The 56,838-nt window shown below is 71.0% G+C and carries 50 protein-coding genes and 7 tRNA genes (2 of these 57 cut by a window edge); 25 read left to right on the top strand and 32 right to left on the bottom strand.

Annotated elements, in window-relative coordinates; translation table 11 throughout:
• On the top strand, positions 1-1,848 hold the 3' portion of the coding sequence (locus ACYUD3_RS26905) for a tetratricopeptide repeat protein (protein ID WP_470974818.1). The gene continues 1,110 nt to the left of window position 1, outside the view; the window shows 1,848 of its 2,958 coding nt (coding positions 1,111-2,958); its start codon lies off the left edge, out of view; it ends in the stop codon at positions 1,846-1,848.
• 74 nt (positions 1,849-1,922) lie between these two features.
• Here ACYUD3_RS26905 and ACYUD3_RS26900 read toward each other — a convergent pair whose 3' ends face one another.
• Positions 1,923-3,617 carry a DAK2 domain-containing protein gene (locus ACYUD3_RS26900; RefSeq protein ID WP_470974815.1) on the bottom strand — a complete coding sequence of 565 codons (1,695 nt, stop codon included), beginning with the start codon at positions 3,615-3,617 and terminating at the stop codon, positions 1,923-1,925.
• Between the two features lie 196 nt (positions 3,618-3,813).
• Between ACYUD3_RS26900 and rpmB the strand changes: the two genes are divergently transcribed.
• Positions 3,814-3,999 (top strand): 50S ribosomal protein L28, encoded by a 186-nt coding sequence (gene rpmB / locus ACYUD3_RS26895; protein WP_003973430.1) that lies wholly within the window; start codon positions 3,814-3,816, stop codon positions 3,997-3,999.
• A gap of 203 nt (positions 4,000-4,202) precedes the next feature.
• On the opposite strand, the gene thiD is transcribed toward rpmB, so the two are convergent.
• Complete coding sequence (thiD, locus tag ACYUD3_RS26890; RefSeq protein ID WP_470974812.1) at positions 4,203-4,994, bottom strand: bifunctional hydroxymethylpyrimidine kinase/phosphomethylpyrimidine kinase; 792 nt, start codon at positions 4,992-4,994, stop codon at positions 4,203-4,205.
• The gene (locus ACYUD3_RS26885; protein ID WP_470974809.1) at positions 4,991-5,953 is read right to left on the bottom strand and encodes a thiamine-phosphate kinase; all 963 of its coding nucleotides are present in this window, start codon (positions 5,951-5,953) and stop codon (positions 4,991-4,993) included. The genes thiD and ACYUD3_RS26885 overlap by 4 nt, the downstream gene beginning before the upstream one ends.
• Positions 5,954-6,159: 206 nt before the next feature.
• On the opposite strand from ACYUD3_RS26885, the gene ACYUD3_RS26880 reads away from it, so the two are divergent.
• On the top strand, positions 6,160-6,393 hold the full coding sequence (locus ACYUD3_RS26880; protein WP_470974806.1) for an Lrp/AsnC family transcriptional regulator: 234 nt from the start codon (positions 6,160-6,162) through the stop codon (positions 6,391-6,393).
• 20 nt (positions 6,394-6,413) lie between these two features.
• Positions 6,414-6,896: a DUF3515 domain-containing protein gene (locus ACYUD3_RS26875; RefSeq protein WP_470974803.1), complete on the top strand. Its 483-nt coding sequence runs from the start codon at positions 6,414-6,416 to the stop codon at positions 6,894-6,896.
• 25 nt (positions 6,897-6,921) lie between these two features.
• Here ACYUD3_RS26875 and ACYUD3_RS26870 read toward each other — a convergent pair whose 3' ends face one another.
• The 3 genes from ACYUD3_RS26870 to ACYUD3_RS26860 form a co-directional block, all read right to left on the bottom strand.
• The gene (locus ACYUD3_RS26870) at positions 6,922-8,079 is read right to left on the bottom strand and encodes a D-alanine--D-alanine ligase family protein (protein WP_470974800.1); all 1,158 of its coding nucleotides are present in this window, start codon (positions 8,077-8,079) and stop codon (positions 6,922-6,924) included.
• A 184-nt stretch (positions 8,080-8,263) separates the two neighbouring features.
• Positions 8,264-9,274, bottom strand: a complete 1,011-nt coding sequence (locus ACYUD3_RS26865; RefSeq protein WP_470974797.1) for an NAD(P)H-dependent glycerol-3-phosphate dehydrogenase — start codon at positions 9,272-9,274, stop codon at positions 8,264-8,266.
• On the bottom strand, positions 9,271-10,035 hold the full coding sequence (locus tag ACYUD3_RS26860; RefSeq protein ID WP_470974795.1) for a lysophospholipid acyltransferase family protein: 765 nt from the start codon (positions 10,033-10,035) through the stop codon (positions 9,271-9,273). Before ACYUD3_RS26860 ends, ACYUD3_RS26865 begins: the two co-directional genes overlap by 4 nt.
• A gap of 202 nt (positions 10,036-10,237) precedes the next feature.
• Here ACYUD3_RS26860 and cofC point away from each other — a divergent pair, with 202 nt between their 5' ends.
• Entirely contained in the window at positions 10,238-10,876 is a 639-nt protein-coding gene (gene cofC, locus ACYUD3_RS26855) for a 2-phospho-L-lactate guanylyltransferase (RefSeq protein WP_470974792.1), read from the top strand.
• Positions 10,877-10,885: 9 nt separating this feature from the next.
• Positions 10,886-11,089, top strand: a complete 204-nt coding sequence (locus ACYUD3_RS26850; protein ID WP_470974789.1) for a hypothetical protein — start codon at positions 10,886-10,888, stop codon at positions 11,087-11,089.
• A 148-nt stretch (positions 11,090-11,237) separates the two neighbouring features.
• Here ACYUD3_RS26850 and ACYUD3_RS26845 read toward each other — a convergent pair whose 3' ends face one another.
• From ACYUD3_RS26845 to leuC, 4 genes are all read right to left on the bottom strand, one after another.
• Positions 11,238-11,822 carry an HU family DNA-binding protein gene (locus tag ACYUD3_RS26845; protein WP_470974786.1) on the bottom strand — a complete coding sequence of 195 codons (585 nt, stop codon included), beginning with the start codon at positions 11,820-11,822 and terminating at the stop codon, positions 11,238-11,240.
• A 136-nt stretch (positions 11,823-11,958) separates the two neighbouring features.
• Positions 11,959-12,189, bottom strand: a complete 231-nt coding sequence (locus ACYUD3_RS26840; RefSeq protein ID WP_470974783.1) for an SCO5555 family protein — start codon at positions 12,187-12,189, stop codon at positions 11,959-11,961.
• A 264-nt stretch (positions 12,190-12,453) separates the two neighbouring features.
• Positions 12,454-13,047: a 3-isopropylmalate dehydratase small subunit gene (gene leuD, locus ACYUD3_RS26835; protein ID WP_470974780.1), complete on the bottom strand. Its 594-nt coding sequence runs from the start codon at positions 13,045-13,047 to the stop codon at positions 12,454-12,456.
• A gap of 6 nt (positions 13,048-13,053) precedes the next feature.
• Entirely contained in the window at positions 13,054-14,487 is a 1,434-nt protein-coding gene (leuC, locus tag ACYUD3_RS26830; RefSeq protein ID WP_470974777.1) for a 3-isopropylmalate dehydratase large subunit, read from the bottom strand.
• A 187-nt stretch (positions 14,488-14,674) separates the two neighbouring features.
• On the opposite strand from leuC, the gene ndgR reads away from it, so the two are divergent.
• On the top strand, positions 14,675-15,391 hold the full coding sequence (ndgR, locus tag ACYUD3_RS26825; RefSeq protein WP_010984119.1) for an IclR family transcriptional regulator NdgR: 717 nt from the start codon (positions 14,675-14,677) through the stop codon (positions 15,389-15,391).
• 156 nt (positions 15,392-15,547) lie between these two features.
• On the opposite strand, the gene ACYUD3_RS26820 is transcribed toward ndgR, so the two are convergent.
• From ACYUD3_RS26820 to ACYUD3_RS26785, 8 genes are all read right to left on the bottom strand, one after another.
• Positions 15,548-15,620: transfer RNA gene (locus ACYUD3_RS26820), tRNA-Glu, on the bottom strand.
• 28 nt (positions 15,621-15,648) lie between these two features.
• Positions 15,649-15,720 (bottom strand) — tRNA-Gln (locus ACYUD3_RS26815).
• A 21-nt stretch (positions 15,721-15,741) separates the two neighbouring features.
• A tRNA-Glu gene (locus tag ACYUD3_RS26810) sits at positions 15,742-15,814 on the bottom strand.
• A 62-nt stretch (positions 15,815-15,876) separates the two neighbouring features.
• A tRNA-Glu gene (locus ACYUD3_RS26805) sits at positions 15,877-15,949 on the bottom strand.
• Between the two features lie 28 nt (positions 15,950-15,977).
• A tRNA-Gln gene (locus tag ACYUD3_RS26800) sits at positions 15,978-16,049 on the bottom strand.
• A gap of 21 nt (positions 16,050-16,070) precedes the next feature.
• Positions 16,071-16,143: transfer RNA gene (locus tag ACYUD3_RS26795), tRNA-Glu, on the bottom strand.
• A 42-nt stretch (positions 16,144-16,185) separates the two neighbouring features.
• Positions 16,186-16,257: transfer RNA gene (locus ACYUD3_RS26790), tRNA-Gln, on the bottom strand.
• A 94-nt stretch (positions 16,258-16,351) separates the two neighbouring features.
• Positions 16,352-17,083: an HAD family hydrolase gene (locus ACYUD3_RS26785; protein WP_470974774.1), complete on the bottom strand. Its 732-nt coding sequence runs from the start codon at positions 17,081-17,083 to the stop codon at positions 16,352-16,354.
• Positions 17,084-17,124: 41 nt separating this feature from the next.
• Here ACYUD3_RS26785 and ACYUD3_RS26780 point away from each other — a divergent pair, with 41 nt between their 5' ends.
• Positions 17,125-17,409 (top strand): hypothetical protein, encoded by a 285-nt coding sequence (locus ACYUD3_RS26780; protein ID WP_470974771.1) that lies wholly within the window; start codon positions 17,125-17,127, stop codon positions 17,407-17,409.
• 60 nt (positions 17,410-17,469) lie between these two features.
• Here the strand turns inward: ACYUD3_RS26780 and gltX are convergent, their stop codons facing one another.
• The 3 genes from gltX to ACYUD3_RS26765 form a co-directional block, all read right to left on the bottom strand.
• Positions 17,470-18,984: a glutamate--tRNA ligase gene (gltX, locus tag ACYUD3_RS26775; protein WP_470974768.1), complete on the bottom strand. Its 1,515-nt coding sequence runs from the start codon at positions 18,982-18,984 to the stop codon at positions 17,470-17,472.
• Entirely contained in the window at positions 18,977-19,753 is a 777-nt protein-coding gene (locus ACYUD3_RS26770; protein WP_470974766.1) for a fumarylacetoacetate hydrolase family protein, read from the bottom strand. The genes gltX and ACYUD3_RS26770 overlap by 8 nt, the downstream gene beginning before the upstream one ends.
• 63 nt (positions 19,754-19,816) lie before the next feature.
• On the bottom strand, positions 19,817-20,005 hold the full coding sequence (locus tag ACYUD3_RS26765; RefSeq protein WP_470974763.1) for a hypothetical protein: 189 nt from the start codon (positions 20,003-20,005) through the stop codon (positions 19,817-19,819).
• A 553-nt stretch (positions 20,006-20,558) separates the two neighbouring features.
• Here ACYUD3_RS26765 and ACYUD3_RS26760 point away from each other — a divergent pair.
• The 9 genes from ACYUD3_RS26760 to ACYUD3_RS26720 all read left to right on the top strand — a co-directional run bounded on the left by ACYUD3_RS26760 (position 20,559) and on the right by ACYUD3_RS26720 (position 34,016).
• The gene (locus tag ACYUD3_RS26760) at positions 20,559-24,407 is read left to right on the top strand and encodes a sensor histidine kinase (RefSeq protein WP_470974760.1); all 3,849 of its coding nucleotides are present in this window, start codon (positions 20,559-20,561) and stop codon (positions 24,405-24,407) included.
• A 9-nt stretch (positions 24,408-24,416) separates the two neighbouring features.
• Entirely contained in the window at positions 24,417-24,830 is a 414-nt protein-coding gene (locus ACYUD3_RS26755; RefSeq protein WP_003993189.1) for a roadblock/LC7 domain-containing protein, read from the top strand.
• 114 nt (positions 24,831-24,944) lie between these two features.
• Positions 24,945-25,343, top strand: a complete 399-nt coding sequence (locus ACYUD3_RS26750) for a DUF742 domain-containing protein (protein ID WP_009190816.1) — start codon at positions 24,945-24,947, stop codon at positions 25,341-25,343.
• Positions 25,324-25,899, top strand: coding sequence for a GTP-binding protein (locus ACYUD3_RS26745; protein ID WP_470974757.1), 576 nt, complete (start codon positions 25,324-25,326; stop codon positions 25,897-25,899). Before ACYUD3_RS26750 ends, ACYUD3_RS26745 begins: the two co-directional genes overlap by 20 nt.
• 395 nt (positions 25,900-26,294) lie before the next feature.
• A complete protein-coding gene (locus ACYUD3_RS26740) occupies positions 26,295-29,525 on the top strand; it encodes a nitrate- and nitrite sensing domain-containing protein (RefSeq protein ID WP_470974754.1) in 3,231 nt (1,076 codons plus the stop codon).
• Positions 29,526-29,535: 10 nt separating this feature from the next.
• Positions 29,536-29,949, top strand: a complete 414-nt coding sequence (locus ACYUD3_RS26735) for a roadblock/LC7 domain-containing protein (RefSeq protein WP_003993185.1) — start codon at positions 29,536-29,538, stop codon at positions 29,947-29,949.
• Between the two features lie 99 nt (positions 29,950-30,048).
• Positions 30,049-30,639: a DUF742 domain-containing protein gene (locus ACYUD3_RS26730; RefSeq protein ID WP_470974751.1), complete on the top strand. Its 591-nt coding sequence runs from the start codon at positions 30,049-30,051 to the stop codon at positions 30,637-30,639.
• A complete protein-coding gene (locus ACYUD3_RS26725) occupies positions 30,620-31,201 on the top strand; it encodes a GTP-binding protein (RefSeq protein WP_029183992.1) in 582 nt (193 codons plus the stop codon). The genes ACYUD3_RS26730 and ACYUD3_RS26725 overlap by 20 nt, the downstream gene beginning before the upstream one ends.
• 82 nt (positions 31,202-31,283) lie before the next feature.
• A complete protein-coding gene (locus ACYUD3_RS26720) occupies positions 31,284-34,016 on the top strand; it encodes an NACHT domain-containing protein (protein ID WP_470974748.1) in 2,733 nt (910 codons plus the stop codon).
• A 63-nt stretch (positions 34,017-34,079) separates the two neighbouring features.
• On the opposite strand, the gene ACYUD3_RS26715 is transcribed toward ACYUD3_RS26720, so the two are convergent.
• Together ACYUD3_RS26715 and ACYUD3_RS26710 are read right to left on the bottom strand one after the other, a co-directional pair.
• Positions 34,080-34,271, bottom strand: coding sequence for an acyl-CoA carboxylase subunit epsilon (locus ACYUD3_RS26715; protein ID WP_470974746.1), 192 nt, complete (start codon positions 34,269-34,271; stop codon positions 34,080-34,082).
• A 35-nt stretch (positions 34,272-34,306) separates the two neighbouring features.
• The gene (locus tag ACYUD3_RS26710) at positions 34,307-35,902 is read right to left on the bottom strand and encodes an acyl-CoA carboxylase subunit beta (RefSeq protein ID WP_470974743.1); all 1,596 of its coding nucleotides are present in this window, start codon (positions 35,900-35,902) and stop codon (positions 34,307-34,309) included.
• 320 nt (positions 35,903-36,222) lie between these two features.
• On the opposite strand from ACYUD3_RS26710, the gene ACYUD3_RS26705 reads away from it, so the two are divergent.
• From ACYUD3_RS26705 to ACYUD3_RS26695, 3 genes are all read left to right on the top strand, one after another.
• A complete protein-coding gene (locus tag ACYUD3_RS26705; protein ID WP_470974740.1) occupies positions 36,223-36,834 on the top strand; it encodes a YceI family protein in 612 nt (203 codons plus the stop codon).
• 534 nt (positions 36,835-37,368) lie between these two features.
• Positions 37,369-37,989: a hypothetical protein gene (locus ACYUD3_RS26700; RefSeq protein ID WP_470974737.1), complete on the top strand. Its 621-nt coding sequence runs from the start codon at positions 37,369-37,371 to the stop codon at positions 37,987-37,989.
• Positions 37,990-38,340: 351 nt separating this feature from the next.
• On the top strand, positions 38,341-39,126 hold the full coding sequence (locus ACYUD3_RS26695) for a S1 family peptidase (protein ID WP_470974734.1): 786 nt from the start codon (positions 38,341-38,343) through the stop codon (positions 39,124-39,126).
• A gap of 123 nt (positions 39,127-39,249) precedes the next feature.
• Here the strand turns inward: ACYUD3_RS26695 and ACYUD3_RS26690 are convergent, their stop codons facing one another.
• The 7 genes from ACYUD3_RS26690 to ACYUD3_RS26660 form a co-directional block, all read right to left on the bottom strand.
• Positions 39,250-40,569 carry a hypothetical protein gene (locus tag ACYUD3_RS26690; RefSeq protein WP_470974731.1) on the bottom strand — a complete coding sequence of 440 codons (1,320 nt, stop codon included), beginning with the start codon at positions 40,567-40,569 and terminating at the stop codon, positions 39,250-39,252.
• Positions 40,570-40,661: 92 nt separating this feature from the next.
• On the bottom strand, positions 40,662-42,272 hold the full coding sequence (gene cimA / locus ACYUD3_RS26685) for a citramalate synthase (protein WP_470974728.1): 1,611 nt from the start codon (positions 42,270-42,272) through the stop codon (positions 40,662-40,664).
• 244 nt (positions 42,273-42,516) lie between these two features.
• Positions 42,517-43,605 (bottom strand): branched-chain amino acid aminotransferase, encoded by a 1,089-nt coding sequence (locus ACYUD3_RS26680; protein WP_470974725.1) that lies wholly within the window; start codon positions 43,603-43,605, stop codon positions 42,517-42,519.
• A 224-nt stretch (positions 43,606-43,829) separates the two neighbouring features.
• Complete coding sequence (locus ACYUD3_RS26675; protein WP_470974722.1) at positions 43,830-44,873, bottom strand: 3-isopropylmalate dehydrogenase; 1,044 nt, start codon at positions 44,871-44,873, stop codon at positions 43,830-43,832.
• A gap of 92 nt (positions 44,874-44,965) precedes the next feature.
• The gene (locus tag ACYUD3_RS26670) at positions 44,966-45,106 is read right to left on the bottom strand and encodes a hypothetical protein (protein WP_470974719.1); all 141 of its coding nucleotides are present in this window, start codon (positions 45,104-45,106) and stop codon (positions 44,966-44,968) included.
• Between the two features lie 248 nt (positions 45,107-45,354).
• Positions 45,355-46,986 carry an L-glutamate gamma-semialdehyde dehydrogenase gene (pruA, locus tag ACYUD3_RS26665; protein ID WP_470974717.1) on the bottom strand — a complete coding sequence of 544 codons (1,632 nt, stop codon included), beginning with the start codon at positions 46,984-46,986 and terminating at the stop codon, positions 45,355-45,357.
• Between the two features lie 20 nt (positions 46,987-47,006).
• Positions 47,007-47,933, bottom strand: a complete 927-nt coding sequence (locus ACYUD3_RS26660) for a proline dehydrogenase family protein (RefSeq protein ID WP_470974714.1) — start codon at positions 47,931-47,933, stop codon at positions 47,007-47,009.
• Positions 47,934-48,059: 126 nt separating this feature from the next.
• Between ACYUD3_RS26660 and ACYUD3_RS26655 the strand changes: the two genes are divergently transcribed.
• The 5 genes from ACYUD3_RS26655 (at position 48,060) to ACYUD3_RS26635 (ending at position 54,552) form a co-directional block, all read left to right on the top strand.
• A complete protein-coding gene (locus ACYUD3_RS26655; RefSeq protein WP_470974712.1) occupies positions 48,060-49,430 on the top strand; it encodes a PucR family transcriptional regulator in 1,371 nt (456 codons plus the stop codon).
• A 217-nt stretch (positions 49,431-49,647) separates the two neighbouring features.
• Complete coding sequence (locus ACYUD3_RS26650) at positions 49,648-51,138, top strand: ABC transporter substrate-binding protein (protein WP_470974710.1); 1,491 nt, start codon at positions 49,648-49,650, stop codon at positions 51,136-51,138.
• A gap of 5 nt (positions 51,139-51,143) precedes the next feature.
• On the top strand, positions 51,144-52,934 hold the full coding sequence (locus ACYUD3_RS26645) for an ABC transporter permease subunit (RefSeq protein WP_470974708.1): 1,791 nt from the start codon (positions 51,144-51,146) through the stop codon (positions 52,932-52,934).
• Entirely contained in the window at positions 52,931-53,869 is a 939-nt protein-coding gene (locus ACYUD3_RS26640) for an ABC transporter ATP-binding protein (RefSeq protein WP_470974705.1), read from the top strand. The genes ACYUD3_RS26645 and ACYUD3_RS26640 overlap by 4 nt, the downstream gene beginning before the upstream one ends.
• The gene (locus tag ACYUD3_RS26635) at positions 53,866-54,552 is read left to right on the top strand and encodes an ATP-binding cassette domain-containing protein (RefSeq protein ID WP_470974702.1); all 687 of its coding nucleotides are present in this window, start codon (positions 53,866-53,868) and stop codon (positions 54,550-54,552) included. The genes ACYUD3_RS26640 and ACYUD3_RS26635 overlap by 4 nt, the downstream gene beginning before the upstream one ends.
• 74 nt (positions 54,553-54,626) lie before the next feature.
• Here ACYUD3_RS26635 and serA read toward each other — a convergent pair whose 3' ends face one another.
• The gene (serA, locus tag ACYUD3_RS26630; RefSeq protein WP_470974700.1) at positions 54,627-56,216 is read right to left on the bottom strand and encodes a phosphoglycerate dehydrogenase; all 1,590 of its coding nucleotides are present in this window, start codon (positions 56,214-56,216) and stop codon (positions 54,627-54,629) included.
• 204 nt (positions 56,217-56,420) lie between these two features.
• A protein-coding gene (gene ilvC / locus ACYUD3_RS26625; protein WP_470974697.1) for a ketol-acid reductoisomerase crosses the window boundary here: on the bottom strand, positions 56,421-56,838 show its 3' portion. It continues 581 nt past the right edge of the window; 418 of the gene's 999 nt are visible here — the last part of the coding sequence; its start codon lies off the right edge, out of view — the gene reads right to left on this strand; its stop codon occupies positions 56,421-56,423.

The following is a 56,838-nucleotide window of genomic DNA, read 5'->3' as shown; positions in this document are numbered from 1 at the left end:
CCGCGTCCGGCTCCCGTGCCGCACGTCCTGGCGGAGCCGGCCACGGAGTCGGCGCCGGATCTGGCGGCGCTGCTGAAGGAGGCCCGCCGGCAGTCGGAGGGCCTGCTGCCGGACGCGGTGGAGGCGTGGGCGGCGGTCGCGGAGGCGGCCGGGGACACCCCGTTGCCGGCGCGCGACCGCGCGGAGATCGCCGAGCACGAGGCGCTGTCCCTGGGCCCCGGAGGCCTGGAAGCGTTCACCCGCGCGGCGGCCCTGTACGAGGAGGCGGGCGACCCGGGCGAGGCCCTGGCGACCCGCGCGCGTGCGGCGTTCGTCCAGTCCCTGTCCGACGACGACGTGTCCACCGCCCTGACGGCTGTGGAGGGCCCCTACGACGACGTCCTCGCCCTCTACGCGAACGAGGGCACCGGGGTCCGACAGACCGCCGGGGTCCTGATGGCCCGGGCCCGCATCCTGATGCGGAACGTGCACCTGGCGGACGCCGGGGCGGAGGCTTCCGGCGAGGAGGCTTCTGGGGAGAGGGCTTCTGGGGAGGAGCCGTACGTCGCCGCCGAGACGGCCGTGCGGGAGCTGCTGGCGCTGGTCGACGGGCGGGCCGAGGGGGACGTACGGCTCGTCGCGCGCGTCGCCGAGGGGCACGCGATGCTCGCGGAGCTGGCCTTGCTGGGCGGCGAGCCGCAGGAGGGCGCGCGGCTGCTGGCGCGGGCGGCGGAGGAGTTCGTGGCCGGCGGACTGCCCTGGCACGCCGTCGAGTACGAGGCCCGGCTGGCCTCACTCGCGCACCAGCTGGACGACTTGGCGGAGGCCGAGCGGGCGCTGCGGGCGGCCCTGGAGCACGGCGGACCGTACCTGGAGGCCGCAGGACGCGCGCAGCTGCACTTGCAGCTCGCCGAGGTGGTCGGGGGCCGGGGTGAGGCCCAGGAGGCGGCTGAGCACGCCCTGGAGGCCACGCACTGGGCCGACGAGTCGGGGCAGGGGCCCGCGTTCGGCGCCTGGGCCCGCCATCAGCTGGGCGGCCACCTGGTCCGGCTCGGCCGCTGGTCGGAGGCGGCGGAGGTGCTGGAGTCGGCGCTGGCCGACCTGAGCGAGGAGACCCACGGCGACGGGACGGTCGTCCAGACCAAGTGGTGGCTCGGGGACTGTCTCAGCGAGCTGGGCGAGCACCGGGCGGCGGCCGAACGGCGGCTCCAGGCGGCCGAGATCGCCCGGCACTGGCCCGAGCAGCACGACCACGCCACCCTCGCCCACCTCGCCGCCGAGTCCCTCAGCCACGCAGGGCTCCTCGGGGAGGCCGACCAGGCCTACGCGCGCGCGGGTGAGCTGTGGCGGGACCTGGGCAACGTGCACGGCCTGGTGCGCTCCCTGCGCGCGCGTGCGTGGCTGTCGCTGCGCACCGAGGACGGCACCGGCGGCGCCCGCGCGCTGATGACGGACGCGGTCACCGAGTGCGCCGACGCCCTGGACACCGTGGACGGCGAGGAGGCGCGCGTGCGCCTGGTGACCGAACTGGGCCACACCCACCGCCAGTTCGGCGACCTCCTCGCCCGCTCGGCCGCCGAGGACGCCGACGACGACTCCATCAGCGCAGCCCTGGAGGACGCTCTGGAGCAGGTCTGCGAGGCCGTCGCCGTGTTCGCCGCCCTGGGCGGGGGCGCCCTGGAGCCGCGCACCGGCGCCGAACTCGCCGCCGGCTGGCTCGCCACCGACCTGGGCCGCTACCCGGAGGCGGGCTCCCGCGCGCGGGGCGTCCTGAACGCCTACGCGCACGCGCCGGAGGACGACGAGATCGCCCAGGGGCGGGTGCTGGAGGCGGAGCAGCTGTTGCAGGTGGTGCGGGAGAACGGGTGAGGGGCCGCGCGCGTGGCTGATCGGCGCTCCCCAAGGAGCCTCGGCGGGTACGCGCGCGTCAGTCGCCCGGCGCTCTACTCGACGCCGATCAGCAGCAGCGAGCCCTGCCGCCCGCCCCGGTACACCACCGTGTCGACGGCCAGGTACGCCTCGCGGACGCGGGCCTGGAGCTGCTGGACGACGTCCTCGGGGGCGTCGTCGCCCAGGACGAGGGTGACGAGTTCGCCGCCCGCCGAGAGCATCCGGTCCAGGACGGCCTGGGCGGTGGCGGCGACGTCGGCGCCGATGACGGCGACGTCGCCCTCGACCAGGCCCAGGACGTCGCCGGCCTGGCAGATGCCGGCCATGGTCCAGGACTGCCGCTCGGCGACGGTGACTTCGGCGTAGCGGGTCGCGCCGGCCGCGGAGGTCATGGAGACGACGTCCTCGTCGAAGCGCCGGTCCGGCTCGTGGACGGCGAGCGCGGCGATGCCCTGGACCGCGGACCGGGTCGGGATCAGCGCGACCCGGATGCCCTCCGCGCGGGCCTGCTCGGCGGCTGCGGCGGCGGTGTGCCGCAGATCGGCGTCGTTGGGCAGCAGCACCACCTCGCGCGCGTGCGCCCGCCGCACCGCCTCGACCAGCTCGCCGCTCGCGGGCGCCTCCCCGGGCCGGGCGAGGACGGTGGTGGCGCCGGCGTCCGCGTACAGCCCGGCGAGCCCTTCGCCGGGGACGACGGCGACGACCGCGCGCTGGACGCGTTCCTGCGGCGCCCGTTCCCCGCGCGTGTGCGCGTCCCCGGCGCCGAAGTGGGTGATCCGGATGCGGTGCGGCCGGCCCGCCTCGACGCCGGCCTCCACGGCGGCCCCGGCGTCGTCGACGTGCACATGCACGTTCCACAGCCCGTCCCCGCCGACGACCACCAGGGAGTCCCCCAGGGCGTCGAGGCGGGCGCGCAGCCGGTCCACGGCGCTGTCGTCGGCGTCCAGCAGATAGATCACCTCGAAGGCCGGCCCGCCCCCGTCGGCCGCGCAGCTCTCCGGTTCACGCACGCGCGCGGGGACCCCGATCCCTGCGCTCGTCGGCACCCCGCGTCCCGCGCGCGCGTGGGGTCCGCTGCCGCCCGGCGCCTGCCCGGTGAACGTCTCGACGAGCGCGCCCAGGACGACGACGAGTCCCCGTCCGCCGGCGTCGACGACCCCGGCCTGCCCGAGCACGGCGAGCTGGCCCGGAGTGGCCGCCAGCGCCGTGCAGGCCGCCTGGTGGGCCGCGCGGGCGACGGTCGCGCAGTCGCCGTCGGTGCGTCCGGCGGCGTCGGCCGCGGCGGAGGCGACGGACAGGACGGTTCCTTCGACGGGGTGGGCGACGGCCTGGCGGGCGGAGTCGGCGGCGTACCGGAGGGCCCGGGCGAGGGCTCCGGCGTGATCCCGCTCACTCCCGGGCGCGCTCTCGTCGGTCAGGACGTGGGCCACGCCGCGCAGCAGCTGGGCGAGGATCGTGCCGGAGTTGCCGCGCGCGCCTATGAGAGCGCCGTGCGCCATCGCGCGGGCGGTGTCGGCGAGGGAGGGCGCCTGGTCGGCGTCCAGTTCGTACCCGGCGAACACCGCCTCCACGGCCGTGACGGCGGATTCGACGGTCAGGTAGAGGTTCGTGCCGGTGTCCCCGTCCGCGACCGGATACACATTGATCGCGTCGATCTCCTCGCGCGCCCCGCCCAGGGCGCGCAGGGCGAGACCGCACCAGGTGCGCACCGCGAGAGCATCGAGGAATGTCTGCGGCACCTGCGCCACCTGCGCCTCCTTGAGCTGCTGGATTGGACGCAGCGTAGACCGATCGTGGTAGTTTCGTTGAACTGCGGCAGTCGTTGTATGCTGCTGCGGTTGCCCGATTCGTTCGGGCCATTCCCCCTGGCAAAGCCACTTCGGATCCTAGATCTCGGCCTGCCGGGATCAACCGTAAGTGCATCTGAAGTCTTTGGAGTGACCCGTGGCTGCCAACTGCGACGTCTGCGGCAAGGGGCCGGGCTTCGGCAACAACATCTCGCACTCGCACCGCCGTACGTCCCGTCGCTGGAACCCGAACATCCAGCGTGTGCGTACCGTGGTGAGCGGGACGCCGAAGCGCGTGAACGCTTGCACCTCGTGCATCAAGGCCGGCAAGGTCTCGCGCTGACGCAGAGTCGCTAAAGCGCGCGGCCATAGCTGGTTCGCTGCTCAGAGCCGATCCACCGAGAGGTGGGTCGGCTTTTTGCACAGGCGCGGACTTGTCCACAAGCCCGGAGTTATCCACAGGCCGGGACGCGGAATCGGCGGCTGCGGCATGCTGAATCCAGGCAAGCGCCCCAGCGACCCGGACCCGACCCCCGTCCGTGTCCCTCAGCCCCGCATCCGCCACCCATGATCCACCGGCCCGATGCCCGCCCCCAGCGCAAAGCCACCCCTGATCGCCCCGGTCACGTACTCCTTGGCCGCGAAGACCGCCGCCGGCACGGAAGCCCCCTTCGCCAGCCCTGACGCGATCGCGGACGCCAGCGTGCACCCCGTCCCATGGGTGTGCCGATTGTCCAGCCGCTCCGCGCGCAGCCAGTGCTCCTCGTGGCCGTCCGTCAGCAGGTCGACGGCGTCCCCGTCCAGATGGCCCCCCTTGATCAGCGCCCAGCGCGGCCCGTAGGACAGGACCGCCGCCGCGGCCTCCTTCATCCCGGCCTCGGACTCGACGCGGACGCCGGTCAGCCGCAGGACCTCGTCGAGGTTGGGGGTCGCGACGGTGGCCGCCGGCAGCAGCAGCCGGCGTACGGAGTCGAGGGCGGAGGAGGCCAGGAGTTCGTCGCCGTGCTTCGAGATGCCGACGGGGTCGACGACGGCCGGGGCGGCCGTGGCCGACAGCAGTTCGGCGACCGTCTCGACCAGGGCGGCGGAGGCCAGCATGCCGGTCTTCACGGCCTGGACGCCGATGTCGTCGACCACGCTGCGGTACTGGGCGCGGACGGCGTCGGCGGGGAGTTCCCAAGCGCCTTGGACGCCGAGGGAGTTCTGGGCGGTGACGGCGGTCACGACGCTCATGCCGTGGACGCCGAGCGCGAGCATCGTCTTGAGGTCGGCCTGGATCCCGGCGCCGCCGCCGGAGTCGGAGCCGGCGACGGTGAGGACCCGGGGCGGCGGGGTCACTCGGTGTCCCCGAAGTGGTCCCAGCCGGTCTGCTTGGTCCAGGGGGCGCCGTCGACGGTCACCTGGGGCAGCACGGAGGGGTTGAGAACCTCGCCGATGACCTTCCAGCGGGCGGGGAGCTTCACGTCGGGCGGGAAGGTCGCGACGATCGCGTGGTCCTCTCCCCCGGTCAGCACCCACTGCATGGGGTCGACGCCGACGGCCTGCCCGATGTCGTTCATCTGGGTGGGGACGTCGATCGCGGCGGAGCGGATGTCGATGCGGACCTTGCTGGCCTCGGCGATGTGCCCGAGGTCGGCGATCAGCCCGTCGCTGACGTCGCACATGGCGGTGGCGCCGAGCGCGGCGGCGGCGGGACCGGCGTGGTAGGGCGGTTCGGGGCGGCGGTGGGCCTCGACGAAGGCGCGCGGCGAGCGGAAGCCGCGCACCAGGACGGCGTACCCGGCGGCGGACCAGCCGAGCCAGCCGGTGACCGCGACGAGGTCGCCGGGCTGGGCGCCGGAGCGGGTGACCGGCTCCTGGCCGCGCAGATCGCCGAGCGCGGTGATCGACACCATGATGGTGTCGCCGCGCACGACGTCACCGCCGACGACGGAGGCGCCGGCGACCTGGCACTCGTCGCGCAGCCCGTCCATCAGCTCGGTCGGCCAGGTCACGGGGAGTTCGGCGGGGACGACGAGGCCGAGCAGCAGGGCGGTGGGGACGGCGCCCATGGCGGCGATGTCGGCGAGGTTCTGGGCGGCGGCCTTGCGGCCGACGTCGTAGGCGGTGGACCAGTCGCGGCGGAAGTGCCGGCCCTCCAGGAGGATGTCGGTGCTCGCCACGACCCGCCGGTCGGGGGCGGCGACGACCGCGGCGTCGTCGCCGGGGCCGATGCGGACCGCCGGGGTCGTGGTGAGACGGGAGGTCAGCTCCCGGATGAGCCCGAACTCCCCCAGCTCACCAACAGTGCCCTTCATCGCCTTGGCGCCCCTTCTGTGCCTGTGCGTGCCCGGTCGCGCATGACCAGTGTCCTCGATACGGTCGAGGTGACCGTCAACTTCTGTCGCGCCGCCACCCCGGCGCGCGGGCCCCGGTCGGCGCAGGTCTCCCCGCGGTGCGCGGCGACGCGATACCGTGGCGTTCCTTTTCCCCACATGATCCTCGTGGCCGCCCTGGAGGTTCCGTGGTACAGGCGTACATCCTGATCCAGACGGAGGTCGGCAAGGCGTCGGCCGTCGCCGAGACGATCGGCAGGATTCCCGGAGTCGTGCGGGCCGAGGACGTGACCGGTCCGTACGACGTGATCGTGCGGGCCCAGGCCGACACGGTCGACGAGCTCGGCCGGCTGGTGGTCGCCCGGGTCCAGCAGGTGGAGGGCATCACGAGAACCCTGACCTGCCCCGTCGTCCATCTCTAGCCCCCGTCTAACCTTGGCCGGTGACTCTTTTCCCGCACCGGCGCCTCGGCGTGCCCGTCCTCGCGTCCTTGATCGCCGTCGCAGGCTGCTCCTCAGGGGACGACGACGCGTCGGTGACGGTTCCCCGTCCGTCCGCCCCGGTCGTGAAGATCTGTGAGGCGTTGGACAAGGCACTGCCGGCGAAGGTCGACGACCTGAGCCGACACGATCCCGAGCCCGCGTCAGCGCTGACGGCCGGGTGGGGGGACCCGGCGATCATACTGCGCTGCGGTGTCGGGAAGCCCGCGAAGATGGACGATCCCCAGGCCGACGGGGGCGAGGCGGACGGTGTCGGCTGGCTGGTGGAGAAGCAGTCGGACGGGGGGTACGTCTTCACGACGACCCTGCGCCGCGTCTATGTGGAGGTGCGGCTGCCGTCCTCCCGTGCGAAGGACGGCATGGGGCCGCTGATCGATCTGGCGCCGGCCATCAAGAAGACGGTGCCGGAGGGCATCGCCGACTGAGCGCCCCTCAAGGCTTCGCGTCGCTCTAGCGCAGCCCCGTCGACCGGTCCAGCGCCGCCTGGATCAACCGCTCCACCAGCTCCCCGTACCCCACCCCGCTCGCCTCCCACATCTTCGGGTACATGGAGATCGGGGTGAACCCGGGCAGGGTGTTGATCTCGTTGATGACGAAGCCGGTGTCGGTGAGGAAGAAGTCGGCGCGCACGAGCCCCTCGCAGGAGGCCGCCTCGAAGGCGTCGATCGCGAGCTTCTGGACCTCGGCGGTCTCCTCGGCGCTCAGCGGCGCGGGGACCAACCCCGGTGTGGAGTCGATGTACTTGGCGTCGAAGTCGTAGTACGCGTGCGCGGAGGGCGGCGGGATCTCGGCGGGCACGGAGGCGCGGGGGCCCTCGGGGAACTCCAGGACGCCGCACTCGATCTCACGGCCGGTCAGCGCGGCCTCGACGAGGATCTTGGGGTCGTGGCGCTGGGCCTCGGCGATGGCGTCGTCCAGGCCGGCGAGGTCGTCGACCTTGGTGATGCCGATCGAGGAGCCCGCGCGCGCGGGCTTCACGAAGAGCGGCCAGCCGTGTTCGGCGGCGAAGTCGACGATCTTCTTGCGGGCGGCGGGGTTGTCGCGCTCCCACTCGCGGGGCCGGATCACCACGTAGGGGCCGACGGCGAGGCCGAAGGAGGTGAACACCCGCTTCATGTACTCCTTGTCCTGCCCGACGGCCGAGGCGAGGACGCCCGAGCCGACGTAGGGGACGCCGGAGAGTTCGAGGAGGCCCTGGAGGGTGCCGTCCTCGCCGTAGGGGCCGTGCAGGACGGGGAAGACGACGTCGACGTCGCCGAGCGCCTTGGGCACCGATCCCGGCGCGCTGAGGACGACTTCGCGGCTCGCGGGGTCCAGCGGGAGCACCACGCCGCCCTCGCCGCCGTCGGTGAGGTCGTCGACCTCGGGGGTGCGCCGGTCGGTGATCGCCATCCGCTCCGGCTCGTCGGCCGTGAGCGCCCAGCGGCCGTCCCGGGTGATGCCGATCGGCAGGACGTCGTACTTCGTCCGGTCGATCGCCTTCAGCACGGCGCCGGCGGTGACCACGGAAATCCCGTGCTCGGAACTGCGCCCACCGAACACGACGGCCACCCGCGGCTTACGGACAGACTGCGCCTCGGGGCTCTGGGGGAGGTTCTCGGTGCTCATATCGGCATGAGGGTACCCGTTGGTAGGGCCTGAGTCAGCGCTCGGCCGCCCGCGAGTGAGCCGAAGGGGCGCGCCGGTGTCGAGGGAGCGGGCGCGCGGAGGCCCGAAGGGGTGAGCACGGCCGCTCCCTCGACACCGGCTCAAAGCGCCCCGGAGGCGAACCGAGCGCTCAAAAAGGAGGTGCTCAGCGTCGCTCGGGCTTCGCGCTGCGCGACATCAGTTCCTTCAGGGCGACCACCGGCGGCTTGCCCTCGTGGACGATCTCGACGACCGTCTCCGTGATGGGCATGTCGACCTCGTGCCGGCGGGCCAGGTCCAGGACGGACTGGCAGGACTTGACGCCCTCGGCGGTCTGCCGGGTGACGGCGATGGTCTCCTGGAGGGTCATGCCCTTGCCGAGGTTGGTGCCGAAGGTGTGGTTGCGCGACAGCGGGGAGGAGCAGGTCGCCACCAGGTCGCCGAGTCCCGCGAGGCCGGAGAACGTCAGCGGGTCGGCGCCCATCGCGAGGCCGAGGCGGGTCGTCTCCGCCAACCCCCTTGTGATCAAAGACCCCTTGGCGTTGTCGCCGAGCCCCATCCCGTCGGCGATGCCAACTGCCAGGCCGATCACGTTCTTTACCGCCCCGCCGAGTTCGCAGCCCACCACGTCGGTGTTGGTGTAGGGCCTGAAGTACGGGGTGTGGCAAGCGGTTTGGAGCCGCCGCGCGACGGCTTCGTCGGTACAGGCGACGACGGCCGCGGCGGGCCTGCGGGTGGCGATCTCGCGCGCGAGGTTGGGCCCGGTGACGACGGCGATCCGCTCGGCGGCGACCTTGGTGACGTCCTGGATCACCTCCGTCATCCGCATCGTCGTACCGAGTTCGACGCCCTTCATCAGCGAGACGAGGACGGTGTCCGGGGCGAGCAGCGGGGTCCAGTCGGCGAGGTTGGCGCGCAGGGTCTGCGAGGGGATCGACAGGACCGTGAAGTCGGCGCCGGCCATCGCCTCGGCCGGATCGGTGGTCGCCCGCACACCGGCGGGGAGTTCGACGCCGGGGAAGTAATCGGGGTTCTGCCGCTGGGAGTTGATCGCTTCGGCGACTTCGGGGCGGCGGGCCCACAGGGTCACCTCGCAGCCCGCGTCGGCGAGCACGACGGCGAACGCCGTGCCCCATGAACCTGCGCTGAGGACTGCCGCCTTGACGGGCTCGCTCACTGGCCGTTCTCTCCTTCGTGCCCTGCCTGCGCCTCGGTGCGGCGCCGCTGCTCGATCCGTTCCCGGCGCGGATCGTACGGCGTCTTCGGCGCCTTCTCGCCCCGGATCTCCTCCAGCAGGGCGGTGACGGCGGCCATGATGACCTCGGTGGCCTCCTTGAGGAGGTCGGGTGTCATCTCCTTGCCGTAGAACCGGGAGAGGTCCACGGGCGGGCCGGCCAGCACGTGGTGCGTCTTGCGCGGCAGGAGGTCCGGCTTCTTCGCGTACGGCGGCAGCAGTTCATTGACGCCCCACTGGGCGACGGGCACGACGGGGCAGCGGGTCGCCAGGGCCACGCGCGCGGCGCCGGTCTTGCCGGTCATGGGCCACTGGTCGGGGTCGCGGGTCAGGGTGCCCTCGGGGTAGAAGGCCACGCACTCGCCGCGCTCGACGGCGTCGACGGCGGCCCGGAAGGCGCTGAGCGCGTCGGTCGACTCGCGGTAGACGGGGATCTGTCCGGTGCCGCGCATCGCGGCGCCGATGAATCCCTTCTTGAAAAGTCCGCTCTTCGCCAGGAATCGGGGGACGCGTCCCGTGTTGTACTGATAGTGCGCGTATGCGAACGGGTCGACGTGGGAATTGTGGTTGACCGCGGTGATAAATCCACCCTCGGCCGGAATGTGCTCCATTCCGCGCCAGTCACGCTTGATCAAAGCCACCAGCGGCGGTTTGCACAGCACCGCGGCGAAGCGGTACCAGAAGCCGATTCTCCGGCGGGGCACGCGGACACCTACCTCTTCCTGATCGGAAACCAGGCGTCCCGTGGCCTGTTCCGGGGCTCGCTCCGGGGCCCCGGAGCCGCACACGCGCGCCCCCGGTCCGCCGGACTGTCGAGAACACGGTACGCCCAGACGGAAGAACCGCCAGATGGGCAGGGTTGCAGCCGGGTGACAATGTGCGCGTCGAGCAAGGGACGGTACGCCGGTGCAGTGGATGTTGGTCATTCCCCTGAAGCCCCTGGCCCGGGCGAAGAGCAGGCTGTCGGACACGGCAGGCGAGGGCCTGCGGCCGGGCCTGGCCCTGGCGTTCGCCCAGGACACGGTGGCCGCGGCGCTCGCGGCGACGGCCGTGCGGGGTGTGGCGGTCGTCACGGACGACCCCCTGGCGGGCCGCGAACTGGCCGCCCTGGGCGCGCGGATCGTGCCCGACGAGCCGCGTACGGGGCTCAACGCGGCGCTGGCGCACGGCGAGCGCGCCGTGCGCTCGGCGGTCCCGGAAACCGCCCTCGCGGCGCTGAACGCGGATCTCCCGGCACTGCGCCCGGCGGAATTGGCCCGGGCTCTCGACGCGGCGGCGCAATTCCCGCGCGCATTTCTCCCCGATGCCGCGGGCATAGGCACGACTTTGCTGACGGCAACTCCCGGACATCCCCTGCGCCCGTGCTTCGGCCGGGATTCCCGCCGCCGCCACACGGTCTCCGGCGCGGCCGAACTCCCTTTGTCCGCACTGGAATCGGTACGGCAGGACGTGGACACCGGGGACGATCTGCGGGCGGCGCTGGCGCTCGGGGTGGGTCCGCGCACGGCCGCAGCGGCGGCCCGGCTGCTGATACCCGGGCAGTAGGCTGCGCGCATGCAGGCCACGGCTTACACATACGACCCCGGGACCCGTACGGGACAGGTGCTCCTGGACGACGGCACCCCGCTCGCGTTCGGCGCGGAGGCGTTCGACGCGGGGGGTCTGCGGCTGCTGCGGGTGGGGCAGCGGGTGCGGATCGAGGTGACGGGAGCGGGGGACGCTCGTGAGATCACGCTGGTGACGTTGCAGACGTTCTGAGCGCGGCCCGCGGCAACTCACCCGGCTCTCCTGGACCTTGGGCGCCCGGGACCCGAACTCCGGCCGTCTGAGCCCCTCTTGGACACGCCGCGGGCCGGACTCCGCTGATCGCGGAAGTCCGGCCCGGCGCGTGAGTGCCCGAAAACCCTTACGCCTGGCGGGCGGTGGCCTTCTTGGCGGTGGTCTTGCGCGCGGTCGACTTCTTGGCCGGGGCCTTCTTGGCGACCGCCTTCTTCGTCGCCGTCTTCTTGGCGGTGGTGGCCGCCTTCTTCGCGGTCGTCTTCTTGGCCGCGGCCTTGGTCGCCGTCTTCTTGGCCGGGGCGGCCTTCTTGGCGGCGGCGGCCTTCTTCGCCGGGGCGGCCTTCTTCGCGGCGGCCTTCTTGACCGTCGCCGAAGCGGTGCCGCTCAGGCTGCCCTTGGGGGCCTTCTTGACGGCCACCTCGTTCTTCGGGAGCTTCTTCGAACCGCTGACCAGGTCCTTGAAGCCCTGGCCGGCGCGGAAGCGCGGAACGGAGGTCTTCTTGACCCGAACCCGCTCGCCCGTCTGGGGGTTGCGAGCGTAGCGGGCGGGACGGTCGACCTTCTCGAACGACCCGAAACCGGTCACGGAGACCCGGTCACCGGCGACGACGGCACGGACGATGGCGTCCAGGACCGCGTCCACCGCCTCGGCGGCGTTCTGACGGCCGCCGACCTTGTCGGCAATCGCTTCTACGAGCTGCGCCTTGTTCACGTCTTCCCCTTCGGAGACATTGCCAGAACGAAAGTGTTCAAGCTTTTTCGCACGTTAGGCAGATATATACCGCAAATCAAACACGAAACGGGGTTATCACCCTTGTGCCGCAACGGACTCGACCGCATTGGGCTGTTCAGCGTTCCTCGCCGGGGATTCGCCCCTCGTCGAGGTCAGCCAGGAACCGCTCAAGACGACTTGCCGCGTCGGCGAGATCGTGCTTGGCCGCGGCCGTAATGACCAGCAGCTTCCGGGTCAGCGCCATCCGTACGCCCTCCGGGACTTGCAGTGCGCGCACTCTTGTGTGCGCTTCTTTGAGTTGGTCCGCGACCGCGCCGTACAGCGTGAGTTGGCCGTCGTGTTCCATGCACAGATTGTGCCATCTGGGGCGAGTTGTCGCCCGCCAGGGGTGCAACTGCCGCCTCAGGGAGCCGTCGGGGCACTGTTGTACGCGGTGTTCACAGCGGTCGCCTACCCCGACAACACCCGCTCTAACGTGGGAAGTTGGAAAGTTTCCGGTATCGGCGGGGGGCCGAACGGGTGCGGAAACAGCCGTACCCCCGATCGGTCCGATCGGGGGTACGGAAGAGGCTGAGGTGGCCGAAAGTCGACCTGTACGGACGGCTCCTGGTCAGACCTGGAGCGTGCGCGGCTTGTACGAGGGGCGCTTGGCCTCGTAGGCGGCGATGTCCGCCTCGTTCTGGAGCGTGATGGAGATGTCGTCCAGGCCGTTCAGCAGCCGCCAGCGGGCGTTGTCGTCCAGCTCGAAGGAGGCGGTGACGCCCTCGGCGCGGACTTCCAGCGCCTCCAGATCGACCGTGATCTCGGCCTGCGGGTCGCGCTCGACGAGCGCCCACAGCGAATCCACGACTTTCTGCTCCAGGATGACCGTGAGCAGGCCGTTCTTCAGCGAGTTACCGCGGAAGATATCGGCGAAACGGGGGGAGATGACCGTCTTGAAACCGTAGTTCTGAAGCGCCCACACGGCGTGCTCGCGGGAGGAGCCGGTGCCGAAGTCGGGGCCCGCGACCAGGACGGTCGCGCCCGCGTGCTCGGGGCGGTTGAGGACGAACTCCGGGTCCTTGCGCCAGGCCTCGAACAGTCCGTCCTCGAACCCGTCCCTGGTGACCTTCTTGAGCCAGTGAGCAGGGATGATCTGGTCGGTGTCGACGTTGGAGCGGCGCAGCGGGACGGCCCGTCCGGTGTGCGTGGTGAAGGCTTCCATGGCTGATCAGACTCCAGCGGGCGTACGGTCGGCGGGGGCGTCGGAGAGGTCGGCGGGGGAGGCCAGATGGCCCAGGACGGCCGTGGCGGCGGCGACCTGCGGGGACACCAGGTGGGTCCGGCCGCCCTTGCCCTGCCGGCCCTCGAAGTTGCGGTTGGAGGTGGACGCGGAGCGCTCACCGGGGGCCAGCTGGTCGGGGTTCATGCCCAGACACATCGAGCAGCCCGCGTGCCGCCACTCGGCGCCGGCGTCCTTGAAGACGACGTCCAGACCCTCGGCGACGGCCTGGAGACCCACGCGCGCGGAGCCGGGGACGACCAGCATCCGTACGCCGTCGGCGACTTTGCGGTCTTTCAGGATGTCGGCGGCGGCGCGCAGGTCCTCGATCCGCCCGTTGGTGCAGGAACCTACGAAGACGGTGTCCACGTTGATGGTCCGCAGCGGCTGCCCGGCCTCCAACCCCATGTATTCCAGGGCCTTTTCGGCGGCGAGCCGCTCCGATGCGTCTTCGTACGAGGCCGGGTCGGGGACGTTCGCCGAAAGGGGCGCGCCCTGGCCGGGGTTGGTGCCCCAGGTGACGAACGGGGAGAGTTCCTCCGCCTTGATGACGACCTCGGCGTCGAAGACCGCGTCGTCGTCCGTCTTCAGCGTCTTCCAGTACGCGACGGCGGCGTCCCAGTCCTCGCCCTCGGGGGCGTGGGCGCGGCCCTTGAGGTAGGCGAAGGTGGTCTCGTCGGGGGCGATCATGCCCGCGCGGGCGCCGGCCTCGATGGACATGTTGCAGATGGTCATCCGGGCCTCCATCGAGAGCTTCTCGATGGCGGAGCCGCGGTACTCCAGGACGTAGCCCTGGCCGCCGCCGGTGCCGATCCGCGCGATGATCGCCAGGATCAGGTCCTTGGCGGTGACGCCGTCGGGCAGTTCGCCGTCGACCGTGATGGCCATGGTCTTCGGGCGCACCAGCGGCAGCGTCTGGGTGGCCAGCACGTGCTCCACCTGGGAGGTGCCGATCCCGAACGCCAGACCGCCGAACGCGCCGTGCGTGGAGGTGTGCGAGTCGCCGCAGACGACGGTCATGCCGGGCTGGGTCAGGCCCAGCTGGGGGCCGACGACATGGACGACGCCCTGCTCGACGTCGCCCAGCGGGTGCAGCCGGACGCCGAACTCGGCCGCGTTCTTGCGCAGCGTCTCCAGCTGGACCCGGGAGACGGGGTCCGCGATCGGCTTGTCGATGTCGAGGGTCGGGGTGTTGTGGTCCTCGGTCGCGATGGTGAGGTCGAGGCGGCGGACCGTACGGCCGCTCTTGCGCAGCCCGTCGAAGGCCTGCGGGCTGGTCACCTCGTGCAGCAGGTGCAGATCGATGAAGAGAAGGTCGGGCTCGCCCTCCGCGCGCCGGACGACATGGTCGTCCCAGACTTTCTCCGCGAGTGTCCTACCCATCGCTGTTCCCTCCGACCGGACGGTGTGGCTCCGGCGCAACTAGAGATATTGGAGGCGGCGCCCACCCCGGATTCCGGGCACCCGCCACCGCGCCCGTTCGGTCTGCGGGCGGCTGTAGTCCCAAGGGTTGCGCGTCTCACGGGAAAATGAACTTGCGTTTCACAGAGTGAGACGGGAGTATCGTTGCATGGACAACAGTAGCGGCGTCGGCGTTCTGGACAAGGCAGCCCTTGTCCTGAGCGCTCTGGAGTCCGGACCCGCGACCCTGGCAGGACTGGTCGCGGCCACCGGACTGGCTCGACCCACGGCTCACCGGCTGGCCGTGGCCCTGGAACATCACCGCATGGTCGCCCGTGACATGCAGGGCCGGTTCATCCTCGGCCCGCGGCTCGCGGAGCTGGCGGCGGCGGCCGGCGAGGACCGCCTGCTGGCGACGGCGGGCCCGGTCCTCACGCACCTGCGGGACGTCACGGGCGAGAGCGCGCAGCTGTACCGCCGCCAGGGAGACATGCGGATCTGCGTAGCGGCGGCCGAGCGGCTGTCCGGACTGCGGGACACCGTGCCGGTCGGCTCGACGCTCACGATGAAGGCCGGTTCCTCCGCCCAGATCCTGATGGCCTGGGAGGAGCCCGAGCGGCTGCACCGGGGCCTGCAAGGCGCCCGCTTCACGGCGACCGCCCTGTCCGGCGTACGGCGCCGGGGCTGGGCCCAGTCGATCGGCGAGCGGGAGCCGGGGGTCGCGTCGGTGTCGGCGCCGGTGCGCGGGCCGTCGAACCGGGTCGTGGCCGCTGTCTCGGTCTCCGGGCCCATCGAGCGGCTGACCAGGCATCCGGGGCGGATGCACGCGCAGGCCGTCATCGACGCCGCCGGCCGTCTCTCCGAGGCCCTGCGCAGGACGGGCTGAACCGCACCCAAAGAGCCGCAGGACGACAGGGCCGGCCTCAGCGCCGCGGCGGGCCCTCGATTTTCCCGGCAGCCGCCTATTTCTCCTGAGCGGCAGATTTCTCTTGAGCAACAGAAAAGCCCCCCATTTCGCATGAAATGAGAGGCTTTGTTTCTGTACCCCCGACCGGATTCGAACCGGCGCTACCGCCTTGAGAGGGCGGCGTGCTAGGCCGCTACACAACGGGGGCCTGGATCTTGCGTTTCCGCAGATCCGAGCTGGTCTACCTGGACTCGAACCAAGACTAACTGAACCAGAATCAGTCGTGCTGCCAATTACACCATAGACCAATGATGGCTTAGACCAGTCAGTACCCCCGACCGGATTCGAACCGGCGCTACCGCCTTGAGAGGGCGGCGTGCTAGGCCGCTACACAACGGGGGCCCTAGCGATCCTGCATCAAGGTCGGCGGGAGCTACCCGTACCGTCCTCGCGGGAAGGATCTGTACCCCCGACCGGATTCGAACCGGCGCTACCGCCTTGAGAGGGCGGCGTGCTAGGCCGCTACACAACGGGGGCCTTGATCTTGCGTTTCCGCAGATCCGAGCTGGTCTACCTGGACTCGAACCAAGACTAACTGAACCAGAATCAGTCGTGCTGCCAATTACACCATAGACCAATGATGGCTTAGACCAGTCAGTACCCCCGACCGGATTCGAACCGGCGCTACCGCCTTGAGAGGGCGGCGTGCTAGGCCGCTACACAACGGGGGCTTTGTGGATCAACTCCACGTGCAGAATTGGAGCTTCTGCGAGCTGGCCTACCTGGACTCGAACCAAGACTAACTGAACCAGAATCAGTCGTGCTGCCAATTACACCATAGGCCACTGGAACGCAAGCCCCTGCGGGGATCTTGTTCTAGCGTTGCTCCCCCGGATCCTTCGGCCTCTCGGCCCGCTCCCCGGCGGCGCAGAAAGAACATTACCCGAAGGTGGACGGGGCTCCAAAACGGGTATCCGCGCCGAGGAGCGCGGGGAGTTCGGCGAGGCTCGCGATGCGGTGCCGGCCGGGAAGGGGCTCGGCCGCGGCGCCGGCGTCGTACCGGTCGATCCACACCGACAGCAGTCCCGCCTCGGCGGCGCCCCGGCCGTCGATCTCGGGGTGGTCGCCGACGTAGGCGACCTGCTCGGGGGGCAGGTCGAGGGCTTCGCAGGCGGTGCGGAAAGCGGCGGGTTCCGGTTTGGAGACGCCGAGTTCGACGGCGCAGAGGATGGTCTCGAAGCGGTCGTGGACGCCGAGGACGCGGAGTTTGCGGTCCTGGACGGTCAGGCTGGAGTTGGAGAGGACCGCGTGCCGGTGGCTGTTCGCGAGGGCGTCGAGGACGGGCAGGACGTCGGGGAAGAGCGACCAGACGGTCTCGTGGTGACCGATGTAACGCCTGAACCAGGCGTCGGCCTCGGCGTCGCTCATCCCCTCCCCCAGGAACTCCCGCACCCGGTCCCGCCGTTGCCCCTCAAAACTGACCTCCCCGGCGGAGAACCGGGCCCACTGCCGCTCGGTCACCTCCCGCCACCGGTCGAGCGCCCCCTCAGCACTCCCGGACTCCCCCATCAGCCCCTCCGCCACCAGATGCGCCCGCATCCCCTCCCGGTCGGCGGTCGTGTAGTCGAAGAGAGTGTCGTCGACGTCCCAGAGCACGGCGCGTATGTCCATGATCCGACGGTAACCCGGGGGTCAAGGGCAGGCTGGGCGGCATGAACGAACACCGAGTCCGGTTCACCACTGGGACCCGCGCCGCGTACGACGCCTTGCCCGGGGAGCGCCGCGCACAGCTGGACAGGACCGTACGGAGACTGGCCCGCGATCCGTTCCGCGCGGGAGTGACCGCGCCGCTCGGGCCCGGCGAGCGGCTGCGCAGGACGTACTCCTCGCCGGGGGCGATGCTGACCTACGTGGTGGCGGGTGCGGCTGTGGTCGTCGTTTCGCTGGAACTCTTCGCGGAGAGCGCCTACTTGATCGACGAGGCCGACGCCGTCTGAGGGCATGTGTAAGGGGCGGCACCCCATGGATGTCGCCCCTTACATCTGTACCCTGCCCGCTTACGCCGTCAGCTTCGCCAGTGCCGCGTCGATGCGCTCCAGCGTCCTCTCCTTGCCCAGGATCTCCAGGGACTCGAAGAGGGGGAGGCCGACTGTGCGGCCTGTCACCGCTACGCGGACCGGGGCCTGGGCCTTGCCCAGTTTGAGGCCGTGGGTCTCGCCTGCCGCGAGGACCGCTTCCTTCAGGGAGTCCGGGGACGTCCAGTCCGCCTTCTCCAGGTTCTCCCTCGCCGTCCGCAGCAGGGCGTCGGAGCCCTCCTTCATCGCCTTCGTCCAGCTCGCCTCGTCCTGCACCGGCTGCTTCAGGAAGAGGAAGTCGACGTTGGCCGTGATGTCGGAGAGGACCGTCAGGCGGGTCTGGGCGTGGGGGGCGATCGCCTGCCACGCCGTCTCGTCGAAGTCCTCCGGGGCCCACGGGGCGTGCGGGGCGCGCAGCCACGGGGTGCAGGCCTCGGCGAAGGCCTTCACGTCCAGCATGCGGATGTGGTCCGCGTTGATGGACTCGGCCTTCTTGAGGTCGAAGCGGGCCGGGTTGGAGTTGACGTCGGCGAGGTCGAACTTCTCGACCATCTCCGGGATGGTGAAGACGTCCTGGTCGGCGGAGAAGGACCAGCCCAGCAGGGAGAGGTAGTTGAGCAGGCCCTCGGGGAGGAAGCCGCGCTCGCGGTAGAGGTTGAGCGAGGCCTGCGGATCGCGCTTGCTCAGCTTCTTGTTGCCCTCGCCCATGACATAGGGGAGGTGGCCGAAGTGCGGGATGCCCTTGGCCACGCCCAGCTCGATCAGCGCCTTGTACAGGGCGATCTGGCGCGGGGTGGAGGAGAGCAGGTCCTCGCCGCGCAGGACGTGCGTGATCTCCATCAGCGCGTCGTCGACCGGGTTGACCAGCGTGTACAGCGGGGCGCCGTTCGCGCGGACGATGCCGTAGTCGGTGACGTTCTCCGCCTGGACGGTGATCTCGCCGCGGACCAGGTCCGTGAAGGTCGTCGCCTCGTCCGGCATCCGGAAGCGGACGATGTGGGAGCGGCCCTCGGTCTCGTACGCGGCCTTCCGCTCCGCCGTGAGGTCGCGGCAGTGGCCGTCGTAGCCGGAGGGCTTGCCGGCGGCGCGGGCCGCCTCGCGGCGGGTGTCCAGTTCCTCGGTGGTGCAGTAGCACGGGTAGGCGTGGCCGGCTTCGAGGAGCTTGGCCGCGACGTCCGCGTAGATGTCCATCCGCTGCGACTGGCGGTACGGCGTGTGCGGGCCGCCGACCTCGGGGCCCTCGTCCCAGTCGAAGCCCAGCCAGCGCAGCGAGTCGAGGAGCTGGGTGTAGGACTCCTCGCTGTCGCGGGCGGCGTCGGTGTCCTCGATGCGGAAGACGAAGGTGCCGCCGTTGTGCCGGGCGTAGGCCCAGTTGAACAGGGCCGTGCGGACCAGGCCGACATGCGGGTTGCCGGTCGGGGAGGGACAGAAACGTACGCGTGGGGGTCCCCCCTGCTCGAGCGGAGCCGAGAGCTTGGGGGAAGGTGCGCTAGTCACGCTTGACTACCTTGTTGGTGAGAGTGCCGATGCCTTCGATGGTGACGGCGACCTCGTCGCCGACCGCCAGGGGGCCGACCCCGGCCGGGGTGCCCGTGAGGATGACGTCGCCGGGGAGCAGCGTCATGGCCTCGGTGATGTTGACGATCAGGTCCTCGATGGACGTGATCATCTCGCTGGTGCGGCCCAGTTGGCGCTGCTGGCCGTTGACGGTGAGCTGGACCGTGAGGTCGGAGGGGTCCAGGTCCGTCTCCACCCAGGGGCCGAGCGGGCAGGAGGTGTCGAAGCCCTTGGCCCGCGCCCACTGCTTCTCGCGCTTTTGGACGTCGCGCGCGGTGACGTCGTTGGCGCAGGTGTAGCCGAAGATGACGTCCTTGACCCGCTCGCGGGGCACCTCGCGGCACATCCGGCCGATGACGACGGCGAGTTCGGCCTCGTGGTGCAGCTCCGAGGAGAAGGCCGGGTACTGGATGGCGTCGCCGGAGCCGATCACCGAGGTGGACGGCTTGAAGAAGGCGAAGGGGGCGTCGGGGACCTCGTTGCCCAGCTCCCGCGCGTGCTCCGCGTAGTTGCGGCCGAAGGCCACGACCTTGCTGGGGAGCACGGGCGGCAGCAGCCGGACCTTGCTCAACGGGACCTTGGTTCCGGAGAGTTCGTACTCGGCGAAGGGGATGCCCTTGATGATGTCGAGGACGAGCTGGTCCGGACGGTCGCCCTCGACCGCGCCGAAGGCGACGTTGCCGTCGATGGAGAATCTGGCGATGCGCACGGGTTGGACGCGCCCCTTAGACGAGCTGGACTGGAGTCTGACGCTCCAGGCTAACGCTCGGGGTCACTCGGCGCCGGAGAGCGCCGGCTGGGGAAGTTCCATCAGGATCGTGCGTCGCGGGTTCGCCGTCTGGGTAGGGAGGTCGACGGAGTGCTCGCGGACCGGGGGGTGCAGTTCCCCGGCGTCCTTGAGGTGGACCAGCGTCGTACGGCGCGGGTTGGCGATCTTGTGGAACATCGTCGTCGTCTCCACTGGGGGTCGTGAGGGCCGGGTGTCGGTTCTGCCTGGTCTGTAAAGCGTCAGGCTAAACAGGCCCTTCCCGCGCAGTTCGCGGAGCCCCCCTTGATCGCGTGTGAGTTTGCTCACGAGACCTTCGTCAAACCGGTCAATTCAGGCCCGTAAATGACCACTACCAAACGGACATTGACTGACCGAAGGGTGCATTCCGCTGCTGATCATGGCGACTGGGACACCCTTGGGGGTAGGGGGGTTCGCCGGTTTATGACCGCTTTATTGCGGATCACTTTCTACGTCGGGTGACCCGTCCGGTACGCCCTGTCACGGATGTCACAGCACGGCCACCAAACCTTGTTGGAGATCCGGCACTGTGCTGGAATCTCACGGACCGCCGCAGGATCGAGCCGGCGCGCAGGGGGCGCACAGCAGCGCCGAGTGGCGGCCGGAAGGGGGATCCAGCGCCAGGTCTGCTCACAGACCACCCGGGGGGCGTAGTCAGGACGCCCCTCATTGACGCCGACACCGCCTTTCACTCGGAAGGGCGCCTGGTCCAGAGGTTGCGACGCTAGTGCAGGGACGATTCAAGAGGGACGGCAGTGCTTCGGCGGAGCCGGAGCCGCGCGGCGGGACTGGCGGCACAGTCAGCTCCTCCCCCCAGCACGCCCAGAACCCGGGCCCCACGCCTAGCGGTGACGGCAACGGCAAGGCCCGTCCCGGCGGCGCCAAGTCGTCCGCCGCCGCGCCCCCGCCGCCCGCGGTCAAGCCCCCGAAGGCCGCAGGCGACCCCGGTAACCGTGTCGCGCTGCGCAACTGGCGCATCTCCACCCGTCTGGTGGCCCTGCTGACCCTCCCCGTGGTCGCCGCCACCACCCTCGGCGGACTGCGCATCGGCCAGTCCATGGAGGACATCCAGCAGCTCGACAACATGCGGCTGCTGACCGACATGACCAAGCAGGCCACCGAGCTGGCCATCGCGTTGCAGAACGAGCGCGACCGCTCGGCCGGCCCCCTGGCGCACGGCGGCACCGCGGGCGACGTCACCGTCAAGGGTCTGCGCACGACGACCGACCGTTCGCTGAACGCCTTCGTCGACGCCTCCGAGGAGATCGACTCCTCCAGCAAGGACGGCAACCTCCAGGGCGTCCGCGACAACCTCGTCGGCCTGGTCGGCGACCTCGGCAACCTGGCCAAGCTCCGCTCGACCGCGTACGCCTCCAAGGACAACGCGATGCAGACGGTGGAGGGTTACCACCGTCTGATCAGCCGGCTCATCGACCTCTCGCAGGACATGGCCGAGGCCACCTCCAACCCGGAGATGATCCAGCGCACCCGCGCCCTGGCGGCCTTCTCCGCCGCCAAGGAGTACTCCTCGATGCAGCGCGCCGTGCTGACGGCCGCGCTCCCGGCGAACAACACCACGACCGGCAACCTCTCCGACAACGACCGCAACTACGGTGAGATGGCGGTCGAGAGCGAGGAGTCCGAGCTCGCGATCTTCCGCTCCATCTACGGCGACTCGGGCGCCGAGGAGCTGCTGAAGCCGATCGAGCAGGGCAACGCCACGATCGAGGACTCCGACCAGTACGCCAGCCGCGCCTTCGCCTCCGCGTCCGGTCTGGCCTCGCAGGACAAGCGGTCCTACCAGGACTGGCTGGACGCCTCGGGCACCAAGCTCCAGCAGATGAAGAACATCGAGTCGACGCTCCTTGAGGACATGGAGCAAAAAGCCCGGGAGCTGCGCAACTCCACCGAGCGCGACGCGATCATCTCCGGTGCGCTGATCCTGCTGGTCCTCGGGGTCTCCCTGGTCGGCGCGTTCATCGTGGCCCGCTCCATGATCCGCTCGCTGCGCCGGCTCCAGGAGACGGCCACCAAGGTCGCCCAGGACCGGCTGCCCGAGCTGGTCAAGCAGCTCTCCGAGTCCGACCCGCAGGACGTGGACACCTCCGTGGAGTCGGTCGGTGTGCACTCCCGCGACGAGATCGGCCAGGTCGCCGCGGCCTTCGACGACGTGCACCGCGAGGCCGTCCGGCTCGCCGCCGAGCAGGCCCTGCTGCGGGGCAACGTCAACGCGATGTTCACCAACCTCTCGCGCCGCTCCCAGGGCCTCATCCAGCGTCAGCTGTCGCTCATCTCCGAACTGGAGTCCCGCGAGGCCGACCCCGACCAGCTGTCCTCGCTGTTCAAGCTGGACCACCTCGCGACCCGTATGCGCCGCAACGGCGAGAACCTCCTCGTCCTCGCGGGCGAGGAGCCGGGCCGGCGCTGGACCCGTCCGGTCCCGCTGGTCGACGTGCTGCGCGCCGCCGCCTCCGAGGTGGAGCAGTACGAGCGCATCGAGCTGGCGTCGGTCCCGACGACCGAGGTCGCCGGCCGGGTCGTCAACGACCTCGTGCACCTCCTCGCCGAGCTGCTCGAGAACGCCACCTCGTTCTCCTCGCCGCAGACCAAGGTCAAGGTGACCGGTCACGCGCTGCCCGACGGGCGGGTGCTGATCGAGATCCACGACACCGGTATCGGCCTCTCCCCCGAGGACCTCGCCGCGATCAACGAGCGGCTCGCCTCGCCGCCGACCGTGGACGTCTCCGTCTCCCGCCGCATGGGCCTCTTCGTGGTCGGCCGCCTCTCGCAGCGGCACGGCATCCGCATCCAGCTGCGGCCCTCCGACTCCGGTGGTACGACCGCGCTGGTCATGCTGCCCGTCGACGTCGCCCAGGGCGGCAAGAAGCCGCAGCCCAAGCCGGCCGGACAGGGCGGGCTGCCGACCGGCGGTCCGGCCGCCGCGCAGGCCGCGGCCGGTGCCGCGGCGGCACGCCGGCAGGGCGGCCAGGGCGCGGGCTCCGGCGGCGCCTTCGGCGGCGGACCGGGTTCGGCGTTCGGCAGCGCTCCCGGTGGCGGCGCGCTCGGCGGGGGGCCGCGTACGGCGCTGCCCGCGCGGGACGGTTCGGGCGGTGGCCAGGGCGGCTTCGGGGGCGGTGCTCCCGGCGGTGCCGGTGGTCCCGGCAGCGGCGGTCCCGGTGGTGGCTTCGGCAACGGGGGCCCCGGCAACGGCGGTCAGGGCACGGGCGGTCCGGGCAGCGGGTTCGGCAACGGCAACCAGAGCACGGGCGGTCCGGGCAACGGCTTCGGCAACGGCACCGGCAACCAGAGCACCGGTGGTCCGGGCAGCGGCTTCGGCGGTCCCGGCAACGGGCGCCCCGCCGGTCCCCCGCAGCGCGCTCCGCAGAACGGGCGTCCGCAGCAGCCCGCGAACGCCGGTTTCGGTGGCCCGCAGGGGCTCCAGACCGCGCCTCCGCAGGGCCAGGGTGGTCAGGGCGGCCAGGATCTCTTCGGCGGCTCGCGTCCGCCCGTACCCCCGCAGCGCGGGAACTCCGGCGGTCCGTCCGGCCGGCAGCCCCAGCTTCCGGCGCGCGGCGGCCCGCGCGCGGAGCTGCCCGGCGGTCCCGGTGGTCCCGGCGGCCTTGGTGGCAACTCGCAGCCGCGCGTGCCGAGTTGGGGCGACGACAGTGCCCCGCTGGACGCGCCGCGCGGTCATGACGAGCCGGACGTCGCCCGTACCTCGCAGCTCCCGCGCGCCGAGATACCCCGCGTCGAGTCCGAACGCCCGCAGGACACCGGGCAGTTCCCGGCGCTGGGCACCGGCCGCTCCGCCCAGGAGACGAGCCAGTTCCCGGCGATCGGCTCCCCCAACGACCTTCAGTCCACGAGCCAGTTCCCCGCTGTCGACGCCAATTCCGGTGACGACAACGGGCAGTTCGTCCGCTCCGACGTCTTCGGGACGCCCAACAACCAGCGGCCCGGGCAGAGTTACGGCACCGGCCAGTTCCCGGGGCAGGGTTACGACGCCCCGCAGAACGGCCGTACCAACGGGTACCCCCCGCAGCGGCCGGAGCCCCAGCAGCCGCAGCGGCCCGAGGCCGACAGCTGGGCGCTGCCGCCGGCGCCGGGTCCCGGGGACGGTCGTACTCCGCTGTACGACACGCTGGAGACGAACTGGTTCCACGGGCAGCAGGGGCAGCAGGACGCGCCGCAGCAGCAGGCGCCGGCTCCCGCTCCCGCCGCTCCGGCGCCGGCCGCTCCGCGGCGGCCCGCCGCTCCGGCTCCCGCCGGGGCCGACAACCCTTCGTCGTGGCGTACTTCGCCGAACGACGAGCTGGTCCGGCAGGCCGAGCGGGTGCGCCAGCCCGCTTCCGGCGGGGTCACCACCTCAGGTCTGCCGCGCCGGGTGCCGCGGGCGAATCTCGTCCCGGGCACGGCGCAGGCGCAAGCCAACCAGGCAGGTCCGCAGGTCTCGCGCGCACCCGATGACGTGCGCGGGCGGCTGACCAACCTCCGTCGGGGCATCGCACAGGGCCGGCAGGCCGGGAACGGTCAGACCGACAGTTTCCCGAGCCCCACTCACCAGCAGGAGCGTTAGTTGAGCCAGATGAGCCAGGCGGCACAGAACCTGAACTGGTTGATCACCAACTTCGTGGACAACACCCCGGGTGTCTCGCACACGGTGGTGGTCTCCGCGGACGGTCTCCTGCTCGCGATGTCCGAGGGCTTCCCGCGTGACCGCGCCGATCAACTGGCCGCGGTCGCCTCCGGGTTGACCTCGCTGACGGCGGGCGCGTCCCGGATCTTCGAGGGCGGCAGCGTCGCGCAGACGGTGGTGGAGATGGAGCGCGGCTTCCTTTTCCTCATGTCCGTCTCGGACGGCTCGTCGCTGGCCGTGCTCGCGCACCCCGAGTGCGACATCGGCCTGGTCGGCTACGAGATGGCACTGCTGGTCGACCGGGCGGGCGCCGTGCTCACCCCCGACCTCCGTGCCGAACTGCAAGGCAGTCTGCTGCACTGAACCCGCCCGCCGCCACCCACCTCACCGAATCACCGTCCGGCCGACACAAACCCCCCACCGGCCACCGCCAGACGGCACGACCGACCGAGACTTGCTGTCCCGCCCGGAGGATCCATGACCCCGCCCACCGCCCATCATGATCCGTACGCCGAGCCGTACGGGGACGAGGGCGACCAGCCGCTGGTACGCCCCTACGCGATGACCGGTGGCCGGACCCGGCCGCGCTATCAGCTCGCCATCGAGGCGCTGATCAGTACGACGGCCGATCCGGCGGCGCTCATGGGGCTGCTCCCGGAGCACCAGCGCATCTGCCACCTGTGCCGCGAGGTCAAGTCGGTGGCGGAGGTCTCGGCGCTGCTCGCCATGCCGCTGGGGGTGGCCAGAATTCTGGTCGCGGACCTCGCCGAGGCCGGACTGGTGGCCATCCACCAGCCGGGCGGCGACGAGAACAACGGCGGCGCTCCGGATGTGACGCTGCTCGAAAGGGTGCTCAGTGGACTTCGCAAGCTCTGACGGAGGCCGGGCCACCACCTCCGCCAAGATCGTGGTGGCGGGCGGCTTCGGCGTCGGCAAGACCACGTTCGTGGGAGCGGTCTCCGAGATCAATCCGCTGCGTACGGAGGCCGTCATGACGTCCGCCTCGGCGGGTATCGACGACCTGACCCACACCGGGGACAAGACGACGACGACCGTCGCCATGGACTTCGGCCGGATCACGCTCGACCAGGACCTGATCCTGTACCTGTTCGGTACGCCGGGGCAGGACCGGTTCTGGTTCATGTGGGACGACCTGGTGCGCGGCGCGATCGGCGCCGTCGTCCTCGTCGACACCCGCCGGCTCGCGGACTGCTTCCCGGCGGTGGACTACTTCGAGAACAGCGGGCTGCCGTTCGTCATCGCGCTGAACGGGTTCGACGGCAGCCAGCCGTACCAGCCGGAGGAGGTGCGCGAGGCGTTGCAGATCGGGCCCGACACCCCGATCGTGACGACGGACGCGCGGCACCGGTCGGACGCCAAGACGACGCTGATCACGCTGGTCGAGCACGCGCTGATGGCGCGGCTGCGGTAGCTCCGAAAATTCTCAATCCGCCCCTCTTGTACGGCAGTTGCCGTATGCTGCCCAGGAGTCGGCTGTGGGCTTTGACACGGCCGGCTCCCTCGTTCATAACGTTTCGGCAGAGGAATCCGGTGGTACGGCCACCCATCGCGGTCGCCCGGTCTCACTGCGCACACAGGAGCCCCGTCTTTTGGCGGGGCTCGCTCTGTATGACCGTTTTATCCGGCGTTTACATCAGATGTAATCGGCCCTTCTCACTGTTTGGAAGAGCGCTGGTCGTCATGCTGGAATGCCTGAACTGCCCAATAGTCAATGACGTACCTACCCAGGACATGGTCCATGACTGACCGGGCTCTGAGACACTGCGGCACGGACGAGGTGCCGACCGCCGAGAGGTTGTTGGTCGAGTGAGGCGAAGCAAGAAAAGTCCCGAGCCCGCGGCCCGGGGCAACTTCACCCCGCCGCCGCGCGGAGCGGCGACCGCCCCTGCGCCGGGCCCCGCGGAGCCCGTGACCGCCCCGCAGCAGAGCGGTGGCCGATTCTCGCCGCGCAACTGGCGGGTGCCGACCCGGCTGAACGCGATCCTGCTCATACCCGTGCTGGTCGGCCTGGTCATGGGCGGCTTCCAGGTGAAGGGCTCGATCGACACCTGGCAGGAGGCGCAGGACGCGGAGAACACCGCGAAGCTGGTCCGCGCCGCCCTCACCTACAGCAACAACCTCCTCGTCGAGCGCGATGTCACGGCCGCTCCCCTGCTCCAGGGCAAGGGCGCGACCGACCCGACCGTCGTCGCCGCCCGCAAGGCCACCGACAAGGCGTCCGACGCCTTCGACGCCGCCGCGCAGAACATGCCGAACCGGCCCAACCTGGTCCGCCGGCTGGCCGGTTTCCGTGAGCTGGAACCGCAGATCCAGACGCTGCGGGCGAGCGCGTACACCTCGAAGATGACCGGCGTGCAGACCGAGGAGGGCTACGTCGGCATCGAGCACAAGCTGCTCGAGTTCTCCAACGAGCTGGGCCTGGGCACCGGCAACATCACCTCCTACGGCCGTACGGTCTACGCGCTCGCACTCGCGCAGGGCGCGCTGTCGCTGGAGCGCTCCATCGGCATGCACCTGCTGATCAAGCCGGGCACCAGCCAGACCAGCCTCTCCCAGCAGCGGGTCGCCCTCACCTCGTACGCCTACCTGGAGAACATCGCGATCCAGGAGTACCAGAGCGGTGGTACCGAGCAGGACATCGCGAAGCTGGCGGCGGCCCAGAAGCAGATCACGGCCGACGCCGCCGCGCAGGTCAAGGAGGCGAAGGCGAAGAACGCGGACTACGTCGAGCCGCCGTCGGACCCGACGAAGTTCCTGACCGCGATCGCCTCGATCCAGTCGACGGACGCGAGCGAGCGGGCCGCGCTGGCCGAGCAGGGGGTGACCGCCGAGAACTGGTGGGCCCTGACGACGCTGAAGTTCGACTCGTACCGCAAGATCGAGTCGGAGCTGAGCGACACCGCGGTGAACGAGGCGTCCACCATCGCCAGCGACGCCCAGCAGTCCGCGTACATCACCGGCGCCGCCGTCGTCGTCGCCCTGCTTCTCGCGTTCATCCTGGCCGGTACGGTCGCGCGGCAGATGTCGCGGTCCATGCGGCAGCTGCGCAACGCCGCGTTCGGGATCGCCGAGCAGCGGCTGCCGATGCTGGTCGACCAGCTCTCGCGGACCGACCCCGGCCGGGTCGACACCCGGGTCGCGCCGATCCCCATCACCACGACGGACGAGATCGGCGAGGTCGCGCGCGCCTTCGACCAGGTGCACCGCGAGGCCGTGCGGCTCGCCGCCGAGCAGGCGCTGCTGCGGGGCAACATCAACGCGATCTTCACCAACCTGTCGCGTCGCAACCAGTCGCTGATCGAGGGCCAGCTGACCCTCATCACCGACCTGGAGAACAACGAGGCCGACCCCGACCAGCTGGAGAACCTCTTCCGGCTGGACCACCTCGCGACCCGTATGCGCCGCAACGGCGAGAACCTGCTGGTCCTCGCCGGCGAGGAGCCGGGCCGCCGCTGGGACCAGCCGGTCCCGCTGGTCGACGTGCTGCGCGCCGCTTCCTCCGAGGTGGAGCAGTACGAGCGCATCGAGCTGTCCGGCGTCCCCGAGGCCGAGATCCACGGCCGCGCGGTCACCGACCTCGTCCACCTGCTGGCCGAGCTGCTGGAGAACGCGACGACGTTCTCCTCCCCGCAGACCAAGGTCCGCGTCACCGCGACCCGGCTGCCGGACGGCCGCGTGATGATCGAGATCCACGACAAGGGCATCGGCCTGACCGCCGAGGACTTCGCGGACATCAACCACAAGCTGGCCAACCCGCCGACCGTGGACGCCGCGATCTCCCAGCGCATGGGGCTGTTCGTGGTCGGCCGGCTCTCCGACCGGCACGGCATCCGCGTCCAGCTGCGCCCCTCGGGCGAGCAGGCCGGTACGACGTCCCTGGTCATGCTGCCGGACGCGATCACGCACGGCGGCGGTGGCGAACAGCAGCCGGAGCGCGACGAGTTCACCGTCTCGCAGATCATCCCCGAGCAGCAGCCCCCGCAGCCGCAGCTGGCCCAGGACTTCGGCCGCGAGCCGATGCGCACGGCCGCCGAACTCGGTTTCGACGACAGCCGCTACGAGGTCCCGGACGACCTGCGCGACCTGGACCGGGCCGACCGCTCCCGCCAGCGCGAGGGCCTGCGCGCCCAGCTGGAGCCGCAGGGCACCCAGGAGACCCCGCTGTACGGCGAGGGCTTCACACAATCCCCGCAGGCCCCCTACGAGGCCACCACGCCCTTCGTGGAGCAGCCCGCCCCCACGTCCCCGTACGAGACGACGGGCCAGACTCCGTACGACACCCAGGCGCAGCCGGCGTACGACCAGTACGACGCTTTTCGGACAGCTCCGGCGGACCCGTTCGCGGAGTCCTTCACCGGCGCCGCCGACCCCTTCGCGGGCAACGGCGGCTACCCCGACCCGGCCGCGTACCCGGACCAGAAGCAGGGCGACCAGCCCGCCGCGACGACCGGCGAGTACCAGGCGTACGACGAGCGGCGCTACCAGGACGACTGGCCGCAGCAGCCCGACTACCGCAACGGCTACCCGGACCAGTACGCTCCCGAGGCGGAGTCCTCGCAGGTCGCTGACGCGGCCGAGCGCGGCAGCGTAGGCTTCGAGCGTCCTGGACCGGCCCCCTCCGCCGTCCACGAGATGACCGACGCCGGACTGCCTCGCCGCGGGGGCGGCGCCCCCGCGGGCAACGGGCGGCCCGCGGTCCAGGAACCGCAGGCTCCGGCTCCCGAGCCGGGCGGCGCGACGGACGCCTGGCGGTCGGCGAACGACGAGCGCTGGCAGCAGGCGTCGCAGCTGCGCAAGCCCAAGGCGGGCGGGGTCACCTCCTCCGGCCTGCCGCGGCGGGTGCCCAAGGCCAACCTGGTCGAGGGCGCGGCGGAAACCACCCCCCAGGGAGGTCCCCAGATCTCCCGCGCCCCGGAAGACGTCCGGGGCAGGCTGAGCAACCTGCGCCGTGGTGTCCAGCGCGGACGCGACAACGCAGGGCAGGAAACGAACGGCCAGGGCTTCGGCCCTGACAGCACCTACAACCAGGAGCGTTAGTGTGAGCCCGATGAGCCAGGCGGCACAGAACCTGAACTGGTTGATCACCAACTTCGTGGACAACACCCCGGGGGTGTCCCACACGGTGGTGGTCTCCGCCGACGGACTCCTTCTGGCGATGTCCGAAGGCTTCCCCCGCGACCGCGCCGACCAGCTCGCGGCCGTCGCCTCCGGTCTGACCTCCCTGACGGCCGGCGCCTCCCGCATCTTCGAGGGCGGCGCCGTGAACCAGACGGTCGTGGAGATGGAGCGGGGATTCCTCTTCATCATGTCCGTGTCCGACGGCTCCTCGCTGGCGGTCCTGGCCCACCCCGAGGCGGACATCGGTCTCATCGGGTACGAAATGGCGCTCCTGGTCGACCGCGCCGGCACGGTCCTGACCCCCGACCTTCGCGCGGAGCTCCAAGGGAGCCTGCTCAACTAGCAGACGGACGGTGCGGTTTGACGTCCCGAGGCCGTAGTGTTTCGGGACGCGGCTCCACACACGGTGATGGTGCGCGGCGCAGTCGGAGGAGGAGAGAAAGTGGCAACACCCCCAGGCGGTTCCCATCCGGGCGACTGGTCGTACGGCCCTGCCCAGGGCCAGGGCGACGGCGCCCAGACCCCGAACCGCTTCAACTTCCCCTCCTCCCCCAGCCGGCCACGCCAGCCGTACTCCCCGTACGAGCAGCAGCCGCAGGCCCCGCAGCCGCCCCAGGCTCCGCAGGCCCCGCGCATCCAGCCCGTGCAGCCGCCGCGCCGCACCCCCGAGCCGTCGCCCGCCGGCTCCTCGAACAACCCCCTGGTCCGTCCCTACGCCATGACCGGCGGCCGGACGCGCCCCCGCTACCAGCTCGCCATCGAGGCACTGGTGCACACCACCGCGCAGCCGCATCAGATGCAGGGTCAGCTGCCCGAGCATCAGCGGATCTGCAACCTGTGCCGCGAGATCAAGTCGGTGGCGGAGATCTCCGCCCTGCTGACCATCCCTCTCGGCGTGGCCAGGATTCTCGTCGCCGACTTGGCGGAGGCGGGCCTGGTCGCCATCCATCAGCCCGGCGGCGACGAGAACGCCGGTGGCCAGCCAGACGTGACACTGCTCGAAAGGGTGCTCAGTGGACTTCGCAAGCTCTAGCGGCGGTCCTTCCCGCTCCACCACCTCCGCGAAAATCGTGGTGGCGGGCGGCTTCGGCGTGGGCAAGACCACGTTCGTGGGTGCCGTCTCGGAGATCAATCCGCTGCGTACCGAGGCCGTGATGACGTCCGCTTCCGCGGGCATCGACGACCTCACCCACACCGGGGACAAGACGACGACGACGGTCGCCATGGACTTCGGTCGTATCACGCTCGACCAGGATCTGATCCTGTATCTCTTCGGTACGCCCGGCCAGGACCGGTTCTGGTTCATGTGGGACGACCTGGTGCGGGGTGCGATCGGGGCGATCGTGCTGGTGGACACCCGTCGGCTGGCGGACTGCTTCCCCGCGGTGGACTACTTCGAGAACAGCGGGCTGCCGTTCGTGATCGCGCTGAACGGGTTCGACGGGAATCAGCCTTATTCGCCGGACGAGGTGCGGGAGGCGTTGCAGATCGGGCCGGACACGCCGATCATCACGACGGACGCCCGGCATCGGGCGGATGCCAAGTCGGCGCTGATCACGTTGGTGGAGCATGCGCTGATGGCTCGCCTGCGGTAGCGCGTTCGGCTGTTGCGGTTGCGGCCCTTGTCTTCCTTGTGGGGAGATGGGGGCCGTTATTCGTTTCCGGGGGTGGGTTTTGATGAACGCGGAGCTGGCGGCCACGGAGTTGGGGCAGGCCGTGGCCCGGGGGGCGGCCCGGGCCTGGCTCGGCGGGGACGCCGGGGTGGGGCTGACGGATCTCGTACGGGCGCGGGTCGGCCGGATGCGGTTGCGAAGCAGTGTGCTGCGGCAGTTCGGGGAGATCTCCGACGCGGTGTACGACCGGCTGGAGGCTTATCTGGAGCGGGAGTTCAGGGGGTGGGGGGAGGAGGAGCAGCGGGTTGTCGTCGAGCGGGTGTGCGCGGCTCTGAACGGAGTCGGGCTGGGTGGGGAGGGGCATCATCCGGCCGAGGTGGTGCGGAGGGTGGTGGCGGAGGCCGAGGTCGAGGGGGGCTTGGCCGGGGCCTTGTTCGCCGAGTGCTGTGAGTACGGGGTGCGGGTGGTCCGGGCGTTGCCTGTCTTCGATGAGCAGGGGGCCGCTTGGGGGTTCGGGGCCGAGGTGGCCCGGATGCTGGAGAGGCTGCCGGACCGGTCGCTGTTCGCGCCGGAGGGGGTCGGGCTGGACGGGGCTTTTCGGCGGCGGTATCTGGAGCTGGTGAGTTCGGCGCTGGATGAGGTGGAGTTGTTCCGGCGAGGGTCGGATAAGGGGGTGGGGCGGGCTCGGCTGTCGGTGGCTTACGTGAGTCTGCGGGCCACTGGGGAGGGGGGCCGGCGGAAGGCTCGGGTACTGCCCTTGGTGCGGCCCGACATGGGCGGCTGGGAGTCCTCCGGGTGGGAGTCGGCCGGACTGCGGGTCGAGGCGGCTCTGAGTGGCGCTCAGCTGGTGTTGCTGCGTGGGGAGGCGGGGTCCGGGAAGACAACGCTGTTGCGGTGGCTGGCGGTTACCGCGGCTCGGGGCGCCTTCACCGACGAGCTGGCGGAGTGGAACGGGCTCACTCCGGTGTTCGTGAAGCTGCGGGAGTTCAGCGGGGAGGCGCTGCCTGCTCTTGACGCGATTCTGGATTCTGTGGCTGGGCCTATCACCGGGGTGATGCCCAAAGCCTGGGTGGAGCGGCAGTTCGCGGCGGGGGCGGTGTTGCTGCTCGTCGATGGGGTGGACGAGTTGCTGGATGGTGAGCGGAGGGGGGTTCGGGAGTGGGTACGGAAGTTGCTCGCCGCGTATCCGGAGGTACGGGTGGTGGTGACCTCACGGCCGGCGGCAGCGGGGAGCGACTGGCTCAAGCGGGAGGGGTTCACCGCGCTGCATCTGGATCAGATGACTCCGCCGGATATCACGGCCTTCGTGCAGCAGTGGCATTCGGCTGTACGGGAGTTGGGGGATGAGTTGCCGTGTGCGGTGGATGAGCTGCCTCGGTATGAGCAGTCGTTGCTGAACAGCTTGAAGGATCGCACGCATTTGCAGTCGTTGGCAGGGACGCCGTTGCTGGCGTCGATGCTGTGCGCGATGCACTTGAATCGGGGGAGTCAACTTCCGCGTGATCGGATGGAGTTGTACCGGAGCGCTCTGCATACGCTGGTTCATGAGCGGGACGCCGATCGGAATGTGCCCAGTGCGGCGGGTGATCTGCTGAGCCTGGGCGACAAGATGGTGTTGCTGCGGGATCTGGCGTGGCGGCTGTCCGACAACAACCGGAGCCAGATCTCGCTGGACCAGGCGGAGAATTTCGTCGGGCGGAAACTGGCGGGGATGCGGCATCTTCCGGAGCCGGACGGTGTGCGAGTGCTTGAGCAACTGCGCGGGCGGTCCGGGGTGTTGCGGTCACCTGCCGAAGGTAAGTTGGATTTCGTGCACCGGACGTTCCAGGAGTATCTGGCGGCGGCCGAGGCAGTGGACGAGGACCGGATCGGGAATCTTGTCGAGCGGGCGCATCTGGATATCTGGCGCGAGACCGTCATCATGGCTGCGGGGCATGCGAATCGGCGGCAGCGGGAGGAGTTGCTGGGCGGGATTCTGGATCGGGCCGAGCAAGAGTCTCGGCGGGCGCGGAAGTTGCGGTTGGTGGCGGCTGCTTGTCAGGAGACGGTGCCGTCTTTGTCGGGGGAGTTGGCGGAGCGGGTGGATTGGGCGGTGGGGGCGCTGCTTCCGGCGCGGCGGGCGAAAGATCCGTATGCGTTGGCTGCGGTGGGGCCGAGTCTTTTGCGGAAGATGCCTCGGTCGCTGGCCGGGCTGTCCGACAAGGCCGCTGTGCAGACGATACGGACGGTAGCCCTGATCGGCGGACAAGAAGCGTTGTCCCTGCTGGCCAGCTACACAGATGACGAACGCGACAACGTTAAAAGAGAACTCATGGCCGCCTGGAGCTACTTCGACGCGGACGTTTACGCGGCCGAGGTATTGGGTGATCTGCCTCTGGCGGACTCCGTCATCCAGCTGTCCTATATAAACCAATGGCCTGCGGCGGCCAAACTACCCAGCATCCGCCATGTGCTCATCGAATATCACGTCGCAGACCTCACCCCGGTTGCCCATCTTCCACCGCTCAAGACACTGGGGCTCCTCAGTCGCCACCCCAGCCCCAGCCTCGCCCCATTGAAGGCCCAGCCATCTCTGGAAAACCTGTATCTGGTGGGACCGACCACACCGGCAGATCTGGAATTGCTCAGCGGGCTGCCGAATCTGACCTACCTGGAAATCACCGGAACGGACGTCAAGTCCTGGCTGGAGAAAGCGGCTCTTCCGCCCAAACTCAGCTACCTCATTCTCAGCCGCTGTCTCCTCCCCGACGACCCAGCCGCCCTCGACATCCCCGGCGTAAAAGTCCACATCACCTGAACACACCCCAGCCCCGCCCTCCCAAGGAGAGCGGGGCTGTAAGTGTCGTGAAAGAACCTGCTGTCAGCGCCAGCTGTGCGGGGCCCGGAAGCCGCCCTCGCGCTCCAGGCGGCGCCAGCCCGCGCGGGCGTGCGGGCGGTGGGTCGGGGTCTCGGTGGGACGGGACGCCGCGCGGGCCAGCAGGATCGCCGTGATCGCCGCGACTTCCTCCGGCTCTGCGTGACCCTTTTCGACGCGGATATCAGGGGAGTTCATGAGGCTCAGTCTCCGTGAATGAGGTTTCCGCAGGGTTACTGCGGGGGGTTGCCGTGCTTGCGGGACGGCAGGTCCGCGTGCTTGGACTGAAGCATCGCCAGGGACTTGACGAGAACCTCGCGGGTCTCCGCGGGGTCGATGACGTCGTCGACCAGGCCGCGCTCGGCGGCGTAGTACGGATGCATCAGCTCCGCCTTGTACTCCTTGACCATGCGCGAACGCATCGCCTCGGGGTCCTCGGCGCCCGCGATCTGCCGGCGGAAGATGACGTTGGCGGCACCTTCGGCGCCCATGACGGCGATCTCGTTGGTGGGCCAGGCGTAGGTGAGGTCGGCACCGATGGACTGGCTGTCCATGACGATGTAGGCACCTCCGTACGCCTTGCGGAGGATCAGGGAGATGCGCGGGACCGTCGCGTTGCAGTACGCGTACAGGAGCTTCGCGCCGTGGCGGATGATGCCGCCGTGTTCCTGGTCGACGCCGGGAAGGAACCCGGGTACGTCCAGGAAGGTGACGATCGGGATATTGAAAGCGTCACACATCTGCACGAACCGCGCAGCTTTTTCGGACGCCTCGATGTCCAGGACGCCGGCGAGGGTCTGCGGCTGGTTGGCGACGATGCCCACCACCTGGCCGTCCAGCCGGGCCAGGGCGCAGATGATGTTGCGGGCCCAGCGCTCGTGGACCTCGACGTACTCGCCGTCGTCGACGATCTCCTCGATGACCTTGGTCATGTCGTACGGGCGGTTGCCGTCGGCCGGGACCAGGTCGAGGAGGACGTCGCTGCGGCGGTCCACGGGGTCGGTGGCGGCGACGCGGGGCGGGTTCTCGCGGTTGTTCTGCGGGAGCAGCGACAGGAGGTAGCGGACCTCCGCGATGCAGGTCTCCTCGTCGTCGTACGCGAAGTGGCAGACGCCGGAGGTCTCCGCGTGGACGTCGGCGCCGCCGAGGCCGTTCTGGGTGATCTCCTCGCCGGTCACCGCCTTGACGACGTCGGGGCCCGTGATGAACATCTGGGACGTCTCGCGGACCATGAAGACGAAGTCGGTGAGGGCGGGGCTGTAGGCCGCGCCGCCCGCGCAGGGGCCGAGCATCACGCTGATCTGCGGGATGACGCCGGAGGCCTTGGTGTTGCGCTGGAAGATGCCGCCGTAGCCGGCGAGGGCGCTGACGCCCTCCTGGATGCGGGCGCCGGCGCCGTCGTTGAGGGAGACCAGGGGGGCACCGGCCGCGATGGCCATGTCCATGATCTTGTGGATCTTCGTGGCGTGGGCCTCGCCGAGGGCGCCGCCGAAGATGCGGAAGTCGTGGGCGTAGACGAAGACCGTGCGGCCCTCCACCGTGCCCCAGCCGGTGATGACGCCGTCGGTGTAGGGCTTCTTCGACTCCAGGCCGAAGCCGACCGCGCGGTGCCTGCGCAGCTGCTCGACCTCCTGGAAGGAACCGGGGTCGACCAGCAGCTCGATGCGCTCGCGGGCGGTCAGCTTGCCCTTGGCGTGCTGGGCCTGGGTCGCCTTCTCGCTCGGACCGGCGAGGGCCTGCGCGCGGATCTCGTGCAGTTCGGCCACCCGGCCGCGCGCGTCGGTGGGTTCGCCCGCCGGACCACCGGTCGCATCTTCCAAAACGGTCATGTAGCGACCATACGAAGAGGAGCAAGGATTCCGAGACGTCGACTCTGTACAGTCTCCGGCGCGTTTTCCTGGTAGCCCTGAACAGAAGCGGGTGGGGGCGAGCCGTTTCTGACTGCTCAGGGGGGTCGTGACTTGTCAGGGGTCCACAAAGGGCCGGATGAGATGCCAGTCACAGAGGGGCGCGCGTCGAGCTTAGCGCTCTGTCCGGGATGGCCCGTTCCGGCGGCGCGGGACCCGTTTCGGAGGCGGCCGGGGCCGACGGAGAGTAACGTCGGGAACACCGTACGGATGATGTTGAAGCTGTCCCCAAGGAGTCAGCCATGGGTATCTTCGGCCGTAAGAACGACGCCTCCGAGGCCGCCGCCGAAGCGGCCGGTGCCGTGGGCGCGGACCTCGCCGCTCTCACCGGCGACTACACGATCGACCCCGCCCACTCCACGCTCGGCTTCACCGCGCGGCACGCGATGGTGACGAACGTGAAGGGCAAGTTCGACGAGTTCACCGGCACGCTGCATCTCGACGGCGCCGATCCGTCCGCCTCGTCGGCCGTGATCGACATCCAGATGGACAGCATCGACACCGGTTCCGCCGACCGTGACGGGCATCTGAAGAGCGCGGACTTCTTCAAGACCGACGAGTTCCCGGCGATGACGTTCCGCTCGACCAAGGCGGAGTCGCTCGGCGGGGACGACTACCGGCTCACCGGCGATCTCACCATCCTCGGCACCACCCGGCCGATCTCCATCGACCTGGAGTTCAACGGCGCCGCCAAGGACCCGTTCGGCAACGAGCGGGTCGGCTTCGAGGGCAAGGCCGAACTGCTGCGCTCCGACTGGGGGATCACGTGGAACGCGGCGCTGGAGACGGGCGGGGTGCTGGTGTCGGACAAGATCAAGCTGAACTTCGACATCTCGGCGATCCGGCAGGGGTAGGGCGGGGCAGGGGGAGAGGCGGGACAGCCAAGGTCCGGCGCGGGAGAGGCGGGACAGCCAAGGTCCGGCGCGGGAGAGGCGAGGTCGTCGAGACCCGGCGCGGGAGAAGCGAGGTCGCCGAGACCCGGCGCGGGAGAAGCGAGGTCGCCGAGGCCCGGCGGGGAGAGGCGCGAAGCCGCAAAGGGCGTTCGGCCCCGGTCCCGCAAAGGGCGTTCAGCCCGTCCCGCAAGGGCCGTTCGACCCAGTCCCGGTGAGCCGGTCCGCCCTCCCCCGCCGGTCCGACCGGACCGGATCTTCGCGATCCGGCAGTCCGGTCCCCGCAGACCTCACCGTCCCGCCCCCGGTCCGGTAACGTCGATCCCGGCGCCCGCCTTCCGCTTCCCCCGTGCGGAGGGCGGGCGTTTCTGTCATTTCCGGTCGCAACTGGAGCCGCCGACACCAGTATTGGTCCATTCCGGGCAAACGGAACCAACGGGTCTTCGCTGTCCGTATTCCGGGCATCAGACAGGCCCGAGTCCGCTGACAGGAGAGACCATGAGCACGATGTCCGGCCCCCAGTACTACCCGGGCGCCGACCGGTCCCACTGGTACCAGACGAAGTTCGGCGGCGCCCGTATGGACGTCAACGTCCTCGTCCTGCACACCACCGAGGGCCGTTCCCTCCCCGACTACCAGGGCGGCGCGGTCGCCCCCAACCTCACCGCGGTCCCCGACTTCGGCGCGCAGAAGCTCCGTTGGTACCAGCACTTCTGCATCGACATCTCCTCCCGCGCCCTGGTGAACCTCCCGGGCGGGGTGGAGACGAACACCCTGAACGTCACGCAGATCGAGCTGGTCGGCACCTGCGACCCCGAGACCCACACCAAGTGGCAGTCCCAGCCGCACATCTACTGGCCCAAGGCTCCCGACTGGGCCCTCAACGAAGTGGCCGACTTCATCCGCTGGCTCAACGCCAACCACAACGTCCCCCTCACCGGCCCCTCCCTCTGGCCCCCCTACCCCACCTCCGCGGGCAACGGCGGCGGCCAACGCATGAGCTTCGCCCGCTGGAACGCGTTCCATGGGATCTGCGGGCACATGCATGTGCCCGAAAACGATCATGGCGACCCCGGCGCCATCGACTTCCAGCGGCTGTTGGGGTTCGCGCGGGGTTAGGGCGCATGCCGGGCGGACCCTTCTGAGGGTCCGCCGGCGCCAGAAGCCGGGCGGCGCCGGAAGCCGGGCGGCTCCGGAAGTGGGCGGCTCCGGAAGTGGGCGGCTCCGGAAGTGGGCGGCTCCGGAAAGTCCCTCGGCGCCAGAAGCTGCGCCACTTCCCCCCTCCCCCTGACCGAAAATCGCCCCTTGCCCCACCCCCACCCCCCTGTCCCATAATCCACTCACAGTTCTTTGACCGGTCCATGACACTCCCATGGCTCATTCATGGTCCGGCCTCGCTCTGGCGTACCGCACAGCCTCCGTCGGACAGCCGTCCGCCCCACCACCCCCCTCACGGAAGGCAGCACCAGGATGAAGCTCCTCAAGACGCTCAAGAGATGTATCGCCGCAGCGGCGGTCTCCCTCGCGGTCGTCAGTCTTCAGCCGGTCTCCCCCGCCCAGGCCGCCCCCAACCCCGTGATCGGCGGATCCCGGGCCACGCAGGGCGAGTTCCCCTTCATGGTCCGCCTCTCGATGGGCTGCGGCGGCGCCCTGTACACGCAGCAGATCGTGCTAACGGCGGCGCACTGTGTCGGCGCGACCGGCGCCAACACCAGCATCACGGCGACCGCGGGGGTCGTGGACCTCCAGTCCACCACCGGCCGCCAGCAGGTGCGTTCGACGTACGTCTACCGCGCGCCCGGCTACAACGGCACCGGCAAGGACTGGGCGCTGATCAAACTCGCGTCCCCGATCACGGGCCTGACGACGCTGCCGATCGCGACCAGCACCACGTACAACACCGGGACGTTCACCATCGCCGGCTGGGGCGCGGCCGTCGAGGGCGGGGCGCAGCAGCGGTACATGCTGAAGGCGACCGTGCCGTTCATCTCGGACGCCACCTGCCGTAGCTACGGCGGCTCGTACAGCGGGCTCGTCGCGAGCGAGGAGATCTGCGCCGGGTTCGCGGCCGGCGGCACCGACACCTGCCAGGGCGACTCCGGCGGCCCGATGTTCCGCCGTGACGCCAACAACGCCTGGATCCAGGTCGGCATCGTGAGCTGGGGCGACGGCTGCGCCCGCCCGAACGCGCCCGGCGTCTACACGGAGGTCTCCACCTTCGCCTCCGCGATAGCGACCGCCGCGCGCACCCTCTGACGGCCACCGTTACGCCCTAGAGCGACGGCCACCGCGACACCGTAGAGCGACGGCCACCGCCCTCGTAACGCAAAGGCCCGGCACCGCTTCTCCCCCGGTGCCGGGCTCTCGTACACCCACCCCTCAGAAATCCCCGCCGAAGTCCCCTCCCCCGCCCCCACCTCCGTCCCCGAACCCCCCGCCGAAGTCCCCGGGGTCGAAGTCCGCGCCCGAGACGTCCCCGCCGGCGTACCCCTGATCCCCGCCGTCCGCAGAGGCCGCGTACGACGGGCCCGCCATCAAGCCGCCCAGCATCGTTCCGGCGAGCAGGCCCGGCAGCAGGCCGCCGCCTGCGAAGCCGCCGAAGTAGCCGCCCGCCCAGGGGCCGTACGCCGGGCCCGCCTCCCAGTACGGGCGGCGGCCGTAGTCGCTGTCGACCTCCCGGATCACCGGGTCGCGGCCGTCGCGCAGCCGGGTCGCGTCCGCCGCGCAGACCGGGACCTGGCGGGCGCTGCCGCCGGGCGGGGTCCAGTCGGCGTCGGTGACCGACGGGCCGTGGCGGGGGTCGAAGAAGCAGGGCGGGCGGCGCTCGGGGAGGGGGCGGTGTTCGCGGCGGGCCGCGAGCTGGGCCAGGGAGAAGCGGCCCTCCTCCAGGGCGCGGGTCACCTGCTGGACGTCCTGCGGGCGGGTCGCGGCGGTCATCGCGGCCTTCGCCTGGTCGTAGGAGTCGAGGGCGCGTTCGTAGTCCGCGCGCATCGCGTCGTCGGCGCCCGCCTCGGCCGGGTGGAAGTCGAGGCGGTCGAGTTCCTCGCCGAAGGAGGTGATGTCCTCGTCGACGACGACCCGCAGCCGGGCCAGCGCGGCCTGGCGCTCCTCCTCCTTGTGCCGCCTGGAGCGGCGTACGAGGGCGTAGGCGCCCGCGCCGGCGACGGCCAGCACCGCGGCGGTGGTGATCAGGGTGCCGGCCGGGAAGTTGGCGCCGTGGTCCCAGCTGGTGGGGGCGTTGCCGGACATGTTGGCGAGGGCGCGGGCGGTGAAGTCGGTCAGCTGGGTCTGCGGGTCGGTGGTCGCCGCGACGCTGGTGACCAGGTTCTGTACGGCCGTCCGGGGCAGGACCACCGAGTCGGCGCGGGCGTCGAAGCGGGTGCCGAGGCGGATCGCGTACAGGCCGGTGACGCCGGTGGCGGTGCGGAGGTTCTGGAAGAGGTTCGCGGTGGGGTAGTCGGCCGGGAGGACGGCGACGAACAGGGGTTTGTCCGCGTTCTCGATCCGGTCCGCCAGCTTTTTCGCCTGGGCTTCGGGGAGCGTGCCGCGAACCGCCGGGTCCACGTACACGGGGTTCTCCCGGAGGGACTCGGCGATCGTCGACAGGCTCGTGACGGCCGCGGCGGGCGGGGCGCCTGTCGTGAGCAGCACCAGGACGAGCGACGCCAGCCAGGCCAGGGCAACACCTCTGACCTTCATGTCCGCGACGCTACCCGAAGTCGCCGGGTACGGCTGTCCGGGGCGGCGGGGGCCTTGTGGGCTTTTCGCGTGCGGCGGTCAGGGGGTGGTGCTCACTGCGCCGGTGTCACGCCCGCCCGCAGCAGCCCGTACGTGTAGGCGTCCTCCAGGGCCTGCCAGGAGGCGGCGATGACGTTCTCGGCGACCCCGACCGTGGACCACTCGCCGGCGCCGTCGCTGGTGGAGATGAGGACGCGGGTGGTGGACGAGGTGCCGTGGACGCCTTCCAGGATGCGGACCTTGTAGTCCACCAGCTCCAGCTTGGCGAGCTGGGGGTAGATCTTCTCCAGGCCGACGCGCAGGGCGCGGTCGAGGGCGTTGACGGGGCCGTTGCCCTCGGCGGTGGCGACGATGCGCTCGCCCTTGGCCCAGAGTTTGACGGTGGCCTCGTTGGCGTGGGTGCCGTCGGGGCGGTCCTCGACGATCGCGCGCCAGGACTCGGTCTCGAAGTAGCGCAGGGGGGCGCCCTTGACCTCGGTGCGCAGGAGCAGTTCGAAGCTGGCGTCGGCCGCCTCGTAGGTGTAGCCCTTCAGCTCCCGGTCCTTGACGCGTTCGACGACCCGGCCGACGAGTTCGCGGTCGCCGCCGAGGTCGATGCCGAGTTCCTTGCCCTTGAGCTCGACGGAGGCGCGGCCCGCCATGTCGGAGACCAGCATGCGCATGCGGTTGCCGACGAGGGCGGGGTCGGTGTGCTGGTAGAGGTCGGGGTCGACCTTGATCGCGGAGGCGTGCAGTCCGGCCTTGTGGGCGAACGCGGAGACGCCGACGTAGGGCTGGTGAGTGGAGGGCGTGAGGTTGACGACCTCGGCGACGGCGTGCGAGATCCGGGTCATCTCGGCGAGCTTGCCCTCGGGCAGGACCTGCTTGCCGTACTTCAGCTCCAGGGCGGCGACGACGGGGAAGAGGTTGGAGTTGCCGACGCGTTCGCCGTAGCCGTTGGCCGTGCACTGGACGTGGGTGGCGCCCGCGTCGACGGCGGCGAGGGTGTTGGCGACGGCGCAGCCGGTGTCGTCCTGGGCGTGGATGCCGAGGCGGGCGCCGGTGTCGGCGCGGACGGTCGCGACGACGGCCTGGACCTGGGCGGGGAGCATGCCGCCGTTGGTGTCGCACAGGACGACGACGTCGGCGCCCGCGTCGCTCGCGGCGCGCACGACGGCCTTGGCGTACTCGGGGTTGGCGCGGTAGCCGTCGAAGAAGTGCTCGCAGTCGACGAAGACGCGGCGGCCCTGGGACGTGAGGTGGCCGACGGTGTCCCTGACCATCTCCAGGTTCTCGTCGAGGGTGGTGCGCAGGGCGAGTTCGACGTGCCGGTCGTGGGACTTGGCGACCAGGGTGATGACCTCGGCGCCGGAGTCGAGCAGCGCCTTGACCTGTGGATCCTCGGCGGCTTTGCCGCCGGCGCGGCGGGTGGCGCCGAAGGCGACGAGCTGGGCGTGGCGGAAGGTGATCTCCTGCCGGGCGCGGGCGAAGAACTCGGTGTCGCGGGGGTTGGCGCCGGGCCAGCCGCCCTCGATGAAGCCGACGCCGAACTCGTCCAGGAGGCGGGCGATCGCGAGCTTGTCGGCGACGGTGAGGTTGATGCCCTCGCGCTGGGCGCCGTCGCGGAGGGTGGTGTCGAAGACGTGGAAGGCGTCGTCGGGGCGGCCGGTTTCCGGTGCGGTCATGGTCTCGGGGCTCCTCGGTGCTCTCCTGGAAAACGAAAAGACCCCTCGCGGGATGCGAGAGGTCTGCGCGCGGGTCTACGACGTGGGAGGTCGGGTACTCGGTCGGTACCTCTTGCCTCACTGCGGACCGGCGCGCCTGCTGCCAATCATCACGGCGAACGAGAGCACGGAGGCAGTTTGGCACAGACCGCCTCCGTGGTCGCGCGCGTCTCAGTATGCGAACCCGGGTCCGGGATGCGGCGGGTCAGCCGATCGTGTGCATCCAGCCGTGCTGGTCGGCGGTCCTGCCGCGCTGGATGTCGAGCAGCGCCTCCCGCAGTTTGAGGGTGACCTCGCCGGGCTCGCCGCCCGACTGCTGCCACTGCGCGCCGGCCCGCTTGACGGTGCCGACGGGGGTGATGACGGCGGCGGTGCCGCAGGCGAAGACCTCGGTGAGGGTGCCGTTCTCGGCGTCGCGCTGCCACTGGTCGAGGGAGATGCGGGTCTCCTCGGAGGTGTAGCCGAGGTCGCGGGCGACGGTGAGGAGGCTGTCGCGGGTGACGCCGGCGAGGAGGGAGCCGGTGAGGGCGGGGGTGACGATCTTGTCGCCGTAGACGAAGTACAGGTTCATGCCGCCCAGCTCCTCGATCCACTTGTGCTCGACGGCGTCGAGGTAGCAGACCTGGTCGCAGCCCTTCTCGGCGGCCTCGGCCTGGGCGAGGAGGGAGGCGGCGTAGTTGCCGCCGGTCTTGGCGTCGCCGACGCCGCCGGGGACGGCGCGGACGCGGTCCTCGGAGGCCCAGATGGAGACGGGCTTGACGCCGCCGGGGAAGTAGGCGCCGGCCGGGGAGGCGATGACGACGAAGAGGTACTCGTTGGCGGGCTTGACGCCGAGCCCGACCTCGGTGGCGATCATGAAGGGGCGCAGGTAGAGGGATTCCTCACCGCCGTGCGCCGGGACCCAGTCCTGGTCCTGGCGGACGAGTTTGTCGCAGGCCTCGATGAAGGTGTCGACCGGGAGTTCGGGCATGCCCATGCGGTGCGCGGAGGACCGGAAGCGCTGGGCGTTCTTCTCGGGGCGGAAGAGGGCGACCGAGCCGTCGGGCTGGCGGTAGGCCTTGAGGCCCTCGAAGATCTCCTGCGCGTAGTGCAGGACGGTCGTCGCCGGGTCGAGGGAGAGCGGGCCGTACGGGACGAGCTGTCCGTCGTGCCAGCCGCGGCCCTCGGTCCAGCGGATCGTCACCATGTGGTCGGTGAAGTGCCGGCCGAAGCCGGGGTTGCTCAGCATGGCCTCGCGCTCGGCGGCGGCGAGCGGGCTGGCGGAGGGCTTGAGCTCGATCGTGGGCGTCGTCATCAGTGGTTGTCCTTCACCGGTTGTAGTGACGGGCCGCGCGCGCCGCCGTGTCAGCTCTCCCGCGTCGCGCGGCTCCGCGTTCGATTATCGCGCGGGGCGGGCAGGGGAGGAAACGGGGTGAATGCGGCCAGGGTTGATGGTGACACCCGGCGGGGACATGACGGAAGCCGCCGGGCGCGGTGTGGGCGACCCGGCGGCTTCGGTGTGCGGAAAGCGGCGCGGGCCTACTCGGCTACGCGTACGGCGAGGGCGTCGCCGATCTCGGTGGTGGAGCGGGCGGGCAGGGTCGCGCGCTCGGTGAGGTCGGCGGTGACGGCCGTCTCGACGCGGGCCGCCTCGGTCTCGTAGCCGAGGTGGCGCAGGAGCAGGGCGACGGACAGGACCGTGGCGGTGGGGTCGGCCTTGCCCTGGCCCGCGATGTCCGGGGCCGAGCCGTGGACGGGCTCGAACATGGACGGGTAGGCGCCGGAGGGGTTGATGTTCCCGCTCGCGGCGACGCCGATGCCGCCGGAGACGGCCGCGGCGAGGTCGGTGATGATGTCGCCGAAGAGGTTGTCGGTGACGATGACGTCGAACCGCGCGGGGTCGGTGACCAGGTAGATGGTCGCCGCGTCGACGTGGATGTAGTCGGTGGTGACCTCGGGGTACTCGGCGGCCACCTTGTTGAAGACGTTCGTCCACAGGTGCCCGGCGAAGGTCAGCACGTTGTTCTTGTGGACCAGCGTGAGCTTCTTGCGCGGGCGGGCCTGGGCGCGGGCGAAGGCGTCGCGCACGACGCGCTCGACACCGAAGGCCGTGTTCACGGAGACCTCGGTGGCCACCTCGTGCTCGGTGCCCTTGCGGATCGTGCCGCCGTTGCCCGTGTAGGGGCCCTCGGTGCCCTCGCGGACGACGATGAAGTCGATCTCGGGCGATCCGGCGAGGGGGGTCGCGACGCCGGGGAGCAGCTTCGACGGACGCAGGTTGACGTGGTGGTCGAAGGCGAAGCGGAGCTTCAGCAGGAAGCCGCGCTCCAGGACGCCGGAGGGGACGCTCGGGTCACCGATCGCGCCCAGCAGGATGGCGTCGTGCTCCTTGAGGGAGTCGAGGTCGGCGTCGGTGAGGGTCTCACCGGTGGCGTGGTAGCGCCGGGCGCCGAAGTCGTACTCCTTGGTCTCCAGCTTCACATCCTCCGGGAGGACGGCGGAGAGGACCTTGAGGCCTTCGGCCACGACTTCCTGGCCGATGCCATCACCGGGGATGACTGCGAGAGCGATGCTGCGAGACATGTCGGCAGCCTATCCGCTTGTCCCAGGGGGTGACACGGGGCGTCCGGGATGCGGACACCCCGTGGGTGCGGACCGCCGGCCTGTGCGCGGGGCTAGTGGCCGGTCTCGCCGCCGTTGTCGCGGCGGTCGAGGGCGCGCTGGAGGGCCGCGGCGGCGTTCGCGGCGTTCTCGCGGTCGGACTCGCTGGTGCGGGAGACGTGGCGGACTCGGCGGCGGACGATCGTCTCGGCCATGGGAATGCGGCTCCTTAGCGAGAAACGGGCGGGAGGCCGAAGAAGGGGCGGGGAGCCGCGGACCGCAGGGGTGGCCTGCGCAGGGGTCCGGCTCTCGTCCGCCGTCCGCCGGGGTCGGGCGGGTTGTTCGGCTCCTACCACGCTAGAGGAGAGCGCTTTGTATGTCTCCGTACTTACTCGGACTTCCTACTATCTGAGACGGCGGCGCGGCCGGACCCTCGTCGCACCGGGTCCGGCCGCACCCACGCTCACCCCATGTGCGGGTACGTGTACTCGGTCGGCGGGACCAGGGTCTCCTTGATCGCCCGGGTCAGCGTCCAGCGCAGCAGGTTCTGCGGGGCGCCCGCCTTGTCGTCGGTACCGGAGGCCCGCCCGCCGCCGAAGGGCTGCTGGCCGACGACCGCGCCGGTCGACTTGTCGTTGACGTAGAAGTTCCCGGCGGCGTACCGCAGCTTCTCCATCGTGTACGAGGCCGCCGCCCGGTCGCCGGCGATGACCGAGCCGGTCAGGGCGTAGTCGGAGACCGACTCCATCTGGGTCAGCATCGCGTCGTACTCCTCGTCCGCGTAGACGTGCACGGCGAGGAAGGGGCCGAAGTACTCGGTGCGGAAGACCTCGTTGCCGGGGTCGGTGCACTCGACGACCGTGGGGCGCACGAAGTAGCCGGCCGAGTCGTCGTAACGGCCGCCCGCGACGATCGTGCAGGCCGGATCCTGCCGCGCCCGGTCGATGGCGGCCTTGTTCTTGGCGAAGGCGCGCTCGTCGATGACGGCGCCGATGAAGTGGGAGAGGTCGGTGACGTCGCCCATCGTGATTCCGTCGACCTCGGCCGCGAACTCCTCGCGGAAGCCGTCGTTCCAGATGGACGCCGGAATATAGGCGCGGGAGGTCGCGCTGCACTTCTGGCCCTGGTACTCGAAGGCGCCCCGGGTGAGGGCGGTCTTGAGGACGGCGCGGTCGGCGCTCGGGTGGGCGACGACGAAGTCCTTGCCGCCGGTCTCGCCGACCAGGCGCGGATAGGCGCGGTACTTCTCGATGTTGGCGCCGACCGTCTTCCACAGGTACTGGAAGGTCTTGGTCGAGCCGGTGAAGTGGATGCCCGCCAGGTCCCGGTGTTCCAGGGCGACTTCGGAGACGGCGAGGCCGTCGCCGGTGACGAGGTTGATGACGCCCTTGGGCAGCCCGGCCTCTTCGAGGAGCCGCATCAGCAGGACGGCCGAGTGGGTCTGGGTCGGGGACGGCTTCCAGACGACGACGTTGCCCATCAGGGCCGGCGCGGTCGGCAGGTTCCCTGCGATCGCCGTGAAGTTGAAGGGCGTGATCGCGTAGACGAAGCCCTCCAGCGGGCGGTGGTCGAGGCGGTTCCAGACGCCCGGGGAGTTCGCCGGGGGCTGTTCGGCGAGGATCTGGCGGGCGTAGTGGACGTTGAAGCGCCAGAAGTCGACCAGTTCGCACGGGGAGTCGATCTCGGCCTGCTGGGCGGTCTTGGACTGGCCGAGCATCGTGGACGCGGCGATCGTCTCCCGCCAGGGTCCGGCGAGGAGTTCGGCGGCGCGCAGGATGATCGCGGCCCGGTCGTCGAAGGACATGGCCCGCCAGCCGGGCGCGGCGGTGAGCGCGGCGTCGATCGCGTCGCGGGCGTCCTGCCGCGTGGCGTTGCGGTAAGTGCCCAGCACGGCACGGTGGTTGTGGGGCTGTACGACGGTGAAGGCGTCGCCGCCGCCCATCCTCTTCGCGCCGCCGATCGTGCACGGCAGGTCGGCCGGGTTCTCCGCCAGCTCCTTCAACTTCGCCTCCAGCCGGGCCCGTTCGGGCGAGCCGGGGGCGTAGCCGTGCACCGGCTCGTTGACGGGGACGGGGACCTGGGTGACGGCGTCCATCGGTAACTCCCTTGTGAGGATCAGCGCTTGGTCAGAGTGGAGCGGACGAAGAACCGGAGGTTGGCGGGCTTCTCGGCGAGGCGGCGCATGAAGTAGCCGTACCAGTCGGTGCCGTAGGCGGTGTAGACGCGCATCCGGTGGCCCTCGGCGGCGAGGCGGAGGTGTTCCTCGCCGCGGATGCCGTAGAGCATCTGGAACTCGTACTCGTCGGGCTTGCGGTGGGCGCGGTGGGCGAGTTCCTGGGCGATGGAGATCAGGCGGGGGTCGTGCGAGCCGACCATGGGGTAGCCGGTGCCGTCCATCAGGGTGCGCAGGACGCGGACGTACGCCTTGTCGATCTCGGCGCGCTGCTGGTAGGCGACCTCGGCGGGCTCCTTGTACGCGCCCTTCACGAGCCGTACCCGGCTGCCGTTCGCGGCGAGGCGGCGGGCGTCGGCCTCGGTGCGGAAGAGGTAGGCCTGGATGACGCAGCCGGTGGCGGGGAAGTCGCGGCGCAGTTCGTCGTGGATCGCGAACATCGAGTCGAGGGTGGTGTGGTCCTCGGCGTCGAGCGTGACGGTCGTACCGATGGCGGCGGCGGCCTCGACGACCTGGCGGACGTTGGCCAGCGCGATGTCGTGGCCGCCGGGCAGGCCCTGGCCGAACATCGACAGCTTGACGGACATCTCGACCTTCGGACCGAGGCCGAGCCCGCGCAGTCTTCCGACGAGCTGGAGATAGGCGTCGCGGGCGGCGGTCGCCTGGGCGGGGGTGGTGATGTCCTCGCCGACGACGTCCATCGTCAGCTCAAGGCCCTGCCCGGTCAGCTCGCGGATGACGGGGACGACGTCCTCGACGGTCTCCCCCGCGATGAAACGGTCCACGACCTGCTTGGTCACAGGGGCCGCGGAGATCAGCCGGCGCATCCGGTCGCTGCGCGACGCGGCGAGAATCACGGGACCCAGCAACGGGCACCTCCACGGAAAGTTGCGGCCCGCACGGGCCGTGAGCACCAAGTCACCGTGAACCTATGGATCTCTCCGATCCTTAGCCATCGACAGCTGTCACGCATCCGTGCCGCAGATCTCAGACAGATGTATGAGAAGGGTTCGGCCAGGGCGCAGAATGTCCGGGTGACAGCCGATTACCAGGACCTGGTCGACGAGATCTCCGCCCTCCTGGGCGTCCCCGCGACCCTGGAGAACCGCGACTTCGAGCTGATCGCCTTCGGCGCGTACGACAGCGAGGGCGAGCTGGACGCGTCCGCGCTGGACCCGGTCCGGGCCCGCTCGATCCTCACCCGCCGCTCGACGGCCGCCGTCCGCGCCTGGTTCGAGGGGTTCGGCATCACGCGGGCGACGGGTCCGGTGCGGATCCCGCCGGCGCCGGAGGCGGGCGTCCTCCAGGGCCGCATCTGCCTGCCGGTCCGGCACCGGGGGGTGGTCCTCGGCTACGTCTGGCTCCTGGACGACGACCCCGACGACGCCCGCCTGTCCGCCGCGATGCGGGTGGCGGAGCGGATCGGGGGGCTGCTGGCGGACGAGCACCAGCATGGGGCCGACCTGAGCCGGGAGCTGCGGGCGGTGCTGACGGGCGAGCGGGGGTGGGAGACGGCGCTGGGGGAGCTGCGTTCGGCGCTGGGGGTGCGGGGGGAGGGGGCGCAGGTGGTGGTGTGTGTGACGCCGTGGGGGGAGGAGGGGGTGTCGGTACGGAATCTGGCGGGGGCGTTGGCGGCTTGTACGGTGCCTTGGGGTTGGGGGGTGGCGGGTTCTTCAGGTGCGGCGGGTTCGGGGGCGGCGGCTTCGGGGGCGGTGGCTTGGGGGGCGGCGAGTTCTTCGGGAGCAGCGGCTTGGGGGGCGGCGAGTTCTTCGGGGACGGCGGCTTCGGGGACGGCGGCGGGTTCGGATACGGCGGCTTGGACTCCTTCGGCATCGTCAGCCCCTCCGGCTTCTTCCGGTGCCGCCGGGCAGGCGCTCGCCGTGCTGGTGCGGGCGCGGCCCGGGGTCTCCGCCGGGGCGCGGCTGCTGGAGCGGGCCGGGGCGGGGGCCGTCGCCGGGGTCGCGGAGGTGCGGACGGGGCTCGGGGAACTGGCCGTCGCGTGGCGGGAGGCGGCGGGCGCGGCGCGGGCGGCGCGGGCGGAGGCGCGGCTGGGGCCGGTCGCGGAGTGGGGGCGGATCGGGGTGTACCGGATGCTGACGGCACTGGGGGACGTACGCGATCCGGCGGTGGCGCCGCTGCTGCTGCCCGCGCACCGGGAGCTGGCGCGGACGGCGGAGGTGTACCTGGACCGCGCGGGGCAGGCGGGGCGGACGGCGGCGGAGCTGGGGGTGCACCGGCAGACGCTGTACTACCGGCTGTCGCGGGTGGAGCGGCTGACGGGGCTGGATCTGGGGGACGGGGAGGATCGGCTGTTGCTGCATATGGGGTTGAAGGGGGCGCGGTTGGGGGGACGCCTCTCGCAATAGGCGTCTCTCGGAGTGCGCGGTGCCTTCCGGGCGCCGTCCTTGAAGCGAGCGGCGCTCCCCGAGCCGCCGTCCTTGAAGCGAGCGGCGCTCCCCGAGCCGCCTTCCCGAAGTGCCCGGCGCTCGAAAGCGAGAGCGATTATTGAAAACGATTGTCATCATGTTACGGTCAGGCCCGCCCCCTTGACCGCCCCTTTACCCACCCCACCCGGAGGGTCCCGTGCGCCTGCCCGCTCGCCGTCCGCTGCCCGCCACCGCCCTCACGGCCGCCTCCGCGCTGCTCCTCGCCGGATGCTTCACGGGCTCACCCGAGTCCGGAGCCGACGGCGGCAAGCGCATACGCGTCGCGATGATGCAGCCCCCCAGATCCGGCCTCTCCCCCCTCTCCGACGACGCGTTCAAACTGTCCCGCTGGTCCACCGCCGAGACCTTGGTGAAGCTGGACGCGGACGGCGACGCGAAGCCCTCGCTGGCCACCAAGTGGACCCGATCGGGCCGGAGTTGGACGTTCACGCTGCGGGACGGGGTGACCTTCCACGACGGCACGAAGCTGGACGCGGCGGCCGTCGTACGGTCGCTCACGCGCGCCGCGACCGCCTCGCCCAAGCCGCGCATCCTGGACGGCGTCGACCTGACGGTGAAGGCGGCCGGCGACACCGTCGTCGTCACGACCGCCGACGAGGACCCCCTGGTCCCGCAGCGGCTCAGCTCGCCGCAGCTGTCGGTGCTCGCGGCGAAGGCGTACGCGGGGCGGACGGTGAACCCGGTGGGCGCGGGGACCGGGCCGTTCGAGCTGGTGAAGGTGAACGGGACGACGTCCGCCGCGCTCGACCGGTACGACGGGTACTGGGGCGCGAAGGCCAAGTCCCCTGGAATAGACGTGAAGTTCGTGCCGGACGGGACCGCGCGGGCCGCCGCCCTGCGCAGCGGCGAGGCGGACATCGTGGAGGCGGTGCCGGTGTCGCAGGCCGCGCTGCTGGACCAGAAGCTGATCACCGAGGTGCCGATGCCGCGCACCAACACCCTTTATCTGAACACCTCTTCGGTCCCCTTCAAGGACGCCTCGCTGCGGGCCGCCGCCCGGGAGGCGATCGACGCGGAGTCGATCGTGAAGGGCGTGTACGAGGGCCGCGCGGACGTCGCCCAGGGTCTGCTCGGACCGGCGCTGCCGTGGGCGGCGGCGCTGCGCAAGCCGGTGAAGCGCGCCGCCGCCGGTGACCCGAAGGGGCGGTCGGTCACGATCGGCACCTTCACCGACCGCGCCGAACTCCCCGAGGTCGCCGCCGCGCTCCAACAGCAGCTCCAGAAGGCCGGGTTCAAGGTGAAGCTGGAGGTCCGCGAGTACGCGGCCATCGAATCCGACGCGCTGGCGGGGAAGTTCGACGCGTTCATCCTCTCCCGCGCGACCGTCCTCGACTCCGGCGACCCGGCCGCCTACCTCTACAGCGACTTCGCCTCCGACGGCTCCTTCAACATCGCCCAGCTCAAGAACCCTGCTGTGGACGCCGAGTTGAGGAAGGCGGGCGCGACGCCGACCGGGGACGCCCGGCGGGCCGCGATCATCGCCGGTGAAGCCGCCGTGCTGGCCACGGACGCGGCGGTGCCGATGCTGCACGAGCGGGTCGTGCAGGGCGACGCGGCCGGGGTGAGCGGGGCCGCGCACGACCCCCGGGAGCGGGAGCTGGTGACCGCCGAGACGGTCGTCAAGTAGTGGGCATGAAGCCATCGGCAAGGGGCCGACTCCGGCCCGGCTCCGCCGCGTTGACCCGGCTCGCCGGTCTCCTCGCCGTCGTCGTCGCCGTCGGTCTCCTGCCCTGGCTCTCCGGGCGGGACCCGGCGCTGACGGTGCTGCGGGCGCGGTCGGCGGAGCAGGAGCCGACGCGGGAGGCGCTGGACGCGATCCGGCGGGACCTCGGTCTCGACGGCGGTCCCCTTTCCCTGCTGGGGAGTTGGGCCGGCCGGGCGCTGCGCGGGGACCTGGGCACGTCGTGGGTGTCGGGCACCGGCGTGCTGCCGTCGGCGGTCGCCGGGCTCCAGGTGTCGCTGGCGCTGATGGGCGCCGCGCTCGCCGTCGCCGTGCTGCTGGGCGCGCTGCTGGTGGCGCCGGTGCTGGTGCGGGGGCGGGGGTCGGCCGGGGCGGGGGCCGCGATGCTGGCGGCGGTGCCCGAATTCCTGCTGGCCACCGTCGGGTTGCTGGTGTTCGGGGTGTGGCTGGGGTGGCTGCCGACGTCCGGCTGGGAGGGTCCGGTGCATCTCGTGCTGCCCGCCGTGGCGCTCGGGGTGCCGGCCGGCGGGCTGCTCGGCCGGCTCGTCGCGGACGCGCTGCCCGCCGTGCTCGACGAGCGGTGGGTGGAGCTGTGGCGGGGCGCCGGGGTGAGCGGGGCGCGGGTCGCCGGGGCGGCGCTGCGGCGCGTACTCCCGCCGCTGGTACCGCAGTTCGGGATGGCCGCCGTCGGCCTGACCGGCGGCGCGGTCGCGGTGGAGACCGTCTTCGCGATCCCCGGCATCGGCCGCACGGCCCTGGGCGCCGCCAAGTCGCAGGACCTGCCGCTCCTCCAGGGCTCGGTGCTGGCCCTCCTCCTGCTGGGCCTCACCGTCGGCGCCCTCTGCGCGCTCCTGCGCCGCCGGCTGCTGGGCCCGGCCCTGCGCGACGCCTCCCTGGCCCTGCCCCCGCCCCGCCCGGTCCGCGTCCCGGCGGCCGTCCCCCTGGCCCTGTTCACCCTCCTGACGGTGACCACCGCCTGGGGCCTGCTGCGCGATCCGTACGACGTCCACACCGACTCCCGTCTGGCGGCGCCGAGTTGGGCGCACCCGCTGGGCACGGACGGGCTCGGCCGGGACGTCCTCGCCCGGCTCGGGCACGGCGCCGCGACGACCGTCGGCACGGCCGTCGCCGTCTGCGCGCTGAGCCTGCTCGTCGGGCTCGCCCTCGGTTTTCTTCCGGGTGTCGCCTCGGGCGCCGCCGACATCGCCAACGCGCTGCCGCCGGTGATCGTCGGCATCCTGGTCGCGGCCGTCTCCGGGCCCGGGACCGGCGGCGCGGCCCTCGCGGTCGCCCTGATCTCCTGGCCGCCGCTGGCCGCGCACACGGCGGCGCTGGTCCAGGAGGTGCGCGCGTCCGCTTTCCTGACCGCCCAACGGGCCATCGGGGCGACCCCGTTGTGGATCCTGACCCGGCACGTCCTGCCGACGGTCACAGCGCCGGTCGCCCGCCACGCCCTGCTCCGGCTGCCGGGGATCGCGCTGGCGCTGGCCTCGCTCGGCTTCCTGGGCCTGGGGGCCCAACCTCCGTCCCCTGAATGGGGGTTGCTGCTCGACGAGTCGCGGGCGTACGTGGAACGGGCGCCCTGGGCGGCGCTGGCGCCCGCGGTGGCGCTGGCGGTGCTGGCCGGGCTCGCGGTGTCGGGGGCGGCGTTCGTGGAGGGGAGAAAGCCGGCCGCCGGGAGAAAGCCCGCTACTGGGCGAAGAGGCAGCACCGGCAAGGGAGTTGAGGAGGCCCGCACATGACGCCCGCCGAAGACCTCGTACCCGAGAGCGCCCCCCTCCTCTCCGTCCGCGGCCTCCGCATCTCCTTCTCCGGTGTCGAAGCCGTCCGGGGCGTCTCCTTCGACGTCCACCAAGGTGAAGTCCTCGCGCTGGTCGGCGAGTCCGGCGCTGGCAAGTCCCTCACCGCGCGGGCGCTACTCGGGATGCTGCCCCGGGAGGCGGTCCAACGGGGCACGGTGACACCGGACTTGTCCGCGCACCGGGGCCGTCGTATCGCGCTGGTCCCGCAGGACGCGCTGGCCGCGCTGTCGCCCGTGCACCCCGTCGGGGACCAACTCGCCGCCGCCGTACGGTCGGTGCGGAAGGTGTCGCGGGCGCAGGCGCGGGCGGTGGCCGTCGGCGCGCTGGAGCGGGTCGGGATCGCGGACGCGGCGCGCAAGGCGCGGGCGTATCCGCACGAGTACTCCGGCGGGATGCGCCAGCGGGCGGTCATCGCGATGGCCACGGTCAACGAGCCGGACGTCCTGGTCGCCGACGAGCCCACCACGGCCCTCGACGAGGACCGCCGCGAGCAGATCCTGACCCTGCTGTGCGATCTGTCCTCGGCGCTGGTCCTGGTCACCCACGACGTGGAAGCGGTACGCCGGCACGCGGACCGGGCGCTGGTCATGTACGCCGGCCGGATCACCGAACTCGGCCCGGCGCAGGCGGTGTTGGACCGCCCCCTGGCCCCCTACACGGCGGGCCTGCTGGCCTCCCTCCCCGGGCGCGCCCGGGGCCGCCGGCTGACCGCGCTGCCCGGCACTCCCCCGGCGCCCGGCGACCTCCTCCAGGGCTGCGCGTTCGCCCCGCGCTGCCCGCTGGCGCGGGAGCGATGCCTGCGGGAGGAACCGGAGTTGACGCCCGCCGACGGCCGCCTGGTCGCCTGCCACCACCCGGAAGGGGCCACGCTGTGACCCTCCTCGACGTCCGTGACCTGGTCGTCCGCTACGGCGAGCGCACCGCCGTGGACGGCGTCTCCTTCGCCCTCTCCCCCGGTGAGACGCTCGCCCTCGACGGCCCCTCGGGCTGCGGCAAGTCGTCGACCGCGCTCGCCGTGCTCCAGCTGCGCCGCCCGCACAGCGGCCAAGTCCGGTTCGAGGGGCTGGAGTTGACGTCCCTCTCGGAACGCGAGCTGCGGCCCGTGCGACCGCGTATGCAGCCCGTCTTCCAGGACCCCTACGGCTCCCTCAGCCCCCGGCAGCGGGTGCGGGACGCCGTCGCCGAACCGCTGAAGGTACAAGGGCGTTGGGATCCCGAGACCGGTCCGGGCCAAGTCGCCGAGCTGCTTGAGCGGGTCGGGCTGGGGGCGGCGTACGGGGCGCGCAGGCCGGGCGAGTTGTCCGGCGGGCAGTGTCAACGCGTCGGTATCGCGCGGGCGTTGGCCTCCGAGCCGCGGCTGCTGGTGCTGGACGAGCCGGTCTCCGCGCTCGACCCCTCGGTGCGGGCCGGGGTGCTGAACCTCCTCGCCGACCTCCAGGAGGAGTTGCGGCTCGGCTATCTCTTCATCTGCCACGACCGGGCCGTCGTACGCCATGTCGCGGACCGGGTGGTGGAGTTGCGGGACGGGAGGGTCAGCGGGGAGTGGCGGCCCCGCTGATCCGGCAGCCGCTCGACTCCCCGGCCCCCAAAGGAAAAACGCCGGGCGCACCCGGCGTTTCCCCATACAACCGATCAGACCAGGTTCACCGCACGCGCCGAAGTCGCCCCGATCTCCGCGGACACCTCCGCCAGCACGCCCGCCGGAACCGCCTCGTCGACCGTCAGCACGGCCAGCGCCTCGCCGCCCGCCGCGAGCCGGGACACCTGCATGCCGGCGATGTTGATCCCCGCCTCGCCGAACACGCGGCCGACGGTGCCGACGACGCCCGGCCGGTCCTCGTACTGGAGGACGACGAGGTGGTCGGCGATCGCGAGGTCGACGTCGTACTCGCCGACCGCGACGATCTTCTGGAGGTTCTTCGGGCCGGCCAGCGTGCCGGAGACCGAGACCTCCGCGCCGTCGGAGAGGGTGCCGCGGACGGTGACCACGTTGCGGTGGTCGGTCGCCTCGGAGGAGGTCGTGAGGCGGACCTCCACGCCGCGCTCCTGCGCGAACAGGGGGGCGTTGACGTAGGACACGGTCTCCGCGACGACGTCCTCGAACACGCCCTTGAGCGCGGAGAGTTCGAGCACCTTGACGTCGTGCTGGGTGATCTCGCCGTACACCTCGACGTCGAGGCGGACCGCGACCTCGCCCGCGAGGGCGGTGAAGATGCGGCCGAGGCGCTCGGCGAGCGGCAGGCCCGGCTTGACGTCCTCGGCGATGACGCCGCCCTGGACGTTCACCGCGTCGGGGACCAGCTCGCCGGCGAGGGCGAGGCGGACGGACTTCGCGACGGCGATGCCGGCCTTCTCCTGGGCCTCGTCGGTGGAGGCGCCGAGGTGCGGGGTGGCGACGACCTGGTCGAACTCGAAGAGCGGGGAGTCCGTGCAGGGCTCCTTGGCGTACACGTCGAGCCCGGCGCCGGCAACGCGGCCCTCCTTGAGCGCCGAGTACAGCGCCTCCTCGTCGACGATCCCGCCGCGCGCGGCGTTGACGATGCGGACGGTCGGCTTGACCTTGCGCAGCGCCTCGTCGCCGATGAGGCCGACGGTCTCGGGGGTCTTGGGGAGGTGGACGGTGATGAAGTCGGCGACTTCGAGCAGCTCGTCCAGGGTGAGGACCTTGACGCCCATCTGGGCGGCGCGCGCGGGCTGGATGTAGGGGTCGTAGGCGACGACCTTCATGCCGAACGCGGACATCCGCTGCGCGACCAGCGCGCCGATGCGGCCGAGGCCGACGACGCCGAGGGTCTTCTCGGCCAGCTCGACACCCGTGTACTTGCTGCGCTTCCACTCGCCGTTCTTCAGCGCGGCGTTGGCCTGCGGGATGTGCCGGGCGGTGGCCAGCAGCAGGCCGCAGGCGAGCTCGGCGGCGGTGACGATGTTCGAGGTGGGGGCGTTGACGACCATCACGCCGGCCTTGGTGGCGGCGGAGACGTCGACGTTGTCCAGGCCGACGCCGGCTCGTGCGACGACCTTCAGCTGGTGCGCGGCGGCGATGGCCTCGGCGTCGACCTTGGTGGCCGAGCGGATCAGGATCGCGTCGACATCGGCGATCGCGGGGAGCAGTTCGGCTCGGTCCGCTCCGTTGCAGTGCCGGATCTCGAAGTCCGGGCCTAGCGCGTCGACGGTCGCGGGCGACAGCTCTTCAGCGATGAGTACGACAGGTTTCGAGCTCACGTGAGTCCTCACAGGTCCAATGCGCGGACGGCCGTCCCGACGGCCGCGGCGGAGGAGGGGGGCTACCGCGGAAGACGCACGACACTGTGGGCCTGACGCGTGATGTGCAGCAGTGTAGTGGCGCCGGGGGTTGTCTTCGACGCCGCTGCGGAAGGCCGGGGCGAGGGGCCCGGGGCGCGTCGCCCCGGGCCCCCGCCCGGAGGCTCACGCCTCCTCGTCGACCCAGCTCATGAGCTTGCGCAGCTGCTTGCCGGTGGTCTCGAGCAGGTGCTCGGAGTCCGCGTCCTTGTACTCGTTGTACTTCTTCAGGCCGCCGTGGTACTCGTCCATCCAGTTCTGGGCGAAGGTGCCGTCCTGGATCTCGGCGAGGACCTGCTTCATCTCGGCCTTGGTGGCGTCGGTGATGATGCGCGGGCCGGTGATGTAGTCGCCCCACTCGGCGGTCTCGGAGACGGACCAGCGCATCTTCTCCAGGCCGCCCTCGTACATGAGGTCGACGATGAGCTTCAGCTCGTGCAGGCACTCGAAGTAGGCGATCTCGGGCTGGTAGCCCGCCTCGACGAGGGTCTCGAAACCGGCCTTGACCAGGGCGGACGTACCACCGCAGAGAACGGCCTGCTCA

It is taken from the genome of Streptomyces sp. AMJ-169 (assembly GCF_055597585.1).
The sequence above is the reverse complement of the archived record's forward strand: the minus strand, read 5'-3'. Positions and strand labels throughout refer to the sequence as shown.

Coding starts and splice junctions, on each gene's coding strand:
- ACYUD3_RS26885 (WP_470974809.1), bottom strand. CDS start 5,953: ATGAAGGGCACTGTTGGTGAGCTGGGGGAGTTCGGGCTCATCCGGGAG.
- ACYUD3_RS26870 (WP_470974800.1), bottom strand. CDS start 8,079: ATGAGCACCGAGAACCTCCCCCAGAGCCCCGAGGCGCAGTCTGTCCGT.
- ACYUD3_RS26850 (WP_470974789.1), top strand. CDS start 10,886: ATGCAGGCCACGGCTTACACATACGACCCCGGGACCCGTACGGGACAG.
- ACYUD3_RS26840 (WP_470974783.1), bottom strand. CDS start 12,189: ATGGAACACGACGGCCAACTCACGCTGTACGGCGCGGTCGCGGACCAA.
- leuD (WP_470974780.1), bottom strand. CDS start 13,047: ATGGAAGCCTTCACCACGCACACCGGACGGGCCGTCCCGCTGCGCCGC.
- leuC (WP_470974777.1), bottom strand. CDS start 14,487: ATGGGTAGGACACTCGCGGAGAAAGTCTGGGACGACCATGTCGTCCGG.
- ndgR (WP_010984119.1), top strand. CDS start 14,675: ATGGACAACAGTAGCGGCGTCGGCGTTCTGGACAAGGCAGCCCTTGTC.
- ACYUD3_RS26785 (WP_470974774.1), bottom strand. CDS start 17,083: ATGGACATACGCGCCGTGCTCTGGGACGTCGACGACACTCTCTTCGAC.
- ACYUD3_RS26780 (WP_470974771.1), top strand. CDS start 17,125: ATGAACGAACACCGAGTCCGGTTCACCACTGGGACCCGCGCCGCGTAC.
- ACYUD3_RS26755 (WP_003993189.1), top strand. CDS start 24,417: ATGAGCCAGGCGGCACAGAACCTGAACTGGTTGATCACCAACTTCGTG.
- ACYUD3_RS26750 (WP_009190816.1), top strand. CDS start 24,945: ATGACCCCGCCCACCGCCCATCATGATCCGTACGCCGAGCCGTACGGG.
- ACYUD3_RS26735 (WP_003993185.1), top strand. CDS start 29,536: ATGAGCCAGGCGGCACAGAACCTGAACTGGTTGATCACCAACTTCGTG.
- ACYUD3_RS26720 (WP_470974748.1), top strand. CDS start 31,284: ATGAACGCGGAGCTGGCGGCCACGGAGTTGGGGCAGGCCGTGGCCCGG.
- ACYUD3_RS26715 (WP_470974746.1), bottom strand. CDS start 34,271: ATGAACTCCCCTGATATCCGCGTCGAAAAGGGTCACGCAGAGCCGGAG.
- ACYUD3_RS26710 (WP_470974743.1), bottom strand. CDS start 35,902: ATGACCGTTTTGGAAGATGCGACCGGTGGTCCGGCGGGCGAACCCACC.
- ACYUD3_RS26705 (WP_470974740.1), top strand. CDS start 36,223: ATGGGTATCTTCGGCCGTAAGAACGACGCCTCCGAGGCCGCCGCCGAA.
- ACYUD3_RS26700 (WP_470974737.1), top strand. CDS start 37,369: ATGAGCACGATGTCCGGCCCCCAGTACTACCCGGGCGCCGACCGGTCC.
- ACYUD3_RS26695 (WP_470974734.1), top strand. CDS start 38,341: ATGAAGCTCCTCAAGACGCTCAAGAGATGTATCGCCGCAGCGGCGGTC.
- ACYUD3_RS26690 (WP_470974731.1), bottom strand. CDS start 40,569: ATGAAGGTCAGAGGTGTTGCCCTGGCCTGGCTGGCGTCGCTCGTCCTG.
- cimA (WP_470974728.1), bottom strand. CDS start 42,272: ATGACCGCACCGGAAACCGGCCGCCCCGACGACGCCTTCCACGTCTTC.
- ACYUD3_RS26680 (WP_470974725.1), bottom strand. CDS start 43,605: ATGACGACGCCCACGATCGAGCTCAAGCCCTCCGCCAGCCCGCTCGCC.
- ACYUD3_RS26675 (WP_470974722.1), bottom strand. CDS start 44,873: ATGTCTCGCAGCATCGCTCTCGCAGTCATCCCCGGTGATGGCATCGGC.
- ACYUD3_RS26670 (WP_470974719.1), bottom strand. CDS start 45,106: ATGGCCGAGACGATCGTCCGCCGCCGAGTCCGCCACGTCTCCCGCACC.
- pruA (WP_470974717.1), bottom strand. CDS start 46,986: ATGGACGCCGTCACCCAGGTCCCCGTCCCCGTCAACGAGCCGGTGCAC.
- ACYUD3_RS26655 (WP_470974712.1), top strand. CDS start 48,060: ATGTATGAGAAGGGTTCGGCCAGGGCGCAGAATGTCCGGGTGACAGCC.
- ACYUD3_RS26645 (WP_470974708.1), top strand. CDS start 51,144: ATGAAGCCATCGGCAAGGGGCCGACTCCGGCCCGGCTCCGCCGCGTTG.
- ACYUD3_RS26640 (WP_470974705.1), top strand. CDS start 52,931: ATGACGCCCGCCGAAGACCTCGTACCCGAGAGCGCCCCCCTCCTCTCC.